General features: G+C 47.5%; 60 protein-coding genes, 2 tRNA genes and 2 pseudogenes (1 of these 64 only partly in view). 40 read left to right on the top strand and 24 right to left on the bottom strand.

Features of this window, described 5'->3' with window-relative positions:
- Together pckA and IPP67_07585 are read left to right on the top strand one after the other, a co-directional pair.
- On the top strand, positions 1-215 hold the 3' portion of the coding sequence (gene pckA / locus IPP67_07590; GenBank protein MBL0339004.1) for a phosphoenolpyruvate carboxykinase (ATP). 1,318 nt of this gene lie to the left of the window's left edge; the window shows 215 of its 1,533 coding nt (coding positions 1,319-1,533); the start codon falls outside the window, past its left edge; its stop codon occupies positions 213-215.
- A gap of 780 nt (positions 216-995) precedes the next feature.
- Complete coding sequence (locus IPP67_07585; protein MBL0339003.1) at positions 996-2,579, top strand: DEAD/DEAH box helicase; 1,584 nt, start codon at positions 996-998, stop codon at positions 2,577-2,579.
- A 125-nt stretch (positions 2,580-2,704) separates the two neighbouring features.
- Here IPP67_07585 and IPP67_07580 read toward each other — a convergent pair whose 3' ends face one another.
- From IPP67_07580 to IPP67_07565, 4 genes are all read right to left on the bottom strand, one after another.
- Entirely contained in the window at positions 2,705-3,124 is a 420-nt protein-coding gene (locus IPP67_07580) for an organic hydroperoxide resistance protein (GenBank protein ID MBL0339002.1), read from the bottom strand.
- A 43-nt stretch (positions 3,125-3,167) separates the two neighbouring features.
- A tRNA-Arg gene (locus IPP67_07575) sits at positions 3,168-3,244 on the bottom strand.
- Positions 3,245-3,354: 110 nt separating this feature from the next.
- A complete protein-coding gene (locus tag IPP67_07570; protein MBL0339001.1) occupies positions 3,355-4,320 on the bottom strand; it encodes an ABC transporter ATP-binding protein in 966 nt (321 codons plus the stop codon).
- A 195-nt stretch (positions 4,321-4,515) separates the two neighbouring features.
- Positions 4,516-4,875 carry a hypothetical protein gene (locus IPP67_07565; protein MBL0339000.1) on the bottom strand — a complete coding sequence of 120 codons (360 nt, stop codon included), beginning with the start codon at positions 4,873-4,875 and terminating at the stop codon, positions 4,516-4,518.
- A gap of 172 nt (positions 4,876-5,047) precedes the next feature.
- Between IPP67_07565 and IPP67_07560 the strand changes: the two genes are divergently transcribed.
- Positions 5,048-5,212, top strand: a complete 165-nt coding sequence (locus tag IPP67_07560; protein ID MBL0338999.1) for a zinc-finger domain-containing protein — start codon at positions 5,048-5,050, stop codon at positions 5,210-5,212.
- A gap of 47 nt (positions 5,213-5,259) precedes the next feature.
- Positions 5,260-8,125: pseudogene (gene polA, locus IPP67_07555) on the top strand (DNA polymerase I).
- A gap of 47 nt (positions 8,126-8,172) precedes the next feature.
- Here polA and pip read toward each other — a convergent pair.
- Complete coding sequence (pip, locus tag IPP67_07550; GenBank protein ID MBL0338998.1) at positions 8,173-9,159, bottom strand: prolyl aminopeptidase; 987 nt, start codon at positions 9,157-9,159, stop codon at positions 8,173-8,175.
- Between the two features lie 63 nt (positions 9,160-9,222).
- On the opposite strand from pip, the gene IPP67_07545 reads away from it, so the two are divergent.
- Positions 9,223-10,098, top strand: a complete 876-nt coding sequence (locus IPP67_07545; GenBank protein ID MBL0338997.1) for a thermonuclease family protein — start codon at positions 9,223-9,225, stop codon at positions 10,096-10,098.
- Here IPP67_07545 and IPP67_07540 read toward each other — a convergent pair.
- The 4 genes from IPP67_07540 to IPP67_07525 all read right to left on the bottom strand — a co-directional run bounded on the left by IPP67_07540 (position 10,095) and on the right by IPP67_07525 (position 12,172).
- Complete coding sequence (locus IPP67_07540) at positions 10,095-10,280, bottom strand: hypothetical protein (protein MBL0338996.1); 186 nt, start codon at positions 10,278-10,280, stop codon at positions 10,095-10,097. The genes IPP67_07545 and IPP67_07540 overlap by 4 nt on opposite strands.
- A gap of 72 nt (positions 10,281-10,352) precedes the next feature.
- Positions 10,353-10,985, bottom strand: coding sequence for a phosphatase PAP2 family protein (locus IPP67_07535; protein ID MBL0338995.1), 633 nt, complete (start codon positions 10,983-10,985; stop codon positions 10,353-10,355).
- Between the two features lie 38 nt (positions 10,986-11,023).
- The gene (gene tsaA / locus IPP67_07530; GenBank protein ID MBL0338994.1) at positions 11,024-11,509 is read right to left on the bottom strand and encodes a tRNA (N6-threonylcarbamoyladenosine(37)-N6)-methyltransferase TrmO; all 486 of its coding nucleotides are present in this window, start codon (positions 11,507-11,509) and stop codon (positions 11,024-11,026) included.
- Between the two features lie 141 nt (positions 11,510-11,650).
- The gene (locus IPP67_07525) at positions 11,651-12,172 is read right to left on the bottom strand and encodes a CarD family transcriptional regulator (protein MBL0338993.1); all 522 of its coding nucleotides are present in this window, start codon (positions 12,170-12,172) and stop codon (positions 11,651-11,653) included.
- A 677-nt stretch (positions 12,173-12,849) separates the two neighbouring features.
- Between IPP67_07525 and rplU the strand changes: the two genes are divergently transcribed.
- The 18 genes and pseudogenes from rplU (at position 12,850) to IPP67_07435 (ending at position 30,647) form a co-directional block, all read left to right on the top strand.
- Positions 12,850-13,158 (top strand): 50S ribosomal protein L21, encoded by a 309-nt coding sequence (rplU, locus tag IPP67_07520; protein ID MBL0338992.1) that lies wholly within the window; start codon positions 12,850-12,852, stop codon positions 13,156-13,158.
- Positions 13,159-13,179: 21 nt separating this feature from the next.
- Positions 13,180-13,443, top strand: coding sequence for a 50S ribosomal protein L27 (gene rpmA, locus IPP67_07515; protein ID MBL0338991.1), 264 nt, complete (start codon positions 13,180-13,182; stop codon positions 13,441-13,443).
- Positions 13,444-13,591: 148 nt separating this feature from the next.
- Positions 13,592-14,626 carry a GTPase ObgE gene (gene obgE / locus IPP67_07510; protein ID MBL0338990.1) on the top strand — a complete coding sequence of 345 codons (1,035 nt, stop codon included), beginning with the start codon at positions 13,592-13,594 and terminating at the stop codon, positions 14,624-14,626.
- Between the two features lie 47 nt (positions 14,627-14,673).
- Entirely contained in the window at positions 14,674-15,849 is a 1,176-nt protein-coding gene (locus IPP67_07505; GenBank protein ID MBL0338989.1) for a glutamate 5-kinase, read from the top strand.
- 3 nt (positions 15,850-15,852) lie between these two features.
- Positions 15,853-17,120 (top strand): annotated as a pseudogene (locus IPP67_07500) (glutamate-5-semialdehyde dehydrogenase).
- A complete protein-coding gene (locus IPP67_07495; protein ID MBL0338988.1) occupies positions 17,117-17,761 on the top strand; it encodes a nicotinate-nucleotide adenylyltransferase in 645 nt (214 codons plus the stop codon). Before IPP67_07500 ends, IPP67_07495 begins: the two are co-directional and overlap by 4 nt.
- A 495-nt stretch (positions 17,762-18,256) precedes the next feature.
- On the top strand, positions 18,257-18,637 hold the full coding sequence (gene rsfS, locus IPP67_07490; protein MBL0338987.1) for a ribosome silencing factor: 381 nt from the start codon (positions 18,257-18,259) through the stop codon (positions 18,635-18,637).
- Between the two features lies 1 nt (position 18,638).
- Entirely contained in the window at positions 18,639-20,237 is a 1,599-nt protein-coding gene (locus IPP67_07485; protein MBL0338986.1) for a peptide chain release factor 3, read from the top strand.
- A gap of 90 nt (positions 20,238-20,327) precedes the next feature.
- Entirely contained in the window at positions 20,328-21,164 is an 837-nt protein-coding gene (locus IPP67_07480; protein ID MBL0338985.1) for a transporter substrate-binding domain-containing protein, read from the top strand.
- Positions 21,165-21,216: 52 nt separating this feature from the next.
- Entirely contained in the window at positions 21,217-22,413 is a 1,197-nt protein-coding gene (locus IPP67_07475; GenBank protein ID MBL0338984.1) for a cellulase family glycosylhydrolase, read from the top strand.
- A gap of 290 nt (positions 22,414-22,703) precedes the next feature.
- Positions 22,704-25,841 (top strand): autotransporter outer membrane beta-barrel domain-containing protein, encoded by a 3,138-nt coding sequence (locus tag IPP67_07470; GenBank protein MBL0338983.1) that lies wholly within the window; start codon positions 22,704-22,706, stop codon positions 25,839-25,841.
- A 185-nt stretch (positions 25,842-26,026) separates the two neighbouring features.
- The gene (gene ffh, locus IPP67_07465) at positions 26,027-27,379 is read left to right on the top strand and encodes a signal recognition particle protein (GenBank protein ID MBL0338982.1); all 1,353 of its coding nucleotides are present in this window, start codon (positions 26,027-26,029) and stop codon (positions 27,377-27,379) included.
- A gap of 57 nt (positions 27,380-27,436) precedes the next feature.
- On the top strand, positions 27,437-27,817 hold the full coding sequence (locus tag IPP67_07460) for a VOC family protein (GenBank protein MBL0338981.1): 381 nt from the start codon (positions 27,437-27,439) through the stop codon (positions 27,815-27,817).
- Between the two features lie 48 nt (positions 27,818-27,865).
- The gene (gene rpsP / locus IPP67_07455) at positions 27,866-28,243 is read left to right on the top strand and encodes a 30S ribosomal protein S16 (protein MBL0338980.1); all 378 of its coding nucleotides are present in this window, start codon (positions 27,866-27,868) and stop codon (positions 28,241-28,243) included.
- A gap of 26 nt (positions 28,244-28,269) precedes the next feature.
- Complete coding sequence (gene rimM / locus IPP67_07450) at positions 28,270-28,779, top strand: 16S rRNA processing protein RimM (protein ID MBL0338979.1); 510 nt, start codon at positions 28,270-28,272, stop codon at positions 28,777-28,779.
- The gene (gene trmD, locus IPP67_07445; protein ID MBL0338978.1) at positions 28,772-29,506 is read left to right on the top strand and encodes a tRNA (guanosine(37)-N1)-methyltransferase TrmD; all 735 of its coding nucleotides are present in this window, start codon (positions 28,772-28,774) and stop codon (positions 29,504-29,506) included. Before rimM ends, trmD begins: the two co-directional genes overlap by 8 nt.
- A gap of 77 nt (positions 29,507-29,583) precedes the next feature.
- Complete coding sequence (gene rplS / locus IPP67_07440) at positions 29,584-29,991, top strand: 50S ribosomal protein L19 (GenBank protein MBL0338977.1); 408 nt, start codon at positions 29,584-29,586, stop codon at positions 29,989-29,991.
- Positions 29,992-30,551: 560 nt separating this feature from the next.
- Positions 30,552-30,647, top strand: coding sequence for a hypothetical protein (locus tag IPP67_07435; GenBank protein ID MBL0338976.1), 96 nt, complete (start codon positions 30,552-30,554; stop codon positions 30,645-30,647).
- A gap of 94 nt (positions 30,648-30,741) precedes the next feature.
- Here IPP67_07435 and ubiG read toward each other — a convergent pair whose 3' ends face one another.
- Positions 30,742-31,491, bottom strand: coding sequence for a bifunctional 2-polyprenyl-6-hydroxyphenol methylase/3-demethylubiquinol 3-O-methyltransferase UbiG (gene ubiG / locus IPP67_07430; protein ID MBL0338975.1), 750 nt, complete (start codon positions 31,489-31,491; stop codon positions 30,742-30,744).
- A 232-nt stretch (positions 31,492-31,723) separates the two neighbouring features.
- On the opposite strand from ubiG, the gene IPP67_07425 reads away from it, so the two are divergent.
- From IPP67_07425 to prmC, 4 genes are all read left to right on the top strand, one after another.
- Entirely contained in the window at positions 31,724-32,683 is a 960-nt protein-coding gene (locus IPP67_07425; GenBank protein MBL0338974.1) for a nitronate monooxygenase, read from the top strand.
- 2 nt (positions 32,684-32,685) lie between these two features.
- Entirely contained in the window at positions 32,686-34,974 is a 2,289-nt protein-coding gene (gene ptsP, locus IPP67_07420; protein ID MBL0338973.1) for a phosphoenolpyruvate--protein phosphotransferase, read from the top strand.
- Between the two features lie 167 nt (positions 34,975-35,141).
- The gene (prfA, locus tag IPP67_07415) at positions 35,142-36,209 is read left to right on the top strand and encodes a peptide chain release factor 1 (protein MBL0338972.1); all 1,068 of its coding nucleotides are present in this window, start codon (positions 35,142-35,144) and stop codon (positions 36,207-36,209) included.
- Positions 36,209-37,054, top strand: coding sequence for a peptide chain release factor N(5)-glutamine methyltransferase (gene prmC, locus IPP67_07410; protein MBL0338971.1), 846 nt, complete (start codon positions 36,209-36,211; stop codon positions 37,052-37,054). Before prfA ends, prmC begins: the two co-directional genes overlap by 1 nt.
- Here the strand turns inward: prmC and IPP67_07405 are convergent.
- A complete protein-coding gene (locus IPP67_07405) occupies positions 37,051-38,100 on the bottom strand; it encodes an AI-2E family transporter (protein MBL0338970.1) in 1,050 nt (349 codons plus the stop codon). The genes prmC and IPP67_07405 overlap by 4 nt on opposite strands.
- 542 nt (positions 38,101-38,642) lie before the next feature.
- Between IPP67_07405 and IPP67_07400 the strand changes: the two genes are divergently transcribed.
- Both IPP67_07400 and IPP67_07395 read left to right on the top strand, forming a co-directional pair.
- A complete protein-coding gene (locus IPP67_07400; GenBank protein MBL0338969.1) occupies positions 38,643-38,924 on the top strand; it encodes a type II toxin-antitoxin system RelE/ParE family toxin in 282 nt (93 codons plus the stop codon).
- A 29-nt stretch (positions 38,925-38,953) separates the two neighbouring features.
- Positions 38,954-39,271: a HigA family addiction module antidote protein gene (locus tag IPP67_07395; protein ID MBL0338968.1), complete on the top strand. Its 318-nt coding sequence runs from the start codon at positions 38,954-38,956 to the stop codon at positions 39,269-39,271.
- A gap of 125 nt (positions 39,272-39,396) precedes the next feature.
- Here the strand turns inward: IPP67_07395 and IPP67_07390 are convergent, their stop codons facing one another.
- The 6 genes from IPP67_07390 to IPP67_07365 all read right to left on the bottom strand — a co-directional run bounded on the left by IPP67_07390 (position 39,397) and on the right by IPP67_07365 (position 43,538).
- Positions 39,397-40,095 (bottom strand): aquaporin family protein, encoded by a 699-nt coding sequence (locus IPP67_07390; GenBank protein MBL0338967.1) that lies wholly within the window; start codon positions 40,093-40,095, stop codon positions 39,397-39,399.
- Between the two features lie 47 nt (positions 40,096-40,142).
- Positions 40,143-40,216: transfer RNA gene (locus tag IPP67_07385), tRNA-Gln, on the bottom strand.
- Between the two features lie 159 nt (positions 40,217-40,375).
- A complete protein-coding gene (neuC, locus tag IPP67_07380; GenBank protein ID MBL0338966.1) occupies positions 40,376-41,530 on the bottom strand; it encodes a UDP-N-acetylglucosamine 2-epimerase (hydrolyzing) in 1,155 nt (384 codons plus the stop codon).
- Complete coding sequence (locus IPP67_07375) at positions 41,531-42,562, bottom strand: N-acetylneuraminate synthase family protein (protein MBL0338965.1); 1,032 nt, start codon at positions 42,560-42,562, stop codon at positions 41,531-41,533.
- Positions 42,563-42,569: 7 nt separating this feature from the next.
- Positions 42,570-43,289, bottom strand: coding sequence for an acylneuraminate cytidylyltransferase family protein (locus IPP67_07370; GenBank protein MBL0338964.1), 720 nt, complete (start codon positions 43,287-43,289; stop codon positions 42,570-42,572).
- 78 nt (positions 43,290-43,367) lie between these two features.
- Entirely contained in the window at positions 43,368-43,538 is a 171-nt protein-coding gene (locus tag IPP67_07365) for a DUF465 domain-containing protein (GenBank protein ID MBL0338963.1), read from the bottom strand.
- Between the two features lie 288 nt (positions 43,539-43,826).
- Between IPP67_07365 and IPP67_07360 the strand changes: the two genes are divergently transcribed.
- The 5 genes from IPP67_07360 to IPP67_07340 are packed head-to-tail and all read left to right on the top strand — an operon-like array spanning position 43,827 to position 46,832.
- Complete coding sequence (locus tag IPP67_07360) at positions 43,827-45,614, top strand: hypothetical protein (protein ID MBL0338962.1); 1,788 nt, start codon at positions 43,827-43,829, stop codon at positions 45,612-45,614.
- Entirely contained in the window at positions 45,571-45,846 is a 276-nt protein-coding gene (locus IPP67_07355; GenBank protein MBL0338961.1) for a hypothetical protein, read from the top strand. Before IPP67_07360 ends, IPP67_07355 begins: the two co-directional genes overlap by 44 nt.
- Positions 45,834-46,199 carry an autotransporter domain-containing protein gene (locus IPP67_07350; GenBank protein MBL0338960.1) on the top strand — a complete coding sequence of 122 codons (366 nt, stop codon included), beginning with the start codon at positions 45,834-45,836 and terminating at the stop codon, positions 46,197-46,199. The genes IPP67_07355 and IPP67_07350 overlap by 13 nt, the downstream gene beginning before the upstream one ends.
- Complete coding sequence (locus tag IPP67_07345; protein ID MBL0338959.1) at positions 46,196-46,582, top strand: autotransporter outer membrane beta-barrel domain-containing protein; 387 nt, start codon at positions 46,196-46,198, stop codon at positions 46,580-46,582. Before IPP67_07350 ends, IPP67_07345 begins: the two co-directional genes overlap by 4 nt.
- The gene (locus tag IPP67_07340) at positions 46,572-46,832 is read left to right on the top strand and encodes a hypothetical protein (GenBank protein MBL0338958.1); all 261 of its coding nucleotides are present in this window, start codon (positions 46,572-46,574) and stop codon (positions 46,830-46,832) included. Before IPP67_07345 ends, IPP67_07340 begins: the two co-directional genes overlap by 11 nt.
- A gap of 396 nt (positions 46,833-47,228) precedes the next feature.
- Here IPP67_07340 and IPP67_07335 read toward each other — a convergent pair whose 3' ends face one another.
- The 3 genes from IPP67_07335 to IPP67_07325 are packed head-to-tail and all read right to left on the bottom strand — an operon-like array spanning position 47,229 to position 49,870.
- A complete protein-coding gene (locus IPP67_07335; protein ID MBL0338957.1) occupies positions 47,229-48,173 on the bottom strand; it encodes a 3-hydroxybutyryl-CoA dehydrogenase in 945 nt (314 codons plus the stop codon).
- A 9-nt stretch (positions 48,174-48,182) separates the two neighbouring features.
- Entirely contained in the window at positions 48,183-49,121 is a 939-nt protein-coding gene (locus IPP67_07330; GenBank protein MBL0338956.1) for an electron transfer flavoprotein subunit alpha/FixB family protein, read from the bottom strand.
- Positions 49,121-49,870: an electron transfer flavoprotein subunit beta/FixA family protein gene (locus IPP67_07325; GenBank protein MBL0338955.1), complete on the bottom strand. Its 750-nt coding sequence runs from the start codon at positions 49,868-49,870 to the stop codon at positions 49,121-49,123. Before IPP67_07325 ends, IPP67_07330 begins: the two co-directional genes overlap by 1 nt.
- A gap of 780 nt (positions 49,871-50,650) precedes the next feature.
- Here IPP67_07325 and IPP67_07320 point away from each other — a divergent pair.
- The gene (locus IPP67_07320; protein ID MBL0338954.1) at positions 50,651-50,923 is read left to right on the top strand and encodes a hypothetical protein; all 273 of its coding nucleotides are present in this window, start codon (positions 50,651-50,653) and stop codon (positions 50,921-50,923) included.
- A gap of 508 nt (positions 50,924-51,431) precedes the next feature.
- On the opposite strand, the gene IPP67_07315 is transcribed toward IPP67_07320, so the two are convergent.
- On the bottom strand, positions 51,432-51,995 hold the full coding sequence (locus tag IPP67_07315; protein ID MBL0338953.1) for a cob(I)yrinic acid a,c-diamide adenosyltransferase: 564 nt from the start codon (positions 51,993-51,995) through the stop codon (positions 51,432-51,434).
- 73 nt (positions 51,996-52,068) lie between these two features.
- Complete coding sequence (locus tag IPP67_07310) at positions 52,069-52,266, bottom strand: twin transmembrane helix small protein (protein MBL0338952.1); 198 nt, start codon at positions 52,264-52,266, stop codon at positions 52,069-52,071.
- 385 nt (positions 52,267-52,651) lie between these two features.
- On the opposite strand from IPP67_07310, the gene IPP67_07305 reads away from it, so the two are divergent.
- From IPP67_07305 to phaP, 5 genes are all read left to right on the top strand, one after another.
- Positions 52,652-53,005, top strand: coding sequence for an accessory factor UbiK family protein (locus IPP67_07305; protein MBL0338951.1), 354 nt, complete (start codon positions 52,652-52,654; stop codon positions 53,003-53,005).
- Between the two features lie 235 nt (positions 53,006-53,240).
- Entirely contained in the window at positions 53,241-53,750 is a 510-nt protein-coding gene (locus IPP67_07300; protein ID MBL0338950.1) for a YbjN domain-containing protein, read from the top strand.
- Between the two features lie 5 nt (positions 53,751-53,755).
- Positions 53,756-54,613 carry a pyrroline-5-carboxylate reductase gene (locus IPP67_07295; protein ID MBL0338949.1) on the top strand — a complete coding sequence of 286 codons (858 nt, stop codon included), beginning with the start codon at positions 53,756-53,758 and terminating at the stop codon, positions 54,611-54,613.
- 147 nt (positions 54,614-54,760) lie between these two features.
- Positions 54,761-55,423, top strand: a complete 663-nt coding sequence (locus tag IPP67_07290; GenBank protein ID MBL0338948.1) for a hypothetical protein — start codon at positions 54,761-54,763, stop codon at positions 55,421-55,423.
- Positions 55,424-55,590: 167 nt separating this feature from the next.
- Positions 55,591-56,145, top strand: coding sequence for a TIGR01841 family phasin (phaP, locus tag IPP67_07285; GenBank protein ID MBL0338947.1), 555 nt, complete (start codon positions 55,591-55,593; stop codon positions 56,143-56,145).
- 294 nt (positions 56,146-56,439) lie between these two features.
- Here the strand turns inward: phaP and IPP67_07280 are convergent, their stop codons facing one another.
- Entirely contained in the window at positions 56,440-56,808 is a 369-nt protein-coding gene (locus IPP67_07280; protein ID MBL0338946.1) for a hypothetical protein, read from the bottom strand.
- Positions 56,809-56,834: 26 nt separating this feature from the next.
- Positions 56,835-57,266 (bottom strand): hypothetical protein, encoded by a 432-nt coding sequence (locus IPP67_07275; protein MBL0338945.1) that lies wholly within the window; start codon positions 57,264-57,266, stop codon positions 56,835-56,837.
- Positions 57,267-57,492 lie beyond the last annotated feature (226 nt).

Below are 57,492 nucleotides of genomic sequence, written 5' to 3'. Positions count from 1 at the left end.
TGCAAAAAGCCGAGTACACGGAATTGCCCGGATTCCGTTTTGCCATTCCCAAAGTGTTGAAAGGGGTTGATGCGGCGTTGCTTGATCCACGCAAGGGATGGAAAAACCAAGCTGAATATAGCGAAAATGCCAAAAAATTGATTGAGAATTTCCGCAACAACTTCAAAAAATTTAGTGTTTCAGCCGCTGTATCAGCCGCAGGCCCTGTATTGTAAGCCGACACGCAATAACGGGGTTGAGAGTGCCGGAGGTTTTACGATCTCCGGCATTTTTTGTATCCGACAGATCTTTGGTTTGTTGGGGTTTGAACGCACCGTGGTTCATTCCACCATAAAAATGGCATCAATAAATATGCCTGCTTATTGCTTGGAATAAAATCGCTATGAATCAGGCAATCAGCCGCTGTTATGGAATAAAAACAGTGTCATATAGGAATAAGCTTGCTTTTCAATTGTTGATATGTATAATAGCGCCTGAGTTACCGTATATACTCTTTGCTTCTGCAGGCTGCTGTCTTGGTTAAAACCGTTCACAGCAGGGTATCCCCAGGATACATAAGATTCCCAAGATTATAGGATCCTTATAGCGTTTGTCCAAGAGTTGCTGGGCTTCCCTTCATGGGAACGTGCAGCTACAGGACTCGGTTTACCCGTGTTGGGTAACAATGTAACGCGATGATCTTGCGGGATAATGATCATCACCTTGTCGGGTGATGTTTTCTCCTGATCAAGGTTCTGGCTTTATTGGGTTGAACTGCAAAGCAACGATGGTCATTGGCGCACTTTTTATCTGCCGATATATAATCTGCATCGTTCTTGTTCAGGCTGGTCATCTTATTTTTTATCAAAATAAGAGTGATGGCTGCCTGATCAATTGGATCAATCCTTTTTATTAATTTTTACAACATAACGGGTTGATACCCGTTGAAGGATATAACAATGCAAGATTTTCTATCGATGGGGTTACCCCAGCCGCTGCTGCGCTCACTTGAGCAAATGCAATTTTTAATACCAACCCCGATCCAGGCCCAGGCCATTCCGCCTGCCTTGGAAGGACGGGATATTTTGGGTTCGGCCCAAACAGGCACCGGTAAAACCGCGGCCTTTGCCATTCCGATGATCGTTAAGTTATTGGCCAACCCGCGCAGCCATTCGCTAATTTTAACCCCAACCCGGGAGTTGGCAACCCAAGTATTGGATATGATCCAAAAACTGCTTGGCAAAAACAGCACGATTAAAACCGCCCTTTTAATTGGCGGTGATTCCATGCAAAAGCAGCTGCAGCAATTGCGGATGAGGCCCCGCATCATTGCTGGCACGCCTGGCCGTATTAACGACCATTTAACCCGTGGCACCTTGATGCTGAATGAAACGGATTTTCTGGTGCTTGATGAAACCGACCGGATGCTCGATATGGGATTTGGGGTGCAGCTGGAAAGAATCGCCAAATATTTGACGGCGAAACGTCAGACCTTATTATTTTCGGCAACCATGCCGAACGATATTATCAAATTATCACAAAAATACGTGAAAGACCCGGTGCGCATTGCCGTTGGGTCTGCTACTACGCCGGTTGAGAAAATCAAACAGGAATTGATTCACACCTCCGAAGCAGAGAAATATGGTCATTTAGTCACCCAGTTGGACCAACGTCAGGGGTCTATCCTGGTGTTTGTGAAAACCAAGTGGGGTGCAGAAAAACTGACCGGCAAATTGGATAAGGATGAACATAGTGTTGATACCATCCATGGCGATTTGCGGCAAAATAAGCGTGACCGCGTGATTCACGCCTTCCGTAATCAGAAAAACCGGATTTTGGTGGCAACCGATATCGCGGCCCGCGGCTTGGATATTCCGCATATTGAGCATGTCATTAATTATGATTTGCCGCAATGCCCGGAAGATTACATTCACCGGATTGGCCGCACGGCACGTGCCGGGGCGGAAGGTTCGGCAGTCTGTTTAATCACCCCGCAAGATGGGGCTAAATGGAAGGCAATCCACCGCTTGATGAACCCGAATGAAAAAATTGCACCGGGACCAAAATCTGGTCATAAGTCAGCTGCTGGCGCAGGTTTTGCGCGTAAGCGGGGCGGGGAACGTGCGGGTGAGGGGCGTCCCAGTGGGTTCCGGCCGCGTCAACCGCGTCAAGAAGACGGAGCTTCAGGCGACCGCCGCAGCGGGTCAGGCGCTAGATTTCGTGGTGGCGAAGGCTTCCGTCCCCGCAAAGAGGCAGGTGATGCCGGGGAAAGAAGGCGTCAACCGGAACAATTTGAGGCCAAGGCGGAACGTAGCGGTGATTTTCAGGCTCGTTCCAGCAGGCCACGGCCAAGCCGTTTTGGCTTAGACAAGCCGGATAATGCCCAGCCCTTTGAAAGCCGCCGTGGCCCCTTTGTGAAAAGGGAACGTCAAGGCGACGATGCTTTTAAACCAGCGGCTAAGAAAAGTTTTGGTAGGTCTTTTGAGGCAGGACAACCACGTACATTTGAAGCAAGGAAGCCAAGAAGTACGGGGGAAGATGCCTTCCGTGCCAGGCGCGCCCCGTCTGACCGCAAATTCGCGCGGGTGAATGAACGTTAATTTTGGTTCAGATTAATAGGATTTGAGGATACGTGAAAATAAGGGTGGCCAAATTGGCCACCCTTAAATTTATGAGAAACTGGCGATAGTGTTAAAATGGGCTAGTGGTAAAATGAATGGCCGATCTATAGCGATTTAACGGATAACCGCACATCAATATTTCCCTTGGTAGCTTTAGAATAGGGACAAAACTGATGGGCTTTCTCCATGAGCATGGTGGCGTCTTTGCTAGGGATGCCCGGCAATTTTCCTTCCAAGTGAACGCTCAATTTATAGCCGTCACCTTCCTTGCCGATTGAGACATTGGCGGTAATGGTTACAGAACTAAGGTTTATTTTTTGTTGTTTGGCAATCAGCGTTAAGGCCCCCCCAAAACAGGCGGCATATCCGGCGGCAAATAGTTGCTCGGGGTTCGTTCCTGCCCCACTATCACCCCCTAATTCCTTAGGTACGGATAAAGCAAGGTTTAGTTTATTATCACTGCTGGTGACTTTACCAGTACGGCCCGCGGTAGCACTGGCTGTAGCGGTATAAAGTGGGGTCATGGGGATTTCCTTTACTGCTGCGGATAAATAAGTTTTTGGAAAATGGTGCACCCGGGGCGATTCGAACGCTCGACCTTTGCCTTCGGAGGGCAACGCTCTATCCAGCTGAGCTACGGGTGCGGTATCTTATCCCTTATCTTATTTAAACAAAAAAATAAAGGCAATTCCAATGATGGCCCCGGAATCAAAGTTCCTTGATTACCGGCCTATCAAGATCAGCAAAATATGGGCTAGGCAACATCCCGGGTAAAAGAGATGAAAATGTCTTCCAAATTGGTTTCAATGGTGCTGAGGTCAACAATTTCTAGGCCCGCCTGTTGAATCTTTTGTAAAATCTCCCCCATCGAGGTTTGGGATGGCTTATAAACCAAGCGTAATTCTTGGGGGCCGCTCAAGCGCGGCGCCAGATTAGCCAAAAGTGGGGGGATAGAGCTTAGCGGTTGACCCAACCTGACAATCAGCTCTTTTGAATCCAGTTTTCCTAACAGCGCTTTTTTGGTGTCGTTGGCGGTGATTTGGCCGCGATGGATAATCGCAATCCGGTCGCATAATTGCTGCGCTTCTTCCAAATAATGGGTGGTCAGAAGGATAGTCACCCCTTGCTGGTTTAAGGCGACCATATATTCCCATAATTGTTTACGCAGTTCAATGTCAACCCCGGCCGTCGGTTCATCTAAAACCAAGATGGGGGGCATATGCACCATGGCTTTCGCAACCATTAAACGTCGCCGCATCCCCCCGGATAAAGAACGGGCGTAAGAGGTGGCTTTATCGCTTAAATTAAGGGCCGCCAATATTTCTTTGGTACGCCGTTGTTTCTTTGGCACGCCGTATAACCCCGCTTGTAAATCCAGCAATTTCTCGGGTGTGAAAAAGGGGTCCATATTTAATTCCTGGGGGACGATGCCGATGGCGGATGCGGCCGCCCGCGGATTTTTCTCCTGGTCAATGCCCCAGATTTCAACTTGGCCTGAGGTTTTGTTGACCATTTGCCCCAAGATATTAATCAGGGTTGATTTACCCGCCCCATTTGGCCCAAGTAAGCCAAAGAAACTTCCCCTTGGGATTTGCAGGGAAATGTTTTTCAAGGCGCTTACCGCCGGTCGGCGTTTGGACGCCGGGTAACTTTTTGATAAGTCTTTTACCTGGATGGCAAAATCAGGATTTTGCTGGTTTTCTAAAAAAATGAAGGACATGCATCCTCAAAGGGTTCGGGGGCAAATGATGAAATGATTCTTTAACGAATAAAAAACATATTCTTCACGGATAGAAAGGTCAATCAAGTAAACAGAAAATAGGGCAGGTAAAAAAGAAGCATCTTGGTCCATAACGATCAGCGCCTCCTTAAATCAATTGCGGTTGAGATCTGTTTTCCTATTAATTTATTCCCGCTATCGCGCGTCCCAGTGGGGACTGTCAAGGGTGTGCAGGATTTGAAGGATATAAGGTGTGATATTGATAACTGTCTGCTCAATTGGCCATTTTGCTTCCAAACGATCATGGGTCCATCCCATTAAAAAATAAGTGGATATTTTCTCCTTAGGTTCATCATGTCTTAGGCCAGCGCTGATTTCCATAAGCATCCCCAAGGTTTCAGCCACCAACACTTCTTCCCCTTCGCGAAAATGGCTGGCCCAGCCTTTGGCAAAATGGCAGCCTAGGGCCTTGCCTACCCGTTCAGCAATTTCGGCTAACGTTGCTTTTTCCCTGATGCGAGCCGAAAATGAAAGAATATCGTATTTACGTGGCATTGATTTATCCTTTTCAACTATTCAGGCGCTTTACTTTATCTTTTTGAAGGATTTGGCGCACATGACAAAATGTTTTCGACATATTATCTCTTGATACGCCCTATGATTCCATCATAATATGAATGGTTAAAAATTTTAGGAAATCATGGCCATGACACCAGCAATTAGCCCAATGATCAAATCACCCACTAAAACCGTCAATTGCGATGGCGGCAAGGGGGCGGCAGGCCACCCCAGGATTTATATGACCATCGGTTCCAGGGGCTGGGTGGAATGCCCCTATTGCAGCAAACGGTTTGAATGGGACAGTGCAGCAAATGTGACAGCGGATCATTAAAATAGGATATTGATTTTCTTCAAATCACTTAACCGGTGTCAAAAAAATTGAACAATGACCATCCCCCGCACTCCCTAGCTCCTGTTTCCTCAACCGCCCCACATGTGTATTTGGTGGATGCGTCGGGCTATATTTTTCGGGCTTTTCATGCCTTGCCACCCTTATCACGGGCGGATGGCACGCCGGTGAATGCGGTTTACGGCTTTACCACCATGATGATGCGCCTGCGCGAGAAAAAAGAGAATGCCATCATCTTGATTATTTTTGATAGCGGCCGCTATACATTCCGCAGCCAGCTTTATGACCAATATAAGGCCCACCGTCCGCCACCGCCGCCGGAATTAGTGCCGCAATTCGCCCTTATCCGCGAGGCAACTACCGCCTTAGGTTTTAAAGTCATTGAAGCGGCCGGTTTTGAAGCAGACGACTTGATTGCCAGTTATTGCCGGATTGTCCGTGAGCGGCAGTGGCCGGTGACCATTATCTCATCCGATAAAGATTTGATGCAGTTGGTGGGGGAAGGGGTCGAGATGCTGGATCCCATCCGTCAACGGCGGATTGGGCGGGATGAAGTGATTGAAAAATTTGGGGTGCCACCGGAAAAGGTGGCCGAAGTTCTGGCACTGATGGGGGATAGCAGCGACAATATTCCCGGTGTTCGCGGCATTGGCCCCAAAACGGCTGCCGAATTGATTATCCAATATGGCAGTGTTGAACAATTATTGATGCAATTATCAAATATGCCGGTGGGTAAGCGGCGGCAAATCCTTGAAGAATCAGTTGATATATTAAAATTAAGCCGCCAATTGGTGAATTTACGGGCCGATGTCCCGTTGCCTTTTACGCTTGAGGAATTGGCCCAGGCAACAATTAGAGCTTCCCCAACTGGCCGCATTCCTTCAGGAAAACGGGTTTCGTTCGATCTTAAGCAAAGTTCAGCAAGGTCAATCCTTGCCTGGAGTCGAAGCTAAGGAAACGAAGCAACCGGTACCGGACAATAAATCGGATGTGGTGGTTGCCCCCATCGGGCAAAATCAACCGGCAATTTTTACGGTCACGCCAAGCGCTTATGAATTGATCCAGGAAGAAAGCCGCCTGATCAGTTGGATTGGGCAAATCAGGCAAATAGGCATCGTGGCCATTGACACGGAAACTACCTCAATTGAGGCCATGAAAGCTAATTTGGTGGGTATTTCGCTGGCTTTGCCATCAGGGTCTGCCTGCTATATCCCGCTGGCCCATCAATTGCCGTCAGCCAATGAATTGTTTTCAGAAAAAACCGATGCTTCCTCCATCCGGCAAATGCCGATGATGCGAGCTTTGGAGTTGCTGAAACCCGTTTTGGCGGATCCCTCAATCCTTAAAATCGGCCATAACATTAAATATGATCAGATTATTTTTGCGCACTACGATGTCGGCATTCGTTCCCTTGATGATACCATGCTGATGTCTTATGTGTTGGATGGCGGGGCGCATGGGCACGGGTTGGATGAATTGGCCCTGCTGCATTTAGGCCATCATACCATCAAATTCCAAGATGTGGCAGGATCTGGCAAAAACCAAATCACTTTTGATTACGTGCCTTTAGATAAAGCGCGGGATTATGCGGCAGAAGATGCAGCGGTCACCATGGCCCTTTACCTTATTTTAAAACCTCGGTTGGTGCGGCAATCTTTATTAACCGTTTATGAAACAATCGATCGGCCCTTGGTGCCCGTCATTGTGCAAATAGAAAGGAATGGGGTTAAAATTGATCCCCAGGAGCTTGCTACATTATCCCGTTATTTTTTAAATAAAATGCAAGGGATTGCCAATCAAATATATCAGTTGGCGGGGGAGGAGTTTAATATCGGCTCGCCCAAACAATTGGGGACAATTTTGTTTGATAAATTGGGGTTGAAATCCGGGAAAAAAAATAAAACAGGCGCTTTCAGCACGGCGTCCGACGTGTTGGACGATTTGGCGGAGGACGGGCATCCCTTGCCGAATATGATCTTGGAGTGGCGGGAACTCAGTAAACTGAAAAACACCTATTCCGATACCTTGCCAACCCAAATCCACCCGAAAACCGGTCGGGTCCATACGTCTTTTGCCCTTAGCTCCACGTCAACCGGGCGTTTAAGCTCAAATGATCCCAATCTGCAAAACATTCCCATTAGAACCGAGGACGGCCGTAAAATCCGCCATGCTTTTATTGCGGATGAAGGGAAGTGCCTGTTATCGGTTGATTATTCCCAAATTGAATTGCGCTTGATGGCGCATATTGCGGATGTGGAATCGCTCAAGGAAGCTTTCCGGCAAGGGATAGATATCCACGCCCTAACGGCCTCGCAAGTTTTTAATATCCCACTGGCGCAAATTGACCCAAGCACCAGGCGCCGGGCCAAGGCGATTAATTTCGGCATTATTTACGGGATGAGCCCGTTTGGGTTGGCCCGGCAGATTAATGTGGGGGTGAATGAAGCCAAAAATTACATGATGCAGTATTTCAGTATGTATCCGGGTATCCGCGATTATATGGAACATATCCGCCAAGTGGCCAGGCAACAGGGGTTTGTCAAAACGTTATTTGGCCGAAGATGTTATGTGCCAGGAATTAACGATAAAAATGCGGCACGCCGGGGCTTTGCGGAACGCGCGGCCATTAACGCGCCACTCCAAGGATCAGCGGCAGATGTTATCAAACGGGCAATGATCCGGGTGGCTGCGGCCTTAGGGGAAACCAACTTGGATATCAAAATGATCCTGCAGGTACATGATGAATTATTATTTGAATTACCGTTAGGGCAAGTTGAGGCCGCCAAAAAACTAATTTGTCCTTTAATGGAGCACGCCCATCAACCGGCGGTCAATTTATCGGTCCCCTTAACCGTTGAGGCTGGGGCGGGCGCCCACTGGGCCATCGCTCACTAACCCCAATTAAGCAGGCGCTTCAAGGCTGATATTTTCGGGTTGCCTGCTTATTTATGTGCCTTATTTGCTAAGGATTTTAAGCGTTCCATGGCCCCAATCAAATTGGCTTTAATGCCTGGTTCAATCGCTGCGTGACCGGCATCATTCACCACAATATATTCCGCCTCCGGCCAATGGGCAACCAATTCGGCTGCGGTTTCAATCGGGCAGACCAGATCATACCGCCCTTGCACGATGGTTGCGGGAATGTGTTTGATCCGATGCACGTTTTCAAGCAAGGAATTGGGGGGCAGGAAAATATCATGCAGGAAATAATGCGCCTCCATCCTAGCCAAGCCTAACGCCATCCGATCATCGCCGAAGCTTGCCACGTAATCAGGATTGGGGAGGAGGGTGCAACAACTGCCTTCATAAATGCTCCAGGATTTGGCGGCTGGCATATAAACCGCCGGATCAGGATGAAATAACCGCCGGTAATAATTCCTTAATAAATCCGACCGCTCATGTTCGGGCAAGAATTCTGAAAACATTTTCCACTCGACTGGTGCCAACATCTTTAGCCCATATAAGAACCAATCAATTTCGCTGGGGCGGCATAAAAAGATGCCACGCAGGGCCAGGGCGATGCAACGCTCGGGATGGGTTTCCGCATAAGCAATGGCCAGGGTGCTGCCCCAAGAACCGCCAAACACCATCCACCGGTCAATTTTTAAATGACGGCGGATGGTTTCTATATCCTCAATCAGCAAGGGTGTGGTGTTTTCGCGGATTTCCCCCAAAGGTTTTGAGCGGCCAGCCCCCCGTTGATCGAAAATAATAATCCGGTAAAAACTGGGATCAAAAAAACGCCGGTGGTTGGGGCCAGCCCCAGCCCCAGGGCCGCCATGCAGGAAAACGACCGGCACCCCCTTCGGGTTGCCGCTTTCTTCCACATAAATTTGATGGTATTTACCCATTTTTAAATATTCGGTACGGTAAGGTTCGATTGGGGGGTAAAAATCCCAAATTTTATCTTTTGGGCTTGTATTTGACATGATTGATAATCCGCTTTAGCAAATAGGAATATTTTCATAAATCATAAAACTAAGGTTGGAATAATGCAATTGAAAGATACAGATAGGTTTTTTTGCACGACTCTGTCTATCTTGGCATTCCACCCTGTTAATTGGCGGCAGAAATTTTATTATTTTTTCGTGGTTATGGTATTTTCCAGCTGTTTAGCGGAGAAAGTTTTTGCGGTGAATCATCCTTTTATCCATCATCAATTGGTTTTTTTATTCAGCGCCACCGTCCGTGAAGTCATTGATGGGGATACCATTGTTTTGGAAGAAGGCCAGCAAGTCAGGCTGGTTGGCATCCAGGCGCCTAAATTGGGGTTGGGTCGACCGAATTTTATGGATTGGCCAAAAGCAAATGATGCGAAGGATTTCCTGGTGCAATCGACGCTGGGGAAAAAGGTTCAATTATATGTTGGGCAGCAAATTGTTGACCATAACCGCCGGTTGCTTGCCCATGTCGTGACCGAGGATGGCAAATGGTTGCAGGAGGAAATGTTGTTACATGGGTGGGGCCGCGTCTATAGTTTCCCGGATAATCGGCGGATTGTCCGGGAAATGCTTGCCATAGAAAAGACAGCACGCGTGCAACATTTGGGTATATGGGCGGATGATTATTACGCCATTCAATCGCCTGATAAAGTTGGGCCGGTGGGTTCCTTTCAAATTGTTGAGGGCAAGGTGCTGGCGGTTGCCAAAAATAAAGAAATGGTTTACCTGAATTTTCAGGAGAATTGGCGTACGGATTTTACGGTGGAAATAAAGTTTGCAAGCGTTGAATGGTTTCTGTCGGAAGGGATTGATATCATGCAGCTGCAGGGCCAAACAATCAGCGTGCGCGGTTGGGTTGAAAATAAAAATGGCCCGATGATTGAGGTCACCCATCCCGAACAAATAGAAGTTCTTCCCATGCCTTAATTTAATAATCCTTTTTTTCCTATATTAGGGTTCAATTGATTGGTTTTTATAACGGATAATGGGGCAATCAATCGGCCAATATTATGATGCCAAACGCTCATACCTGTGATGCGGCGGATGCGACGGACGGCATGGTACGCAATTGCCAATAAACAGCAGGTAAATTGATAAATAGGTAACAACTTGCCCCGGCTTTGAAAAAAGCCGGGGTTTTTTAATCCAACCGAAGATCATTGATTCTTAAATAATTAGGATCATTTTGTCAGTCGATGTTTTGGCCAAAATAGATATATCCGATTGACCAACAACCGCAGGGTGCCAACGACCAGGAAAGATAGCAGTAGCGTCCCCACCACATCTGCCGGAAAATGAACACCCACGGCCAGGCGGGACAGGGCAACCCAAACCACATAAAAAACAGCCAATGCCTTGCCCATCTTTCCAAGCATCGGCCATAAACCTGCCGCCAGCAGCATGGCAAAACAGGAATGCCCACTGGGGAAACTGCTAAAGGGACTTTCGTTCACCAACTGGGTGACGGTGCCAGTTGGCAGGGCAATAAAGGGGCGGGGCATCTCTAGATAACCTTTCAAATACCACACCCACAGGACGTCAATGAAAAATCCGATGGTGATCACGGTGATGGCTTTTAGCCAACGTTCCCGGTATTCGGGATAATCGGTTGCCTGCAAATTTTTCCGGCGTTTTAAATCATCATACGCAAATCCAACAATCAACAGGATATAAACGGGGAAAATTTTGGTTTCCCCAAGCAGGGTGCCGAGGATCATGAATTTATGATATAAAGCACTCTGAATATTATTGATCACATAAAACAAATGGGTATTCAATCCGCCCCAATCATAGATCATTTCTTTAATGGTCATCCGCTGCCCCGTTCTTTCAGCTGCCTAATATCTTCAGGCTAATAATAATTTTTCATCAATTCACGAACCCAAATGGGCTGTTTGACCGGTGTTCTTGGGGCAAATTCCTGAAAATAGGGTTTGATATCTAAAACAGGTGTTTCATGGATCGCATCCAACCCCTTGACAGTAATTAAGGTATCTTTCACCCCGACCAATTCACAAACGGAGAGGCCCAATTGGTTGGGTCGGCCTTTGGCGCGCTGGGCAAAAATGCCAACCTCCGGCCAATTTTTCTGGCCGCGCGGATGACGGGCGCCTGTGACTATTTCAGGGGATTGCACCAAATGCATATAAAACAGAACATAGAGATGCGAAAAACTCTCCAAGCCTTTTAAAGAATCCGGCTTAAAGCGGGCTGCATCTAGTTCGATCACCGATATTTCTTTGCCCCATTGATCATCAATGGGCTGAAGCCGCTGATTTTGCACCACGCCAATCGCTTGCAGATGGATGGCTTGTTGCCAGGCCGGGGAAAAGGGCATGACCGTCTCCTGTCCTCACTATTAATGGCATAAAATGAGGGTAATAAGTGACACCCAAATGTCAAGCATTTTCCCCATATATAAAGGCCATTGAATTCCTTCAATGGCCTTTATGACAGGCATCAAACCCCAGAAGCTTAATTAGGCTGCCGCGGTGGTAGCTGTCGTGGTTGATAAAACTTTTTCAAGCCTAGCGGTAGCTGCCGGTTCATCGATGCCTTCAACTGCAGCCAATTCCCTAACCAGGCGATCAAGTGCCGATTGATACATTTGCCGTTCACTATAAGATTGCATTTCCTGTTCGGAAGCTGTCCGGTAAAGTTCCCGCACGACCTCTGCAATGGCGACCGGATGGCCCGAATTAATCTTTGTTTCATATTCTTGGGCCCGCCTGCTCCACATCGCCCGTTTAACACGGGATTTAGTTTTCAAAGCACCCAAGGCAGAATCCATTAGCTTCCTGCTGCTTAATCGACGCAAACCGGCATTTCTTGCCTTTAATACCGGCACGCGCAACATCATTTTTTCCTTGTCAAAATTGATCAAAATAACTTCAATTTTGGTGCCAGAAAATTCCTGGGTTTCCACGCCCATAACACGGCCAACACCGTGCGTTGGATAAACAACTAAGTCGCCTTTCTGATAAGGTAGTTCCATGATGATATCCCTGAAATTGTTGAGTTTAAGTTGATTATTTTAAAACAAAGTGGCCAAAAAATCCGGCTGGGTGCTGGATGGATCAATACCTCTCTATTAGGAACAATGAATAAAATGCCTATTCCCAGTACAGAAGCCTCAAAACCCAACAAAAAGCCGATAGTAATTTGATCTATACCCTTAAAGTCAAAGAATTAAAAAAACTGACCCCATCTTACCAAATCTACCAAAAAAATTATATAACTTCTTTTAATAGATAGCCGCTGAGTTTTTTTTAAATCTAAGATGATTAAAAGTTTGGATAAAATCACTACAAGAAATATAATAGCATAAAAAACAATGGGTTGGCAAGGTTTCTTGAAACAATTGATTCAATGAAAATTGTGGCTTTAAAAACTAGGGAATCATTAGAAAATGACAGCCAATGAAAATTCTTTCAAATAAATCCATTAATTTTTTTTACTTCCCCTCCCCATGATCTAACGAAGATTTCACGAATGATAAAACGAACCGCTGTCCGGGTAATTTTTGTTTTATAACATGTCCTAGGAATTTATCTGAAAAAATCATTGACAATCTGCCCAATTTTTGTAAATTGGCCATCTCAAGCAAAGCGGTTTAGGGCAGAATTTTTGATGGCGATGCTGGCAAAAGCTAAGCAATTAACATAGGATTTAGGTAACATGTATGCAGTTATTCAGACAGGCGGGAAACAATACCGTGTCACGAAAGATGAGATTATAAAAGTTGAACGTCTGGAAGGTGAGGTCGGCCAATCGGTTGAGTTGAACGTATTGGCGGTCAATCATGATCAGGGGCTTGAATTGGATGCTTCGGCCCTGTCTTCTGCTTTGGTGACGGCAGAAATTATCGACCAAACCAAAGGTGACAAGATCATCGTTTTTAAGAAAAAACCGCGGCACAATTACCGGCGTAAGCGCGGTCACCGCCAATTTGTGACGGTTCTTAAAATTACCGATATTCACCTCTAATTCTCTTAAAGGAGTGCAGATATGGCAACCAAAAAAGCTGGTGGTAGTTCCAGAAACGGCCGGGATAGTGCGGGCCAGCGCTTAGGCGTAAAAAGTTTCGGTGGTGAGCATGTTGTTGCTGGTAACATTATTGTTCGCCAGCGCGGGACAACCGTTCATCCTGGCAATAATGTCGGCATGGGTCGCGATCACACATTATTTGCTTTAACCCCGGGCCAGGTTCAGTTTCATTATGGCTCAAAGGGCAGGAAATATGTTTCCGTTGTCCTGGCTGCCCAAGAATAATCTTTGGTGGTTACAAGCAATTCATTGATTTAGCTGACAATTGTTGTATAGATGAAAGGGAAAAAGGTCATTTGATCTTTTTCCCTTTATCCTATTAAAGGCCTTTTAGCTAAGTTGCGAAAGACCAATTTGAGAAAGAAGTGTATCGATGAAATTTCTGGATCAAGTCAAATTATACATCCATGCCGGTGATGGCGGGGCGGGCTGTGTCAGCTTCCGCCGCGAAAAATTTGTTGAATTTGGCGGCCCCGATGGCGGGGATGGTGGCAATGGCGCCGATGTGGTGGTGGTGGCTTTAGATAATCTGAATACCTTGATTGATTTTCGCTATCAGCAACATTTTAGGGGAGAGCGTGGCCATCACGGTATGGGCAAAGTGCGGAACGGGTCCAAAGGGAAAACCTTGATGATGAGGGTCCCGGTTGGCACCCAGATTTTAGACGAAAATAAAGAAGTTGTGCTGGCCGACATGGTAAAGCCTGGCCAAGAATTTGTTTTGGCCAAAGGTGGTCGCGGAGGGCGCGGTAATAGCCAGTTTAAATCTTCTACCAATCAGTCGCCACGTTATGCGGAACCTGGAAGGCTGGGGGAAGAAAAATGGGTGTGGCTGCGCTTGAAATTAATTGCCGATGCCGGATTGGTGGGGTTGCCCAATGCCGGAAAATCAACTTTCTTAGCCGCATCGTCCCATGCCAAGCCAAAAATTGCCGATTATCCTTTTACCACCCTGCACCCCCAATTGGGCTTGGTTGATTTAGATGAGCAGCAATTCGTTTTAGCGGATATCCCGGGCCTAATTGAGGGGGCGCATGAAGGGGCTGGGTTGGGCGACCGCTTCCTTGGCCATATTGAAAGATGTTCCGTACTGATCCATTTGATTGATGGGATGCAGGAAAATATTGGCGAGGCTTATAAAACCATCCGTGCGGAACTGAAAGCGTATAATCCCCTGCTGGCTAAAAAATCTGAAATCATTGTGCTGAATAAAATAGATGCAATGGATGAAAAGCTCCAGGCCGAACAAATCCAGGAGTTACGCCAGCATACACGAAAAAAGATATGGTTGGTGTCTGCGGTCAGCGGGCAGGGGATGAAACCTTTATTGCGCCAAATTTCCCAAATTATTATCAAAGATAAGCAACAAAGGAACAGTTTGGAAAACCAACCGGCAGGTAACGACTAAAAAAGGTCTTGCGCCTGGTTCAAAGTTTAGGGAAGGAATAGGATCGAATGACAGGTAATTCCCCATCTGCCCATCCTAATAAATTAGGCCAGGATAAATTAGGCCAGAATAAATTAGATCAGGCAAAAAAACTGGTCATCAAAATCGGTTCCGCTTTGCTCATGTCAGATCAGCCTGGATTTATCCGCCATGCGTGGCTGGAGGTTTTGTTGCAGGAAGTGGCCGCTGCCCAAAAGGGCGGTCAGGAAGTGATTATTGTTTCATCAGGTGCCATTGCCTTAGGTAGGCGTCAGTTAGGATTGGTTCAAGGAAAACTAAAACTGGAGGAAAAGCAGGCAGCCGCCTCCATCGGCCAGATCCGCCTATCCAGCCTGTACCAGGAAATGCTGGCCAAGCATCAGATTATTGCCTCCCAAATTTTGTTAACCCTGGAAGATACCGAAGATCGGCAGCGGCATTTGAACGCCCGCAACACAATCAATACCTTGCTGAAATTTGGTGTGATCCCGGTGATTAACGAAAATGATACGGTGGCGACTGCGGAAATCCGCTTTGGTGATAATGACCGCCTGGCTGCAAGGGTTGCGGCCATGATGGGGGCCGATGTTTTGGTACTGCTTTCAGATATTGATGGGTTATATACAGCCGATCCCCGTAAAAACCCACAGGCCACTTTTGTCCCGATGGTGACCAAAATGACGGAAGAGATTGAAAATATGGCTGGAAAACCCCCGGTTGGCTATAGTTCGGGGGGGATGATCACGAAAATTGCCGCTGCTCGCATTGCGATGGCGGGGGGATGTTCTATGGTGATTGCCAATGGCAAAGAACTGGCTCCCTTATCCCATATCCAAAATGGTGGGCGCTGCACGTGGTTTATCCCAACCTCGGAAATGAAGAAGGCTAAAAAAACGTGGATTGCCGGTTCGTTAAACCCCAGTGGCCAAATGGTTATTGATCAGGGTGCTGTTCAAGCCATTTATAATGGTAAAAGCCTTTTGCCTGCCGGTGTTGTAGAAGTGCGCGGCAATTTTAAACGGGGGGATTTGGTGGCAATCATGGATCAATCCAATCATGAGATCGCCCGCGGCTTAAGCGCTTATGCCACCCATGAAATTGCTTCGATTAAGGGCCGAAAAACCGTCGATATTGCAGGCATTTTGGGGTATGAAGGCCAGGAAGAAATTATCCACCGGGATGATATGGCTTTAGTGGACGGATAAAAAATGGCAGAGATACAAGTACCGATCCAAGCATCAATGAAAGCCATGGGCCAAGCTGCAAAGTTAGCTGCTGACCAATTGGCTGATCATACGTCAACGCAGCGCACACTGGCTTTAAAAATTTATGCCGATCTGCTGATCCGGCAATCGGCCGATATTATTGCCCAAAATCACCAAGATTTGGAACGGGCAAAACAAAAGAATATGACACCTGCCTTGATGGACAGGTTGCTGTTAAATCCAGAACGGGTGCAAGCGATGGCCAAAAGCGTTCAGGCGGTCGCTGCCCAAGCGGATCCTTTAGGAAAAATTTTAGCTGCATGGGATCGTCCGAACGGCTTGCGGATTGAACGTATCTCGGTTCCCTTGGGGGTTATTGGGATTATTTATGAAGCCCGTCCCAATGTGACGGCAGATGCCGCGGCTTTATGCTTAAGATCCGGGAATGCGGCTATTTTGCGGTGTGGTTCAGAAAGTTTTGCCTCATCTAAGCTGATCCACCAAATCATGCAAAACGCCTTACTGCAAGCAAAATTACCCATAAGCGCCATTCAATTTGTCCCGACCACGGACCGGGCGGCTGTTAGTGAAATGTTAGTGATGAGCGAGTTTATTGATCTCATTATCCCCCGCGGGGGCAAAAGCCTGGTTGCGAAAGTACAAGCGGAAAGCCGAGTGCCAATCTTGGGACATTTGGAGGGGCTGTGCCATACCTATATTGATCAAGCCGCTGACCCAACTATGGCCAGAAAAATTGTGGTGAATGCGAAAATGCGCCGCACCGGTATTTGCGGGGCTACCGAAACCTTATTGGTTGATCAAGCCGCGTTATCGATGTTGCCACCAATTTTGGAAGATTTGCTGCAAGCTGGTTGTGAGATTAGGGGGGATTTGCCAACCCAAAAGCTGAACAGCAAAATTATGGCGGCCACTGAGGAAGATTGGCATACGGAATATCTAGCCCCTATTATTTCGGTCCGGGTGGTTGCGGGGGTTGTGGGGGCTATCGAGCATATCCGCCAATATGGCACCCGGCATACCGAGGCGATTATTACCGAGGATCAGGCTACCGCTGACCTATTTTTAAGAAAAGTAGATGCAGGCATTGTGATGCACAACACCTCTACCCAATTTGCGGATGGGGAGAGTTTGGGATGGGCGCTGAAATCGGCATCTCAACCGGTAAATTACATGCCAGGGGCCCGGTTGGGGCTGAGCAATTGACCAGTTACAAATATTTGGTGCATGGGAAAGGCCAGCTGCGTCCATGAGGTCAACGGAAATTACCTCGATTTACGCAGGGTCAGGACATTTAAAAATTGGCTTATTAGGGGGCTCGTTTAACCCGGCCCATGCCGGGCACCGCCAAATTAGTTTGGCAGCCCTTAAAAGATTGCGGTTGGATCAAGTGTGGTGGCTGGTTACCCCCCAAAATCCGCTGAAATCTTCTTTTCATACCCCGGCCGCCGGGTTAAGGCTTAGGCAAGCCTTAAAGGTCGCGGATCATCCAAAAATTAAAATCACGAAGATTGAGGACAAACTTGGCCTGCATTATAGCGCTGATACCTTAAAAGCGCTGCTGCAGCGTTTTCAGAATTATCATTTTATTTGGTTGATGGGGGCCGATAATTTGATCCAAATATCTTCCTGGCATCATTGGCGGGATATTTTTAGGCAAGTGCCAGTGGCGGTTTTTTCAAGACCGGGTTATTCTTTGCATGCCTTATCCAGCAAAGCAGCCCAAATTTTTCGCAAAAACCGGATTACCCCTGCTCAAGCCCAGAATTGGGAAAAGAAAATGTTGCCGGCTTGGGTTTTTTTGAGAGGGTCTGATAATTTCCTTTCTTCAACCCAGATAAGGTCAGGCCAAGCAAAGGATCAGGTAACCAGAACCGAGCATTTGGTTATATGAAGTAAGCTTTGATGAATGATTTTACTTGACCAAATTGTGCTGTTCCAGGAAGAATGACAGGAATAATCGCATATAATATATATGTGGGGTCAGGTTGTTAAAATCAGCATTGAAACCATGTATCAACATCGTTTTTTGGAATAATGGATCAGACAATTGAGTCAGGCATCAGAAAAAAAGGTACCGGTGAAAGCGAAAAAAAGCACGGGTCAGCAATTACCGGTGAAGGCTAAGGCAGGCACCGTTACGGCATCACCAGCGAAAGGGAAGAAAGTCGCTGCTGGGAAGTTACCGGTCAAGGGGACAAAAACTGCTATCAAAGCGACTGTTAGGCAATCAGCTGCTAAGGGAACAAAAGCAGGGGTTGCAAAATTACCGGTGAAAACGAAAAAAGCAACCGCTAAAGAATTACCGGCAAAGAAGGTATCCGCCCCTAAGGCGCCACGCAAAAAAGCTGTAAGCAAGGCTTTACAGCCAAATGATCCAGTCTTGCAAATGTTGCAAATGATCCAAAAATCATTAGATGCCGATAAGGCCGAGGAAATTAACACGATTGATTTGCGGGGCAAAACCACCATCGCGGACTATATGGTTATTGCTAATGGCGGTTCTTCCCGCCAATTGGTGGCGATGGCCGAACATTTGGCCAGTAAATGTAAAAGCGAATTTAAACGGACGGTGTCGATTGAAGGCAAAGGCGAATCTGATTGGGTGCTGCTGGATACGGGTGATATTATTGTCCATCTGTTCCGGGCTGAAATGCGGCGTTTCTATAATCTCGAGAAAATGTGGGCAGGCGATTTGCCGAATGATTTATTAGAAGATTCCCTGGAAAACCAAGTGCTTAGGCACCGGGCCCGCAAAAAATCATTATAAAATGTCAACGATGCCCGATCAGCCGATTTCTTATCAGCAGCGCCGTACTTTTGCCATTATTGCCCACCCGGATGCCGGAAAAACCACGTTAACCGAAAAGCTGTTGTTGTTTGGCGGCGCCATTCAGCTGGCAGGGGCAGTGAAGGCGCGGGGTGATCGCCGCCGCGCCCGCTCAGATTGGATGAAGGTTGAGCAAGAACGCGGGATATCCGTGACGGCATCGGTGATGACGTTTGAGTATAATAATTGCTTGTTCAACTTAATTGATACCCCTGGTCACCAAGATTTTAGCGAAGACACCTACCGTACCTTAAGTGCGGTTGATTCTGCGGTTATGGTGATTGATTGTGCCAAGGGTATCGAAGCGCAAACCTTGAAATTGTTTGAAGTTTGCAGGCTGCGCAATATCCCGATTATCACTTTTATCAATAAAATGGACCGGGAGGGTCGTGACCCTTTTGATTTATTAAGTGAAATCCAAGAAAAACTGGCATTAGACGTAACGCCCGCCAGCTGGCCGATTGGGATGGGGCGAAATTTTTTGGGTTGTTATGATATTTTCAAGCAGCAATTGCTTCTATTTGAACGGGCCAAAGGTGACGTGGTGACCGAGGCTGTCACAATTCAGGGATTGCAGGAAAAAGAGCTCAAGGATCACCTGCCACCGGCTGCCATCCAGCAATTGATGGCAGGGGTTGAAATGGCTGAAGGGCTGTTTCCGGCTTTTACATTAAAAGATTTTCATGAGGGCCATTTAACCCCTGTATATTTTGGCAGTGCCGTCAATAATTTTGGCATTCGGGAATTATTGCGGGGCTTGACGGATTATGCGCCTTCCCCAAGGCCCCGGGCGACGCTACAACGCCAAATCCAACCCGGTGAGAAGGCGGTGACCGGATTTGTCTTCAAGATCCAGGCCAATATGAACCCCAAACATCGCGACCGGATTGCCTTTATCCGCTTATGTTCTGGTGTTTTTCAAGGGGGAAAAAAATTATTCCATGTGCGGACGGGAAAATCCTTATTGATCCATAACCCCTTATTGTTTCTGGCCCAGTCCCGTGAATTGGTTGAGGAAGCGGCGGCCGGTGATATCATCGGCATCCCTAATCATGGCACCTTGCGGATTGGCGATAGTTTAAGCGAGGGTGAGGTCATCCAATTTACCGGCATCCCGAATTTTGCCCCAGAAATCTTACAAATCATCCGCCCGCAAGATCCGATGCGGGCCAAACATTTGGCCAAGGCCTTGCAGCACTTAGCAGAGGAAGGCATTGCCCGGATTTTAAGGCCGCGTTTAGGCCTTGATTGGATTGTTGGCGTGGTCGGCAGCTTGCAATTTGACGTTTTGGCAGACCGCATCCGCACGGAATATGATATCCCCGTGCGCTTTGAAGCCAGCAGCGTGCATGCCGCCCGCTGGCTGGCTTGTGACCAACCCGCTATGCTTGAAAGATTTATATCGGAAAATCAAGCCTCAATGGCGGATGATCATGACGGAATTCCCGTATTCTTGGCCAGGAACTTATGGCATTTGGAGCGGGCTGAAAAAGATTGGCCAGCAATCCGCTTTCTGAAGGTACGTGAACAGCAAGGATAGAAATTTAGGCTTTGTTGTTAATTTTTCTTGTCGTTTTCTATAAAATAAGAAATAATCATACAAATTAAATTTTCAGGAAAAGGCACCGGGATGAAAAAGAAAATCTTCAGTTTATGGATCGCAGTTCTTGCCTCAATCATGGGTCTTCATGGCGCGGCCTTAGCAGGCCCCATTCTGGACAAGGTTTTAAAAAACAAGGTTTTGGTGGCGGCGTACTCCCCGGGCTGGCCGCCGGTTGCGTATTTGGATGACCAGAACCAATTGGTTGGGTTTGATGTGGATGTGGGCAAGGAGATTGCCAGAAGGTTGGGGGTTAAACTGGAAATCGTCACGGTTTCATGGGAATTTATTGAAGCTGGCCGGTGGGGCGGGCGCTGGGATATTGCCATTGGTTCCATGACACCCACGGTGCCAAGGGCGCAAGTTTTGGATTTTCCAGCGGTTTATTGGTACACCCCCGGCAGTTTTGCCGTGCACGCCGATAATAAAAATATTCGCACATTGGCGGATCTGCAAAATAAAAAAATCGGTGTATGCGGGGGTTGTTCCACCGAAGACTATATGAAGGGCGCTTTAAAATTCGCAATTGATGGCGGCAGCCCGGTGGTTTTCCAGGTCAAAACCAATCAATTGCGGTCTTATGATTCCGAGGGCGGTTATTTGGATGATTTGAAATTGGGGAATGGGGTGCGGTTGGACGCTGTACTTTCTAATTTGCCAACCTTGCTTGAGGCCGCCAAAACCCAACCGCTGCGCATTATCAGTCCGCCTGCTTTCTTTGAGCCTTTGGCAATTGCGATTGACAAAGGTGACCCGGAATTTTCGGCCAAAATTGCCGAGATCATTCGCGATATGCACCAGGATGGTACTTTGACCGATTTATCAAAAAAATGGTTTAACGGTCAGGATTGGACCAAGCCCCAATAATTCTTGTCTGCTTTTCGTAAGCCATTGAGTTTTTTGTAAGATGGAGGTGTGATTGCTGTCGCGTCGCCATTTACTGAAGCTCTTGGCCGGTGCAGGGGCGGGAGGTTTTTCTGCTATAAATTCCAAGGCTTTTGGGCAATCTACATTGATCTTGCCTAAAATCAATTTTTGGGATCGCCAACGCCAGGGCGCGAATTTTTTTCATCGCGATCCCAGGGAAGACTTATTTGCAACCGCAAGAAATTTTGGTTTCGATTTTGTCCGCTTAAGCTTTGAATCTTGGTCCAGCCAACACCCTAATTTTTTGTTAGGAAATACCGATCATTATCGCGGATTAGTGGAAGCAGATAAAAATCATTTGGGGAGAATTCTGGGATTAGCCCAAAAATATGCGGTGCCTATCCTGATATGCCCCCTTACTCTTCCAGGCAGTCAGTTTCAAGCAAACGCGGCTATTGATAAGGAAGATAAGCGTTTATGGCAAGATCCAAAATTCTGGCAATATGCGGCCGATTATTGGCGCGACTTAGCCCTCTTCTTACGTGACCATCCAATTGTTTATGGCTATGATCTATTAAATGAACCGCATCCCGAAAGATTGACAAAAAAGCCGGTTGGCGATCAAGTGTCGTTACCGGCGTGGCAGCAGGAATACCTTGGAACAACAGCGGATCTTAATCTTTTTTATCAGCTGGTTATCAAACATATCAGGCAAGTTGATTCCTGGACCCCGATTATTATTGAATCTGGTTTTGATGCGAACCCACAGGCATTTATCAACCTGGAGCCTGTCCAAGATAGCAGGGTGTTATATTCTTTTCACCAGTATCAACCTTGGGTTTACACCACGGCAGAAGAATTTCGTGGCCAGTTTTGTTACCCTGGGCAAGTAACGGCTTGGGGGCAAACAGAACATTGGGACAAAAAGCAATTACAGAAAAGTGTGGCACAGGTTATTCTTTGGTCGCATCGCAACCAGATAAGATCACGGCAGATTTTGATAGGTGAAATCGGCGTACATCGCCAAGCTTGTGGCGCTTTTGACTATTTGCGCGACAATATTGCTATTTTTAATGAACATGGCTGGCATTGGGCGTTTTACGCTTTTCGTGAGGATCAATGGGATGGAATGGATTATGAGCTTCCCGTTGATTTTCCGGAAGGGGAATATTGGTATGATTTAGAACAGGGGTTATCTTTGCCAAGGCAAGATACAGAAATTTTTAAATTATTAAGGAAGCAATTCTAAGCTGTTCTTGTTTTAAGGGTATCTGGTCAGGGTTCTTTCTGAGTTTAATTGATAAAACCCGCGCGGCTCAACTCCTATGAGATTGGGGCCGGAACTTCTGAAATCAGGCGTATCCTGATCAGGTGCAAGCTTTTCCAGCAGATACAGTAACCAATTGTCTATAAAACCAGCTTATACAAACATCTAGCCAAATATAATAAAATTTGATAGCATGCCCCATAACTATTTTAATAATGGCCCATTATGGCCCGTATTCTTCTATTTTTTATATAGGTTTTAAGGAGAGATCGATGACCCACCTCATATCGCCCAAAACACGTTTTGTTACCATGACCTCGGTTGCCGCTTTAATGGCTGTTGCAATGTCTGGTACATCAGCACACGCTGCTTGTAACGAGGCTGTGGTTGGTGTTGGTATGATTGTGACTACATGCAGCCTGGATACTAAATCCGGTTATAAAGAAACGGTAATGAACGCAACAACTATCAACATTTTGGCGTCGGCAAGTGTTAATAATGATGTTGCGGGAACAATTGCGATAGAGACAGCGGGTTTACGTGACTCTATCACCACCCAGGTTGGCGGAAAATCAGAAATTAGGGGCAAAGACACAGGGATCAGGGCAGTCGATAGTAACGTTGTTATAACAAATGAAGCAACAAACACTATTATGGGAGGAATTGTCGGTGTTGAGTTCGTTAGAGGCTCGGGTGATGTAAGGAACAATGGGAATATTACAGGAGGAACTGGGGCTGGGTTGCATATTTTAAATAGTGGACAAGGTACCTTTCTGAATGGAGCAGGGGGGAAAATTACTTCTGGTTCTGGGGCGGGGGTTGAATTTAATACCAATTTTGGAAACACACTAAAAAACTATGGCATGATATCGGGCGGGGGGATGGCGGTTGGGGTGTTAGGGGGGGCTGGTGGTGAAACCGTTGAGAATGTGGGAACTATTACGGGGGGTGGTGTAAATGCTATTAATCTGGGTGACGGCGGTAATATTTTGCGGAATGGAAAAATCGATAATATGGTGACGGGCATGGGCAATATTTCTGGGTCTGTTACGATGGGAAAAGGCCAGGACATTATAGAGAATCATGCGGTTATTGGTACTGTTATGTCACCCGTGGTAATTGATTTAGGGGATAATCAAGACACGCTAACTAACGGAGGGACTGGGGTTATTCACGGCGAGGTAATCATGGGAGCAGGGGATGATGAGGTGGTCAATGATGGGGCTATCGCTATTGGGATTATCAACAAGAATGTCGATTTAGGAGAAGGTAGTAACAAACTGACCAATACGGGTCAGTGGGATCCAGCGGCAGGGATACGGAAGGGGATTTTCGGTAGTGTTTTGGCGGGTGCTGGCAATGATGAAATCGTCAACAGCGGTGCTATTGGTGGGAACGTTAATGTAGGTGACGGGCGCAACATTGTTACTAACACGGGTGGGGTGGGGGCATCGATCCTTGGCGGTTTGGGTGGGTTCCATACAGTGACCAATGGAGTGGGTGGGAAGGTTTTTGGGGGCGTTGATTTGGGGGATAACGCTGATACCCTGACGAATAATGGCGAGATTATGGGCAATGTCTGGATGCGAGGTGGGGATGATGCTCTGGTGAATACAGGGGGGATAGGGGGTAGCATTGATTTAGGGGTAGGGAACGACAACTTAACGCTGACGATGGGGATGGGTGTAGGGGGGGTGATAGATGGGGGAGCGGGGGATGATCAATTGTTCCTCAATGGTGGGGTAGCAGGGCAAAGACAGTTTTTTCGTAATCAGGTTGCTAATATGGAAATCCTGACCAAGCAGGGGGGTGGGACATGGGTCTTAGACCGTGACTACACATTCAACACGCTGATCCAGGTGTTGGATGGGGACTTGAATATAGCGGCGGGATGGACATTGACGAGTGCAAAAGTAGTGTCGGTGGCAATGGCTGGGCGGTTGTCGGGTGAGGGGAGGCTAGCTGGCGGGGTTGTTGTGAAGGGGACCCTTCATCCGGGGGATGGGACGACAGGCAAGTTGACGGTAACGGGGAATGTGACGATGGATGCGGGGTCGTTTGTGGAGGTGTCGGTGGGTCCTGGGACGGCGCAGACGCAGCTTGCGGTAGGGGGGAGTGTGAATTTGGGTGGCAATGGCACATTGACAGTGGCGGTTGCGCCCGGATTGTACAGGAATGGCGCGAGTTATGATGTGATCACGGCGGGAGTGGCGGTGAATGGGCAGTTTGGTTTGACAACATTACCTGCTGGAACGAAGTTTACGAAGTTCAAAGTGAATTATACTGTCCCAAGGGTGGTACAGGTGTTGGTGGAGAAGATCAATTATGCAACGATAGGGAATACGTATAACCAGCGGCAAGCGGGGGATGGGTTATTCCGGGGGATGGCTGGGAGTGGGGCGGGGAGTGATATGGAGACGGTAGCGGAGGCGTTTGAGAGATTAGGGGCGAATGATGATGCCTACCGAGCGGCACTGGACAGTTTAAGTGGGGAAGCCTGGGCAGCGATGGGGGAAGTGCGTAGTGGGGTGACGCGGAACTTCCGTGCGTTAGGGATGGGGCGGATTGATGGGAACTTGGAAGGGGTTGGGGTATGGGGGAATGTGCTGCAGGGGCAGGAGGATGTGAAGGGGGATGGGAATGGGGAGAGGATCCGTGGAGATGTGAGAGGCTTGGTGGGGGGTGTTGAATATGGGTTTGGGGGAGGGAAGGTAGGTGTGATGGTGGGGTATGGGCAGGGGGGATTGAAGCTGGGCGCACGTGGGGAGGGGGAAGTGAAACTGATGATGGGGGGGGTGTATGGAGGATGGAACTTCGGAGGGATTGAGGTGAGTGGGGGAGTGAGTTATGCGTCTGGTAAACAGAAGGTTACAAGAAGCATAGTAGGAAGTTGGTTGCCTAACCAACGGAATATGAGGGGATCGGAGCAGGTGAGGGAGTTCGGGATGGATGTGGGGGTGGGGTATGGGATCAATTTGGGGATGATTAAAGTGACACCGGAGGTTGGGTTGGAGATGGCGCGTGTATATGAGCAAGGGTTTGAGGAGAAGGGTGGGAACTCGGTGAGCTTAAGTGGGGAGAAGGAGAAGGGATGGGAGGGACGAGGGCATGTGAGGGTGGAGGTGAGCGCTGTGTTCCAAGCGGGCTTGGTGAGCTTTGAACCGTATGTGAAGGGGGGGTATGAGCGGGTGTTGGTGGGTAAGGGGTATCAAGACCGTGATGTGTCGTTCCAGCAACCGGGGACGGCGTTTAATGTACGGTCGACCGATGGCAGCAAGAACATCTATACGGGTGGTGGTGGATTGAATGTGGGTTTTGGGCCTGTGACGGTGGGTGTGGGGTATCAACAAAGCATTGGCGGCAAGCGTGATGAGCGGACGTTCCAAGGATCGCTGGGCATCCGTTGGTAAACTCTAACCACCGATAATCAACTGAACCAAAGGGGGGAGGAACTTCGTTCCTCCCCTTTTTTATTTTTTAAGTTGTGGAACATTCCCTCATGTAGGGAAGGCCATTGTCAATATATGAAAAAGTCTTATATAAAGTAATCAAGTTAAATTTTTAGGTTATATAGGCACATAAAATCACCATGAGTATGTTTTCGGGCTTAACGCAGCGTCTGACCGCTGTTTTTGATAAATTAAACCAACGGGGCGTATTACGGGAAGCCGATGTGGAAGCGGCCCTGCGTGATATCAGGATCGCTTTACTTGAGGCGGATGTTGCCTTGCCCGTCGTGAAGCAGGTGATTGAGCAAGTGCGCCTGCAAGCGGTTGGAGAAACGGTTATTAAAAGCACAACACCCGGGCAAATGGTGGTTAAAATTGTCCATGACCAGATTTTATCGATGCTTGGGGCGGCAGTTCCCTTAAACCTGCAAGCGCAAGTGCCCATTCCTTTTTTGATGGTGGGATTACAAGGATCCGGGAAAACCACATCCACCGCTAAAATCGCCCATCGCCTGCAGCAACGTTACGGTAAAAAGACCTTGATGGCTTCTTTGGATACCCAGCGGCCAGCCGCCCAACAACAATTGGCGATTCTTGGTCAACAGATTAAAGTTGATACCTTGTCGATTATCAGCGGCCAGCAACCTTTGGATATCGCCCGTCGCGCTTTGCAGGTGGCGAAACTTTCTGGCTATGATGTAGTGATGTTGGATACCGCCGGACGGCTGCATATTGACGAAGAACTGATGCAGGAAGTTATGGCAATCAAAGATTTAACAAAACCTGCAGAAATTTTGCTGGTTGCCGATTCCATGACCGGGCAAGATGCTATTAAGATTGCCCAGTCTTTTCAGAAAGCATTGCCTTTAACGGGTATTGTCTTGACTCGGATGGATGGCGATGCTAGGGGCGGTGCGGCCCTGTCGATGCGGCAGGTCACTTCTTGCCCCATCAAATTAATGGGGGTTGGTGAGAAAATTGCCGATTTAGAGGAATTTTACCCCGACCGTGTTGCCAGCCGGATCTTGGGGATGGGCGATATCGTTAGCTTGGTTGAAAAAGCGGCCCAAACCATTGAGAAAGAAGAGGCGGAAATTCTAACCGCTCGAATGCAAAAGGGCCAGTTTGACCTGAATGATTTAGCAAAACAGTTAGAACAATTGGGTAAGATGGGTGGTATAAGCAGCGTGTTAAAAATGTTGCCGGGAATGGGCAAACTGCAAGAAAAACTGGCAGATCATAAGATTGATGAAAAACAAATTTTACACCAAAAAGCCATTATCTCCTCCATGACTAAAATGGAAAGAAAGAATCCTGACCTGATTAAGGCCTCACGCAAACAGCGGATTGCCAAGGGGTCGGGAACATCGGTCCAAGAAATCAACCGTCTATTAAAACAGTTCCAAGAAATGCAGCGCATGATGAAGTTGTTGGGTAAATCTGGGTCAAAAGGGCTGATGCGGCAAGGTTTATCGCGTTTTATGCAAAGAGGATTGTAAAAACCCTTAAAGCAGCCTAAAATCTTCCAGTAAATGTAAAAATATAGGGAATATGAGATGATTGATCATCTATCCATTGGGGTCAAGGATTTGCAGCGCAGCACCAAATTCTATGATGCCGCCCTTGAGCCGTTGGGTTTCAAAAGATATATGACTTTCCCAGATGATTCGTGCGGGTACGGCCTCCCCGAAGACAGATTTTTCTGGATTGTAAAACCAGAGATAAAGGGTGGCGTTACCGGCCAGGCAATGCATATTGCTTTTAAAGCAAATAGTCGGATAGCTGTTGACAAATTTTATCAAAGTGCTATAGCAGCAGGCGGTAAAGATAATGGTAAACCCGGATTGCGCCTGAATTATCATGCTAATTATTACGCGGCTTTTATCACGGACCCGGATGGGCATAAGATAGAGGCTGTTTGTCATTTACCGGCGTAACGGGTTTATCTGTATATAATGATTTAAGTCTTAGAATTCGGAGAAAAAATGGCTTTAAAGATTCGCTTGGCTCGCAAGGGTTCGACAAAACGTCCTTTTTATCACATTGTGACAGCCGCCGTGACCAGCCCACGGGACGGGAAATTTATTGAAAAACTTGGCACCTACAATCCCCGGTTGGAGCATACCAATCCGCAACGGATCGTGATGAACATCGAACGCATCCAATATTGGATCAGCAAGGGTGCCCAGCCAACCGACCGCATCCGTTTATTCTTATCAAGGGCAGGGGTATTGCCGGAAACAGTAAAATCCGAGCAAACCAAGCAGCATTTGCCACGCACCAAAGCCCAAGAACGCCTAAAAGCTGCTGAGAAGGCCCAAGAAAAGCCTGCTGATGCCGCTCCGGCTGCGCCAGCTCAATAACAAGCAATTATTTCAGCAATTAGATAATGGATCATCCGGCTTTGATTTTGATCGCCTCCATCAAAGGCGTCCATGGGATCAAAGGGTTGTTGAAGCTGGATTGTTTTTTAGAAGATCCGACGACATTACCGGATTTTAACCCACTTTTTAACCAAGCTCAAGATCGCCAGTTTTTTTTGGAAGTTAAGCAATGCAGCGGTAAATATTGCTTAGTAAAAATACCAGGCATTGACAGCCGCGAACAAGCACAGGCATTGATCGGGCTTAATCTCTACACTTTGCGTACGTCTTTACAACCATTGCCTGATGATAATGAATTTTATATTGCCGATTTGCTACAACTGCCTGTTTTTACCAGGGATGGCCAGCTTTTAGGGATCATCAAACAGGTGCTTAATTTTGGTGCAGGCGATATTTTGCAAATTGAGGCTGCCAAAGACCAGCAAGAAATATTAATCCCCTTCACCAACCAATTGATCCCCCTGGTTGATCTGGTTGAAAAGAAAGTGATGACGGAATGGGATGTCCATGAATGATGTCGTCTCTCCCCCCCAAAAACCCTGGCAATCAATTGTCCTGACTCTGTTCCCGGAAATGTTTCCGGGTACTTTGCAATATTCGTTGGCAGGCAAGGCGTTGCAACAAAAAATCTGGTCAATTGAAACCATGAATATCCGGGATTTTGCGATTAACCGCCATCGCTCGGTGGATGATACGCCTTTTGGGGGCGGGGCAGGAATGGTGATGCGCGCAGATATTGTCGATTCTGCTTTGCAGGAAGCTAGGCGACAAGCCCCGCATTTGCCCTTGATTTATTTAACCCCCCGTGGCCAAAGATTAACGCAAAAAATAGTGGCAGATATTGCCAAAACCCCCGGGGCGATTATTTTATGCGGACGGTATGAAGCGGTTGACGAACGCCTCTTAGAGGAATGGCAACCCCAAGAGATCAGTTTGGGCGATTTCGTCTTGTCCGGCGGGGAACCTGCGGCCATCGCCTTACTCGAGGCATGTATCCGCTTATTGCCGGGGGTTTTGGGGCAGCCCGAATCCTTAACGGAGGAAAGTTTTTCTGCAGGGCTTCTAGAGTATCCGCAATATACCAAACCGGCGATATGGAAAGATCGGGGGGTTCCTGATGTCTTATTGTCGGGCAATCATCAACGCATTAAAGCCTGGCGGCAAAAGCAGGCAGAAGAGATAACAAAAAAACGTCGTCCTGATCTTTGGCAAGATTATAAAGGTACGGTTGACGGCAAATGAAAATGGAATAGATATTGACTTATCACCATAAAATATGTTTTCTGTAGCCTGTCTAAGAATTTATGAAGGAATATACCATGAGTGTGATTAGTGAGCTGGAAAATCAACAAATTCAGGAAATCGAGAAATTAAGGGCCGTTCCTGAGTTTCGTCCAGGCGACAATGTGCGGGTTGGCGTTAAGGTCATCGAAGGCGAAAAAGAACGCGTGCAGTTTTTTGAAGGGGTTTGCATCGCGCGCCGGATGGCTGGCATCAATTCTTCTTTCACCTTAAGGAAAATTTCTTATGGTGAAGGGGTTGAGCGACTTTTTCCGCTTTATAGCCCCCGTTTGACGGAAATTGCGGTTACGCGCCGTGGTGAAGTCAGGCGCGCTAAGTTATATTATTTACGTGGACTTACCGGTAAAGCCGCCCGTATTACGGAAAAACTGCAATTTTCCGCTGCTGAAGTGGTCCAAGCCGAAAATACAGCACCTGCAGAATAAAAGATTTACCAATCCCTGGTTTTGCGATACAATAGCGAAGGCTGACGTTTTGAACCGTCAGCCTTTTGTGGTTTAGACAATCAATCTGCGAAACGGCAATATTGATACCGTCTTAATCAAGTTGACCTTAAAGGGAATCATTGGAATTATTTGGTTATGATCTTATTTGCATTAACTTGTCCAAACAAACATGTTTTTGAAGGTTGGTTTCGCAATAATGCGACTTACGAGCAACAAAGTGTATCGGGTGGCATCACTTGCCCCCGTTGCGGTGATGTGAACATTATCAAAGCGCCGATGGCCCCGCATATTGGCAAAACAGCGGTGGCTTTATCAAAAACCAAAGGTGATGAAACGAAAGCTGCAGATACCTCAGTGGTGGAGGATGATGGGATTGCGCCAGAGACCCTGAAAACGAGTGTCACGGATCAAAAAACAAAAAATTTTTATCAGATGTTGCGGCAATTTCGCCAAGAAATTGAAAAGAACTGTGAATATGTGGGTAATCGATTTGCCGATGAGGCCAGAAAAATTCATTTGGGTGAGGGCAAAAACGCGGGATTTATGGGAATGCCACGGCGCAGGAAGCCAAGGAACTGGCAGAAGAAGGGATTGAGTACGCGAAAATACCCTGGCTGCCGAAAACCAATGGTTAAGGGGTGGGCCAGCTAATGAGTCTAGCTAGAAAAAAGGCGCAAACTGGCAAACAACGAACAATTTAGCAATAAAAATCACAGCAAGTTGCTTGGGTTATTTACCGAATGAAACAATATAATTGTTATCCAAGCAGTTGCTTAATATCCAGCTTTTTGTGCTGATTTGATAATCCAGGCCTTGGATATTTTTTGCCAAAAACCCTCTTTGCTGCAAGGGGGTTGCTAGTTCGGAAGGTTTTAGAAATTTTGTCCAAGCATGGGTGCCTTTGGGAATCCAGCCCAGGATATTTTCAGCAATCAAAATGCTTTTAATATAAGACATAGCCGTGCGGTTAAGGGTTGAAAAAATAAGGAAGCCTTGGGGTTTTGTCAGTTGGGCGCAAATATCTAAGAATTTTTTATAATCACTCACATGTTCAATAACTTCCAATGCCAACACCAAGTCAAACTTTTCACCTATTTCCAATAATTTTTCGGCATCCAACACGTGATAATTAATGGAAAGATCTTGTTCGGCCGCATGCTGCCGGGCCACTGCAATCGTTTTTTCGCTTTCATCAATGGCCGTAACCTTGCCCCCCAAACGGCATAAAGACTCGGCGGTCAAACCGCCGCCACAGCCGATATCAAGGATTTGCAGGTTTTTCATTGGTACTGGCTGCGGGGTCAGCAAAGAAGGAAGCAGCCGGGTGACTTCACCCACAATAAACTTCATCCGGGTTGGGTGCAATTCATGAAGCGGGCGGAAGGAGCCTTGCGGGTTCCACCAACTATCTGCCCATTGATCAAATGCTTTGGGGGAAGAAATGCTCGGTTCATTGGCTGCCGATTGCAAGATATTCATCCTCCTCCAATTATTGATTGCGTATAAAAGAAATGTGCCTGTAAAGAAAATGGTTGGAAAATCATGATAATTCTACTAAAACTCTCAAGGAAAGTCATGCGAAAAGATTCGTATTTTTGTTGCCGCAACATTTGGGAGAAGGTCTTTGCAATCATTAGTGAATAAAACAGAGTTGTGGTTGAACCATTTGTGGCACAGGGGCCGCGAGTTTTTAAATTGCCAATATGCCGTGATGGGGGGGGCGATGACGTGGGTCTCCGAGCATCATTTGGTGGCCGCAATCTCAAATGCCGGGGGATTTGGGGTGTTGGCTTCTGGTGCTATGTCACCTGAGCAATTGGCCAAAGAAATTCTGGCGACCCGCCGGTTAACCAAGCAATCGTTTGGGGTTAATCTTATTACCTTGCATCCGAAGTTGGATGAAATGGTCAATATCTGCTTAGAGCTTCAAGCAACTCATGTGGTTTTAGCAGGAGGGCTGCCGCCGATTGGGGCAATAACCAGGATCAAACAAAGTGGGGTCAAACTAATTTGTTTTGCCCCAACCTTAGGGATTGCTAAAAAATTAATTCGCAGTGGGGTGGATGCGTTGGTCATAGAAGGGGCGGAGGCTGGTGGGCATATAGGCCCGGTTGCAACCGCCGTGTTGGCCCAGGAGATATTGCCGGTTATCCGGGAGGTACCGGTTTTTGTGGCCGGAGGTATTGGTAGGGGCGAAATGATTGTGGCTTATTTGGAAATGGGGGCAGCTGGTGTGCAATTGGGAACCAAATTTGTTTGCGCCCAAGAATCAATTGCCCATCCCAAAATGAAACAGGCCTTTATGCAAGCGCAGGCACGGGATGCCCTGCCATCGGTACAGCTTGATCAACGTTTTCCCATTATTCCGGTGCGGGCCCTGGTTAATCAGGCCACTCAAAAATTTATCCAGTTTCAGCGGGAAACGATCAGCCGTTTTGAACAGGGGGCGGTGGATCAAAAAGGCGCCCAATTGGAAATTGAACATTTCTGGGCGGGGGCTTTAAGGCGTGCCGTGCTTGACGGTGATATTGAGGCTGGTTCTTTAATGGCCGGCCAAAGTGTTGGCATGGTCAGCGGAGAAAAGCCGGTCCAGCTGATTGTTGAAGAATTGTTATCACAGGCAAAGCAGATGATCAGCAATCGGTTTTCAGCCATGGAAGCCCTTTCTTAGGGATGGCAGCGCTTTCTCCAACACATTTGCCTTCCCTGATGCCATTATTGCGCCGGATGCGGCAAGTGATGGCGGAAGAAGGTACGGTTTTTGAGAAATTGCAGGTATCTTTAGAAATCATTGCCAGGGAATTGCCGACTGCTTCCTGCTGCTTATATCTTCTTCAACCGGGGGAGATGTTAAAATTGATTGCTTGGTGGGGCGGGGGCGAGGCGCCTACAAAAAATCAGCAATATTTTTTCTTTGGTTCAGAAATTATTGGCAAGGTTGCTGCCGATAAAATCTGTTGTGTGATACAAAAAAATGACATACAGGAACCAGGAAACTGGATTTGGGGCAATTATCAAACAATTTTGGCAGTGCCCATGATACGGGCGGGAACATGCCAAGCAGTGTTGGCAGTTCTTGATGATCAAACGCGAAATTACTTGGCTGAAGAAATCGAAATTTTGCAGATCATCGGGACAGTTTTTGCGGAATTGCTTGCCCCGCATCCAGAATATATCGATCAGCCCGTCAATGCTGAAACCGCTGTTTTGCCAAGCCGGATTGAAGGTATAGGGCTTAGTCCCGGTTTGGAAATAGGATGTGCTTTTCACTATCAGCCCAAAATTTTGTTGCCCGATCGAACGGCTGCAAATCCGCAAATGGAGACAAAGCGTTTGATGCAAGCCATTGCTGATCTGCAAAACAGCCTTCATCAATTATGCCTGTCCGAACATCTGCAAGTTTCCGGGCACCATCACGAGGTGCTTGAGGTTTATAAATCCATTACCCAGGATCAGGGTTGGATCAAACGGATGATGGGTGCCATAAGGTCGGGGTTGTCGGCAGAAATGGCGGTGATGAAGGTCAAAAATGATATCCAGGCAAAAATCCGGCCACCGACCAACGGTAATTGGCAGGATATCGTCCTTGATATGGATGATTTATCCAATCGCCTATTGGCCTTCTTAAAGGAAGATATTTCCCAATTATTGCCAAATAATAGCGATGATGTGGTTATTTTGGCGCCGCAAATCAGTGCCGCGGAATTGCTGTATTGGGATCCTAAAAGATTAAAGGGCTTAATCTTAGGGCAGGGGAACGCGATGTCCCATGCGGTGGTCATTGCGCGCGCCTTAAATATTCCGGTTCTTGTGTCAACCATCCCGAGTTACATGCAAATTAAATCCGGCGAGAAAGTCATTTTGGATGCGGATCACCATCAAGCATTTTTTAGGCCCAGCCATACGATCCTGAAAACGGTAACCCTAACAATCCAAAACCGCCGACAAAATAGGCCGGTTCCAGAAAATCGCAAGCCTGCGCCCGCGATTAGCCAAGACGGGGTGACGGTTGATATATGGATGAATGCGGGGCTTTTACTGGATATGCTAACCTTCCAAAATAGTGGGGCAGTTGGGGTGGGGCTGTTCCGCACGGAGCTGACTTTCATGACTCAGAATGCGTTACCCTCCGTTCCCCAACAAACAGATATTTATCAAAAAATTCTCCGTTATGCTCAGGACAGGCCGGTTATTTTTCGCACCCTCGATGTTGGCGGTGATAAGCTGTTGCCTTATTGGCAACGGCATAATGAACCTAATCCCGCGATGGGGTGGCGGGCAATCCGCATGAGCTTGGATCGGCCTTTTTTGCTACGTTCGCAGCTAAAAGCTTTGATTGCGGCTGCGAGTGGCCATGATCTTCACGTGATGTTCCCCATGGTTGGATTGGTGCAGGAATATTTGGAGGCCAAAGAATTCCTGCAAATTGAATGGGAAATGGCCAAGCAACGCCAACAATCTATGCCTAAAACCTTAAAAATTGGTGTGATGCTTGAAACCCCTGCTTTAGCTTTTCAGCTGGAGCATCTGTTGCCCCATATTGATTTTTTATCAATTGGCAGCAATGATTTATGGCAATTCTTAAGCGCTTCCGACCGGGATAACCCCATGATTGCCGACCGGTATGATATTTTATCACCAGGCTTTATGAATTTTTTAAAACCGATTGTTAAATCTTGTACACAAGCCAATGTATCCATCAATATTTGTGGGGAAATGGCCAGCAATCCTATCGATGCCATCGCCTTGATTGCGATCGGTTTCCGCAAGTTATCCATGACGGCGTCAGCCATCCCACTGGTTAAAAAGATGGTCCAGCGGATTTCGGTGATGGCGGTGCAGGAATTTGTTGAACAATTATTAAAGCAACATCACCCGACCTTAAGGCCTTTCTTGCGGGATTATGCGCGGGATCACCAGTTGCTTGCGGAGGATTCGGAAAATATAGCGATTGATAAATAACCAAGGGGCTGGCCTAGATAAGGATAAATATCTATGATGGCCCATAACCCATTATCTTTTAGAAAAACTTTCCCTAACCTGTAACAAGTGATAAACGTATAGATAACGATGCGAAGATAATAAAATGACGGCTCGTAAAAGTAAATTTTAACAAAGAAAGTTCGGTTGTGAGTATTGAGCATAAATTACAGCAAATTGTCCGCAGGCAGCAGGAAATATCGGCAATTTTAGCCGCGCAACCACCGGTTGATAACCAAACGCTTGCCAAATTATCGAAGGAATATTCTGATATCACGCCTTTGGTTGATATCGTCACGGACTATCATAAGGCAAAAAAAGAATTGGCTGATTTACAGCCGCTTTTACAAGATCCAGAAATGAAAGTGATGGTCCAGGAAGAGCTTGAGCAGCTGAAGCTACGGATCCCGGAATTTGAAAAAAAAATACAAGTATTGTTGCTGCCGAAAGACGCGGCGGATGAGAAAAACGCAATTCTTGAGGTGCGGGCGGGAACAGGTGGGGAGGAGGCCGGATTATTTGCGGCTGACTTATTCCGCATGTATTTGCGTTATGCCGAACTGCACCGCTGGAAAACTGAGGTTATATCGATCAGCGATACCGGGGTTGGCGGGTATAAGGAAGCCACCGCTTTAATCCAGGGGCGGGGGGTGTTTGCCCGGCTTAAATTTGAATCAGGGGTTCACCGTGTCCAGCGCGTCCCGTTAACGGAATCTTCCGGGCGTATCCACACCTCCGCCGCCACCGTTGCCGTTTTGCCGGAAGCGGAGGAGGTGGACATCAAAATTGAAGACAAAGATTTAAAGACGGAAGTTTTCAGGGCCAGCGGCCCTGGCGGACAATCGGTTAATACCACCGATAGCGCCGTGCGGATTACCCATTTGCCGACGGGGTTGGTCGTTCAGCAGCAGGACGAAAAATCCCAAATCAAAAATAAGGCAAAGGCGCTGAAAGTATTGCGTTCCCGGTTATATGAAATGGAGCGGGCGGCGCGTGAGGCAGAGCGTTCGGCCAACCGCCGCAACCAAGTGGGTACGGGTGACCGTTCTGAACGCATCCGCACCTATAATTTTCCGCAAGGGCGGGTGACAGACCACCGTATCAATCTAACAATTTATGAAATTGATAAGGTGTTATCAGGCGACGCCCTGGATAAAATTGTGGAGGCCTTGATCTCTGACGACCAAGCGGCCCAATTGGCCCAATTACAAGAATAATGCAAGTTAAGCAAGCGGTTGCCCATTTTTCAAGCCAGCTAGCGGCGGCAGGGGTGGATCATCCGGGATTGGAAATAAGGTTGTTGTTGGCACAAGCTTTAAATTGTGCCACCGCTTTTTTGCTGGCCTATCCCGAATATGTTATCCCCCCATCGTTGCTGAAATCCCTGCAACTATCCGTGGAACGCCGCTGCCGACGCGAGCCCCTGGCTTATATCCTGGAAAATAAAGAATTTTGGGGGTTGCCTTTTAAAGTAAGCCCGGCAACCTTGATCCCGCGCCCGGACAGCGAAACCTTGATTGCGGCGGCACTCTCCTATGCCAAGACCTTGCCAGCATCCATCCACATCCTGGATTTGGGCACTGGCAGTGGGTGCTTGTTGCTGGCGCTACTCAGTGAATTGCCAAAGGCTTTTGGGATTGGCACAGACCAATCGGCGGAAGCAATTAAAATTGCCCGGGAAAATGCCCATCATCTGGGCTTAACCGAGCGGGTCAAATTCGTTCAAGATAATTGGGCCTCCTCTCTAGGTGGCACGTACCCGCTGATTATTTCCAACCCGCCTTATATCAAACATTCAGATATTAAGGGGTTAATGCCGGAAATTAGGCAATTTGAACCGCATGCAGCGCTTGATGGTGGAATGGATGGGTTGGAATGTTACCGGCAAATTTTCCCGGAGGCGGCGCGGTTATTGTCGGATAATGGCCGTTTATTGATGGAAATTGGCGATAACCAGCAACAAGATCTGGTTGCAATGGCCAATGGCTTTCATTTTTCTTTATGCGGCGCTTACCCCGATCTAACCCAGAAAATCCGCTGTTTGGAGTGGAAGAAGGGTTAATTTGCCGAGAAACGGCTAATCTGCCCCCGTCCGGCCAGCAAAATAGACCAAGGCCTGGTTTGGGGGAAATGGGCAAAGATAATTGCCATCGTGACTAAAATGGGAACACATAAAAACATCCCCGCAACCCCCCAAATATACCACCAGATGACCAGTGATACCATCACCGCAAAGGGACTTAGGTTTAAGGAACTTCCCAGCATCCGCGGCTCAAAGAAATTGCCGATCAGAAATTGTAAAAACCCAAGTCCGCCAAACACCAGGAAAAAAGGGTATAAGCTTTCAAACTGGACCAGGGCCAGTAATGAGGGTAACAAGGTGGCAACAAAGGCGCCCAGCACCGGAATATATTTAAGGAAGAACACCAAAAACGCCCAGAATTCTGCATAATCGACCCGGGCAATCCGCAAGATGGCATAACTGGCCAGCCCCATAATTAAGCTGATGATGGTTTTGACCCATAGATAATGTTGGGTTTCAACCCGGACTTTGGCCAGGATGGAACGGATGCGGGTTTCATGGGTTGGATTAGTGAATATCAGGCGGATTTTTTGGTTAAATAACTGCTGTTCCATCAATAAAAACAATAGATACAGGAAAATAACGACGGCTACGCCTGTCCACCCCGCCAAATTTTCTGCCAAACGGGATAACAGGGCAATAAAATCAATGCGTTCGATAATTTGGGCCAGGGTTGGGGTTTGCTCTAAATCAAAAAATTCTGAAATGCGGGCCAGGCTTTTTTCAAGGTTCGCTTCGTAATGGGGCAAGGCGTTGATGACGGCGGCCATATTTTCAATGATAATCTGCCAAACCACCCAAAAACAGATAAGGATGGTCAAGATCGATAAAGTTAAGGCCAGCCAATGGGGCAAAGATTTTTTTCGTAAGGATAATTTGCCGTACGTCTCAGCCAAGGCATTAATCAAATGCCAGATCAAGATAGCAAAGCATAAGGGGACAAGGATTTTTTCGCCAGCCACCATCAGCAGGATGCTTAAGCCAATAATGGCCATCCATAAGAAAATATGAAAGGTTTTTTGCAACGACAGGTTCATTCCATCAGCCTAAATTTCTTCCTATAGGTGACTATCCCTATTGGTCATACAGAGATAAGGATGTCTTTCAATCTTGTTTCATGATCATAAAGTTTTGTATTATAAAGTCTGGTCAATTCCAGCAAACGCTTATGTTGCCCATTCTGAAAATAAACCATTGGCGCTGGTTAATATAATTTGAACCCACTATTATAATGAAATAATCGAGTTAGCAACTGATTTCCCAACTTCGAAAAGGCAATAATTGGATTATGGCCAACAATGGGGGATATATAGCTTATCAAACAACGGGATATTATCTATGATATCGCGCTTAGGTAATGTTATAACGGATATGGTTTTGAAATACCATTTTATGCGGAACGTTGAGGCCGCCCTAAGGCAAGTTGAGCCGCTGGAGCTGAACATATTTCGCACTGGCAATGGTGATGGCAAAAAGCCAAAAAGCAAGTTGAAGCCATTATTTTAGGAAAATAATAAATATTACTTGTTACGTCATGCATACAATGCTATATTGAGGGAAGTATCAGATGATTGTTTCGTTTGCATGCAAGGAAACGGAAAAAATATGGCAAGGGGTGCAATCGCGCCGGTTTCCTGTGGATATTCAGGATCGCGCTTTAATAAAGCTTAGTTTGATTGATGCCGCAAACAGCGTGCAAGATTTGCAGGTGCCACGCAGTAACCATCTGGAAGTGTTAAAAGGCGATCGAAAAGGGCAAATGAGTATCCGCATCAATAACCAATGGCGTATTTGCTTTATATTTGAAAAAAGCGACGCTTACGATGTGGAAATAGTCGATTATCACTAAAGAAAAGATGTGAGAGGAAAACTAAAATTATGACTGAGAAATTATTGCATAATCCTCATGCTGGGGAAATTCTCAAAATTGAATTTCTGGATGAGCTTCATTTAAGCCAAAACGCTTTGGCAAAAGCCATTAGCGTGCCGCCCAACCGTATTAATGCAATCGTCCATGGCATGCGCCGCATCACGGCTGATACGGATTTGCGCCTGTGCAAGTATTTTGGTTTATCCGAAGGTTTTTGGCTGCGCCTGCAAAATAGCTATGAAACGCGGGAAGCTAAACGTTCCATTAAAAGCCAAGTTGAAAAAATCAGGCCATTTACACCGGCCAGCCACTTGTCAAAACTCTGATCAGGAAAGTGGTGGCGCAAGTCCAAGGGCAACGCAAAATCAAGAGCATGGCGGCCTAAAAAAAATTCAATCCAGTTGCGAAAGGTTGGCAAACGACCAACTTTAGAAAAAATACCCGTTAATGCTTACACAGGGCGTCGATGCAGCCAGCTAAAGATGACAGTTGCAACAATCGCCCCCAGAAATTGTGCTGCAAGGAAGGCTGGCACGCTTTCGAAACTGATTCCGGTGAAACTATGGGTTGCGGCGCGGGCCAAGGTGATTGCCGGGTTAACAAAACACATGGATGCCGTAAACCAATAGGCTGCTGCCAGGTAAGAGGCGGCGGCAAAGGGTGTGGCTGAGGGGCGACCGCGTGAACAGCCAATGATAACAGCGATCAAGCCAAAAGCCGCGATGAATTCGCTGAACCACTGCGGGAAACCGGTTCTTATATGGTCGGACGCCAGAAATAGGGGTTCGACGAACATCAGTTGCGTGGCTGCAACGCCCACAAAGGCACCAATCCCCTGCGCCACCATATAGGCCGCTGCATCACCCCAGCGCATGTTACGCTGCAATGCCATCGATAAAGTAACCGCAGGGTTCAAATGCGCCCCGGAAATGTGGCCAAAAGCTAGAATTAAAGCAAGTAACCCGGCCGCTGATCCGATGGTGTGGGCAAATAACATTAAATAGACGCTGTCACCGGCAAAGCGCTCGCCCATCATTCCCGATCCCACCACGGCGGCGGCCAGCAAAGCCGTGCCAAGCCCTTCGGAGACCAAGCGCCTAGTTAGGTTTACGGTGTTTTTGTTCGATGTATCGGGTTGTTGGTTGCTCATGAAAGGCTCACTTTTTTTAAATGGATGCGGGTTGCTTGTATCAAAATTGGCTGGGGGACTTGGATTCGAACCAAGGTTGACGGAGTCAGAGTCCGTAGTCCTACCACTAGACGATCCCCCAATAAACGCAACTGATTATTCGTTAGCCAAGCTATAGGCAATTTTTTGGCAAAATGCAAGCCTGGCTTTCGCGGGCAAGGGCTGCAAAATCCATAGCCCTATTCATATAAATGAGCAGGGGATAGGGGATTGCCCCATCCCCAGCTTAGGCCCTATGATATTAATAAGTTAAATGTTTTTCAACGCTTAAAGGGGCGGTTGCCAAACAATCGGCAATCCGTTTACCGGCCAAGCCATCGCCATATAATAAATCACGCGCTGGTCTGGGTTGGCTGATATGTTGGCGGACGGCTTTCATAATGTCTTGATGGTTGTAATCGACGTCAATCACGTTTTTCCCTCGCTCACGCCCAAACTGGCGGGTGCCGATATTGACGGCTGGCACCCCCAAATAACTGCATTCGCGGATGGCAACGCTGGAGTTGCCGATGATGCAATGGCTGCCGCACAGCAGCCTTAAAAATTCAACCGGCGGCAAATTTTTGAAAAAATGCACTTGCTTTAATTGGCCTGTTTCCCGAAAAGCCCTGATCCCCTTTGATGTGCCATCCGACCCGGCGTCCACGTTCGGCCAAAACCAAAGGGTTGGCATATTCAATTGGGCGATTGCCTTCAAGGTTTCATGAATATGGGTGCGGGATTCCTTATATTCGGTGGTGACCGGATGTTGCATCACCACCAAATAGCCCTTGGACAGGTCAAATTTCGGCCCAACCCCGCCATATCGGGCGAAAATATCCTCATCCAACGGCTTTTGCCCCAGGGCTTCCTTGGCAATATCGATGGAGGGGCAACCGGTGACATAGACGGATTCGGCCCGCTCCCCCATGCGGATCACCCGCTCCCGCGATAAGGGGGTACATACCAAATGCACATCTGCCAGCTTGGTGATGGCATGGCGCACTTTTTCGTCAATGGAACCTGTCACTTCACCCCCCTGGATATGCACCAAGGGGATGTTCATATAGGAGGCAGCCACAGCGGTAGCCATGGTTTCAAAACGGTCGGCGATGGTCACCACCATATCGGGGCGCAAATTATCAAAGACGGTTGCAAGTTCGGCCAAGCCGAAGCCGGTTGATTTGGCGGATGTCACCAAATTCTCGCCTTCCAAAATCATATAGACATGGCGGTCAACCTTAAAGCCTTCCTGTTCAATCACCTTCACGGCATTGCCGTAAAGATCCAGCAAGGCGGAGGCGGCAACCACCAATTGCAATTTCAATCCAGGGTGTTTTTGAATGGCTTGCAGGGCCGATTTAATCCTTGAATAACTGGGCCTTGCGGTAATGACAACACAGACGGTACGGGGCATTTATTCGGTATTTTCCTTTAAAATCATTTCGTCTTTGGCAATGGATTTTCGTAAGCGCTTACCGATCAATTGGGGGTAATCATCCGCCGTAAGTCCACCACCCGGTTTTTTAAGGGCCATATCATCTGGGGATAAAATATGCCCCTTTAAAAGATCATGTTTGGCCACCACACTTTTCATAAAAATTTTCCGCAGGGGGGCCGCATGTTCGCCAAGAACCTGTTTATTAACGGGATTGGCTAACATTTTTTCAATAAAACGCACCCCGTCAACCAATTGTTTTAACTCGGTGGTTGTTAGGGACGCAATCACATCAGGGCCAAACATGTCGGGGCTTAAGGTCACATGCACCTCTAGCACCTGGATGCCCATGCTGGCGGCAGCAAGCCCCGCATAAATAGTTGCGGAATGGTCGCTTAGGCCAACTGCGGTTTGATAGCGTTTTTTATACATATCAATGACATTTAAGCCAACCGCTTCGGGTGGGCAGGGATAGATGGTGGCGCATTGCATCAAGGCCAGGGGTACGCCGCTTGGTTTTAATAAAGCCACCGTGCGGTCAACCTCATTTAAATCACTCATGCCGGTTGAAATCATCACGGGTTGTTTGGTTGCCGCAATCATTTGCAGCATCTGCGAATTGCTGATTTCACCCGAGGCGATTTTCCAAGCGGTCATCCCCACTTTTTTAAGCAGTTCCACGGCTTCCAAGGAAAAGGGTGAGCTTAAGAACAGCAATCCTTTTTCCACCGCATGGTTTTTTAAACCCTGCCATTGGCTTTCGCTAAATTCCATGCGTTTCCAATAATCATAGCGCGTCACATCTTGCAGGCTGAATTTTTTGCGCCAAGGCTCACTGGGTGTGCTTTCCGCTGCGGCAATATGGGTTTGGAATTTAATCGCATCAGCGCCGGTTTTAGCCACCGCATCAATGAAGGCGTGGGCCATCCCTAGGCTGCCATCATGGGATTGGGCAACTTCGGCAATAATCGTGCAGTTTTTGCTTGCGGGGTTATGTAGCCAGGTGTTCATGATCAAATCAACCTTTTTTCTGTTGACGCTGGAAGATAAATTCGGCCCATTCCAGGTCAATGGGTTCATCAATATTCACCACATGATCGTCAATTAAAATACCGGCACAATTTTCCTCAACAATCTGGCCTTTACCAATCAGGGTATCCCGCCGCACACTGTAATACAGGCCGTTCCGGGTATAATAGGCAGGAATGGATTGCCGGTTGGAATGGCGCACGCCGTCAGTTGCATAAAAATGTAAGACTTTGGATTGGTCAAGGGTAAAGATTTTTTGTGGGGTGTAATGCCCGGGCACCCGGCTGATGGAGGTGGCCGCCGCATGGCCGCCCTGGATCATCGTATCAATGGTCCTTTCCACATCCTTGATCTGCCGGAAAGGCGAGGTCGGTTGCAGCAGGATCGAAACATCAAAGGGCTTGCCCCAATGTTTTTCACTGGTAAGCCAAGCATTTTTCCAGGCGTCCGCGCCGGTTGCGGTGTCAGTTGCGAGTTCCGCCGGGCGTAAAAAAGGCACATCAAGCCCGTATTTTTTGCCCTCATCGGCAATTTCCGGGCTGTCGGTGCTTAAAACAATTTGGTCAACCCATGACAGTGACCTAGCAAACAAAATGCTGCGCCCAACCAGGCTAATACCGCCGATTTTCTGTAAGTTCTTTTTGGGAATTCCCTTGCTGCCGCCTCGTGCCGGTATAACCGCCAACACCGTTTTGCCAAGCCTTGCCATGCCAAAAACTTTCTAAGGTTTATGTATCTTGATGATTCCCTTAACCGCTAGCAAAAAATTTACCAATTGCCAAATCATTTAATGATTATGGGTAAATTTTTCAAATTCCTGTTTTGCTTGCAGCTTTTGCCGCTTCAAATCGGACAAAAGGGTTTGATTCGGAACCGGCCTTGCCATTTCCTGGCGGATTTGTTCCGCCAGCTGTTGGTGGCGCTGTTTTAAGTGATCGGCATGGGACTTATTAAACATTCTTATAACCTATCAGGATCAGAATTCATTCACGGGCTAAGTATGCAGGGTCAGGCAGATTTTGTAAACAGCCAACCCGCAAACATGTGAGGCGGCAAAATTGCCAGCATCAATCGCCTTAAGGCTGATTTTATGAGCGGTGGTCACGATTGTGGTATCAATAATTACGGGCTATTCTGGTATCATATATGATAGTCTATTCATATTAAAACTTGAAACAGTTAGATATTTGTGATATAGGTGTCGGTGTTATTAAATAATTTTATATCACTTACCCAGGAGTTGCGGATGAATTCCCATATATTACCCAAAACACGTTTTGTTACCATGACCTCGGTTGCCGCTTTAATGGTTCTTGGTCTTTCTGGTACATCTGCCCAAGCTGCTTGTGTGAAAGCTGGAAAGTACGTGACATGTACGGCAGTGAGCCCTGCATATATTGATCCTGCCATAGGGATTACGGTGGACGTGCAGTCACGAGCCATAGTAAACGCTGGGGCAGGAGTAGCTGTTGGTTTGACTGGCGGTGGGGGGATAGTTAGCAATGATGGTGCTATCAATGGTGTCCCTGGTACTAGTGGTGTTTGGATTGATAAGGGTGGAACAATAAAGAACTTGAAAAATGGAGTTATTAGCGGGGGGATGTTTACTGCTATTGCCGCTCAAAATGGCATGGCAGTGATCGAGAATGATGGGGTGATTAGAAACGTTGGGAACACTGCCATCCGAATTGAGTCAGGCAGTAATAACTCACAAGTTACTAATCGTGCCGGTGGAAAAATTACTGCTGGTAATGGTGGCATAGTGCTGGACAAGGTTGATAACACCACTATCATCAATGAAAGTGGCGCCACTATTAACGCTGCTACAGGGATCAATGTCATTTCGACCATGGGGCAACAGACATCTATTACCAACCTAGGTGATTTGACGGGAACCACCCGGGCAATTTCGGGTGGTTTGGGCAATGAAACCATCATCAATGAGGGTTCAATAACCGGTCACCTGAGTTTGGGAAATGGACTTAATATAATTTCTAATGTCCGGAGGGGGTTCACTGGCGGCGTCATTACCGGTGATATTACAGGCGGCGATGGGGTTGATAATGTTGCCAATGACGGCAGTATTTCAGGCAAACTGGAACTGGGGGCAGGCGCTAACGTTGTAAACAATTTGCGAAGAGGGATGATGGTGGGAAATATCACAACCCTTGGTGGTGATGATATCGTTACGAATGATGGGGTTATTGGTATTGCAATGTCACCCGTGGTAATTGATTTAGGGAATGGTGTTAACACGCTAACTAACGGAACGAATGGGGTTATTGACGGCCGGGTAGCCATGGGTGCAGGTGATGACAGGGTAACCAACAGCGGTGGCATTGGGGGCAATATAGTTCTGGGAGATGGGGTTAATGTATTGACGAACAATGCTGGTGCAACCATCGGTGGATTACTTACGGCGGGTACAGGTAATGACACGGTAACCAACAGCGGTAGGATTGTGGGCAATATAGTTTTGGGAGGAGGAGACGACAGATTAACGTTGAATATGGGGATGGGTATGAGTGTAGGGGGGACGATTGATGGAGGTCTTGGGAATGATCGTCTGTTTTTAGATGGGGGTATGGCAGGGGAAAGTCAAACCTTCAATAATACCGTGAGTGGTGTTGAATTATTGGTAAAAGATGGTGCTGGCAAGTGGGTATTGGGTAATAATTATAGTTTTGGAGTAGGGGTATTGGTGAATGCAGGTGAGTTGAATATAGCGACGGGGCAGAATGTTGGGGTGGTTACGGGGTTTGAGGTAGCTGGAGGGACATTAAGTGGTCAAGGAATGGTGACGGGGAATGTGAACGTATCGGCGGGGGGAACCCTTCATCCGGGGGATGGGACGACAGGCAAGTTGACGGTTACGGAGAATGTGACGGTGAATGCGGGATCGGTTGTGGAGGTGTCGTTGGGCCTGGGGCTTACAGACGCAGCTTGCGGTAGGGGGGAGTGTGAATTTGGGTGGCAATGGCACATTGACAGTGGCGGTTGCGCCCGGATTGTACAGGAATGGCGCGAGTTATGATGTGATCACGGCGGGAGTGGCGGTGAATGGGCAGTTTGGTTTGACAACATTACCTGCTGGAACGAAGTTTACGAAGTTCAAAGTGAATTATACTGTCCCAAGGGTGGTGCAGGTGCAGGTGGAGAAGATCAATTATGCAACGATAGGGAATACGTATAACCAGCGGCAAGCGGGGGATGGGTTATTCCGGGGATGGCTGGGAGTGGGGCGGGGAGTGATATGGAGACGGTAGCGGAGGCGTTTGAGAGATTAGGGGCGAATGATGATGCCTACCGAGCGGCACTGGACAGTTTAAGTGGGGAAGCCTGGGCAGCGATGGGGGAAGTGCGTAGTGGGGTGACGCGGAACTTCCGTGCGTTAGGGATGGGGCGGATTGATGGGAACTTGGAAGGGGTTGGGGTATGGGGGAATGTGCTGCAGGGGCAGGAGGATGTGAAGGGGGATGGGAATGGGGAGAGGATCCGTGGAGATGTGAGAGGCTTGGTGGGGGGTGTTGAATATGGGTTTGGGGGAGGGAAGGTAGGTGTGATGGTGGGGTATGGGCAGGGGGGATTGAAGCTGGGCGCACGTGGGAGGGGGAAGTGAAACTGGTGATGGGAGGGGTGTATGGAGGATGGAACTTCGGAGGGATTGAGGTGAGTGGGGGAGTGAGTTATGCGTCAGGGAAGCAGAAGGTTACAAGAAGCATAGTAGGAAGTTGGTTGCCTAACCAACGGAATATGAGGGGATCGGAGCAGGTGAGGGAGTTCGGGATGGATGTGGGGGTGGGGTATGGGATCAATTTGGGGATGATCAAGGTGACACCGGAGGTTGGGTTGGAGATGGCGCGTGTATATGAGCAAGGGTTTGAGGAGAAGGGTGGGAACTCGGTGAGCTTAAGTGGGGAGAAGGAGAAGGGATGGGAGGGACGAGGGCATGTGAGGGTGGGAGGTGAGCGCTGTCTTCCAAGCGGGCTTGGTGAGCTTTGAACCGTATGTGAAGGGGGGGTATGAGCGGGTGTTGGTGGGTAAGGGGTATCAAGACCGAGATGTGTCGTTCCAGCAACCGGGGACGGCGTTTAATGTACGGTCGACAGACGGGGGCAAGAACATCTATACGGGTGGTGGTGGATTGAATGTGGGTTTTGGCCCTGTGACGGTGGGTGTGGGGTATCAACAAAGCATTGGCGGCAAGCGTGATGAGCGGACGTTCCAAGGATCGCTGGGCATCCGTTGGTAAACTCTAACCACCGATAATCAACTGAACCAAAGGGGGGAGGAACTTCGTTCCTCCCCCCTTTCTTATTATCTAAAGTCAATCCCTTAAAAATACCCTATCATTCAATTGATGATGTTATCTTATCTAGAAGATTTGCGGGAGCACTATACATCATCCAAAGTTTTTTCTTGCCCTTCTATCACCATGACTTCGGTTGCCGCCTTAATGGGTTTGACCGCTATCGATAGAGAGGGTGTAGCTATAGGCAGCAACAAGCAGCAAGCGACAGGGAGCAAGGCGAAGGTAGGTTGAGTTTGCCCGGGAAATCCTTGCCAACCGTTTAACACCAATTAAAAGGGGAGGAACGATGTTCCTCCCCTTGTTTTTTAAATAACGGATTGATTGTGGGATAAAAGCCTAACGGGTTGGCACGGGTTTTTCGCCACGATAATCATAAAAGCCGCGTTTGCTTTTACGGCCCAGCCAGCCCGCATCTACATATTTCACCAGCAAGGGACAGGGGCGATATTTACTATCGGATAAGCCGTCATACAGTACCTGCATAATAGCCAGGCAGGTATCAAGGCCAATAAAATCAGCTAATTCGAGGGGGCCCATGGGGTGATTGGTGCCCAGTTTCATGGCCACGTCAATCGATTCAATATCTCCAACCCCTTCATACAGGGCATAAATCGCCTCGTTAATCATTGGCATTAAAATGCGATTAACCAGGAAACCAGGAGAATCTTCTGAACGTGCTGTGACTTTACCCAATTTTTGGGCAATCTCCCGAATGGTTTGTTCGGTGGTAGTGCTGGTAGCTAAGCCACGGATCACCTCAATTAACTGCATCACGGGTACCGGGTTCATGAAATGCATGCCGATGAACTGGGCCGGACGGTCGGTTGCGGAAGCCAGGCGCGTAATGGATATGGAAGAGGTGTTGGTGGCCAAGATGGCATGTGTGGGCAAATGTGGGCATAGCTGCTGAAAAATTTGCTGTTTGATGGCTTCGTTTTCAACCGCTGCCTCAACCACCAAATCGCTTTTCTGAAACGCTGATAATTGGGATATAGGGCTGATATTTTTTAACCCTTGTTGTTTGGCACCCTCCGTAATCAAGCCCTTTTTGATCTGCCGGTTCATGTTTTGACCAATTTGGTCCAGCACTTTTTCCAATTGCCTGGGATTATTATCAAATATCTGAACCTGATACCCAGATAACGCAAATACATGGGCAATACCGCTGCCCATCTGGCCAGCACCGATCACCCCTATTTGTTGGATGGCGTTAACGGTGCCTTTAAGGTTGGCGGTGGTTGGGTTTGGTTGTTTGGGATTGGTCTCTGTCTTCAAGGTCATGGGAATTTCCTATTTTGAATCTAAAGCGTTGATGAAAGCGGGGACGGCTTCAAATAAATCGGCAACCAGCCCGTAATCGGCAATTTGGAAAATCGGGGCATCCGCGTCTTTATTGATGGCCACGATAACCTTGCTGTCTTTCATGCCCGCCAGATGCTGGATGGCGCCTGAAATACCCACGGCAATATATAATTGGGGGGCCACCACTTTGCCGGTTTGGCCAACTTGATAATCATTGGGGACAAAACCGGCATCAACCGCTGCCCGGCTGGCGCCCAAAGCTGCGCCTAATTTATCGGCCAGTTTTTCAAGCAGGCTGAAATTACTGCTGTTTTGTAAACCCCGTCCACCCGATACCACAATTTTTGCGCCGTTTAATTCCGGTCGCGCCGATTTGCTGATTTCCTGTTTGATCAATTTGGTTTGCGAGGCCAAGGGGGTAAAAGGCAAGGCTTTGATGGCTGCCTGTCCGCCGCTGCTGGCTACGGGTTGGAAAGCAGAGGGGCGGATGGTCAAAATCTTTAAGGCGTCTAGGGATTGGATGGTGGCGGTGGCATTACCCGCATAAATATGGCGAACAAAAATGTCTGGGCTGACAATCGCTACCACATCAGATATTTGGGCGACATCCAGCAAGGCTGCCACCCGTGGCATCAAGGATTTGCCAAAGCTGGTGGCGGCCATCACCAGATGAGAATAACCTTTGCCCACTGGCGCGATTATTTTCGCATAACAATCGGCAAGCGGATGCCCCAAATAGGGATGATCAGCCACCAATACTTGGCGGATGCCAGGGATACCAGCAAAAAGCTTGGCAATTTCCTGGCAATTTGATCCAAGTACCGCTAGATCAATTTCCCCGCCGATTTTTTGGGCGGCTTGCACGGCGCATAAGGTGCTGGGGGAAATTTTTTGCTGTACATATTCGGCAATAATTAAAATCGACATTATAGCACCTTTGCTTCATGACGCAGGCGATTGACCAAATCAGCGGCATCCTTAACCTTAACGCCTGCCTGCCTTTTCGGGGGCTCGCTAATCTTTAAAGTCCGCAAATGCAGGGTGATATCCACGGCCAATTGCTCAACCGCCATGCTTTCAATGGTTTTTTTCTTAGCTTTCATAATGTTGGGGAGTGAGGCATAACGCGGCTGGTTTAAACGCAAATCGGCAGTCACCAAGGCCGGTAATGGCATCTCAACCGTTTCCAAGCCGCCGTCAATTTCTGAAATAACTTCAATTGTACCCGAAGACACCGTTAGTTTAAAGGCACAGGTGGCTTGCGGCCAATCAAGCAGGGCTGCCAACATTTGGCCGGTTTGGTTGCAATCATCATCAATCGCTTGTTTGCCCAAAAAAACCAGTTGAGGCTTTTCAATTTTAACCAACGCTTGTAATAGTTTGGCAACCGCTAAGGGTTGTAATTCCTGGTCAACTGGGATATGGATGGCCCGGTCGGCGCCCAACGCCAACGCGGTGCGTAATGTTTCAAGGCAGCCCGCCCCACCCATCGATACGGCCACGACTTCCGTGGCCACGGATTTTTCGCGCAGGCGCACGGCCTCCTCCAAAGCGATTTCATCAAAAGGGTTCATCGACATTTTCACATTCGTCGTTTCAACGCCGCTGCCATCGGCTTTCACTCGAATTTTTACGTTATAATCAATCACCCGTTTGACGGCAACCAGCACTTTCATTTGTTTCCTATCCTTTATGAGGGGTTTTCAAAACTTCTTTGGTTTTATCCTTATTCATTAAACGGTCAAGGCAATTTTGATAAAACACTATATATTAGCACTCGTAAAACTTTGTGCATTGCAACACGCCGATGTTTTTTTGTCAAATATTTCCCGTGCCAGCATATTTTTCTGCTTATAGGAAAAGGCTTTCCTAAGTATAGTAATGAGCCGAAGATAAAGCGAAAAAAAACCAGGAACTTTTAATGTTCCTGGTTTTGAAGTAGAAGTTTTTATGCTACGGTCTTAGTATCTAGGACCTGGAGGGGTCGAGCCTGTCGGGGTTACTACCGTGCCACTGAATTGCTTCCCTGAATCTCGTTGGTCACGAGTGATGCCTTTATTGCCACGAACGGCACCCTCCTTATCCATCGCACCGAAATAACTGGTTTTAGCATCTTCTTGGCGCAGTTTAAACATAATCACATCTTCGGCTGGGTTGGTTGCGACAATCGGTGCTGATGGTGCGCTCGTCGGATTACTCCCTATAGGAGGTAGTGATGGTACGCCCGTCGGATTACTCCCTATAGGAGGCGCTGATGGTACGCCCGTCGGATTACTCCCTATAGGAGGCGCTGATGGTGCGCTCGTCGGATTACTCCCTAGAGGAGGAGTTGACCCTGCGGGCGTTGTAGTAGTGCTAGGCACCGTCGTTGTGGATGGTGTCGTAGATGTGGTGGTTGTTGTTGACCCTGCGGGCGTTGTAGTAGCAGGCACCGTCGTTGTGGATGGTGTCGTGATGTGGTTGTTGTTGATCCTGTGGGCGTTGTAGTAGTGCTAGGCACCGTCGTTGTGGATGGTGTCGTAGATGTGGTTGTTGTTGACCCTGCGGGCGTTGTAGTAGTGCTAGGCACTGTCGTTGTGGATGGTGTCGTAGATGTGGTTGTTGTTGACCCTGCGGGCGTTGTAGTAGTGCTAGGCACCGTCGTTGTGGATGGTGTACTTGACCCACCTATCGCTGTGCCGGGTTTTGGCATGTCAATTGGTGCCCTTCCCGGGGATAAGCCTATATGAGAATCGTTGAACCTATCGGGTGCAGTCAGGCCACTATCAGATTGCAAATCCTTGCAACCCAGGGCATCCAGATTTTGGTAAGATAAGACTTTGCAATCAGGGTTTTGCCCGAAAGCTGCCGATGTTACGAGTAAACTCGCGCTGACAAAAAGAAGTTTGCGAAAACTATTCATAAAATCTCCATTGTGTTGATAACTTGTTTTCTAATAAACTTGTCACAGACACTACATATACCACAAAAAGTAAACAAAAAGTTAATTTTTCTTATATTTTTATATATTCTTATAATTAATTTGTATCATTTGTACCCATTTTCAATAGTCTAAAACAATTGATATTGTTAGATATTATAGGTGTTTTCAAGGAATTTTCTACCATTTCATGAATAGACAAGGTAAAAACAACAATAAAATGAATCATAAAAATTGTTCATAGTATCTTGGTAGGGATTGCAATCTATATTGCAATCTATTCTGGGATAAGGATAGGAAAGCAGTTTACCCCTGGGTCAGCGGTTCTTGCCCGGCTGCCATAAAATATCGCGTTTGCCTTGGTCATTAAAGTAACGGGCCATGACGAATAGCAAATCTGATAACCGGTTCAAATAAATAAGCGCCAATGGATTAATCGGTTGTTCACTGGCTAGTTTGCTGGTTTGGCGCTCGGCACGCCGGGCCACGGTCCTGGCAATATGGCAGTAAGTCGATGCTGCCGTACCGCCCGGTAAAACAAAAGAGGTTAGGGGGGATAAGGCGGCATTTAACCGGTCAATGGTTTTTTCCAAATAATCGATTTGCGCTTGTTGGATCCGCAAGGCTGGATCAGCTACAGATGCCAGTGGCAAGGGGGTTGACAAATCAGCACCCAAATCAAATAAATCTTGCTGCAGATGATGGGTGATCTCGATTGTTTCCGGGGCGTGCAGAGCAATCAGGCTTAAATGGGCGTTTACTTCATCGACCGTGCCGTAAGCCTCCACTTGCTGGTGATGCTTATCCACACGTTTCCCGCCGGTTAAAGAGGTTTGGCCTTGGTCGCCGCCGCGGGTGTAAATTTTGGTTAAACGCACCATCCGTCTGATTCCTATAATGACAAATTGATGATAACCTTGCCGTCAAGATGGTTCTTGGCAAGAGATGAGTAGTTTAGGAACGTGGCACAGATATATAAAGGATCAGCAGCAAAATGGTTAAGACTTGCATTCCCACGCGCCATTGCATCAACCGGTTGCCGTGTTTTTTAGAAAAAGCGCCGCCACGCCCTAGACTGGCCAAGCCAATCCCCAACACCATCAAGGTTGCGAATAAGGAAACCAATAATAAGTAAAATAAAACTGTATGCATCCGTCTAATTCTTTCAAAAAACAACTTCTTGCCTATCATATAGCCTTTTTCAAAAAAATCGGCAAGAGGTGCTGGAGATAGCTTGCTGCCTCTTCAAGACTAGCTCAATAGCATTTCATATGTCTAGGTTGGTAGATATTATTCATGATAATCCTCAAAAATAATGAATGACTTTAAACTGCCCATTTTCAATGGGAGCATAAGGGTATGAAAATCATGCTTGACGATCTTGGCCATTTTGTGGAACGATGCGCTGTAAATAATCGCAAAAAATACTCGTACAATATGCTGGGCAGATCATTTATATCTTTGCTAAACGCCTGGTGCTTCAGCTTAAAAATACAGTGTTGATAAGAAATAAATGCTGGTCAATAAAGGGTAATCAATGAAAAAACCAATCAATTTTTTGGAAGATGCCACCAAAATGATGGCCGGGGCAATTGAAACGGCTTTTGCTGTGCGCCAACAGATTGTCCATGAATGCCAGCTTTTATCAAAGCGTTTCGTGCAGCGTTTGGATGTTGCCCCACGGGCGGAATTGGAAATAGTGAGAAACATGGCAGCCCTTGCCCGGATTGAACAAGAACGTCTCCAAGAGCGTTTAAATGTGCTGGAGAGGCGGTGGCAGGCCCAACAACAAATGCAGCCCCAGGATATATCTGTGCCAGGGGATGGGGCAGCAGTACTTGGCCAGGATCAAAGTGGGGGAAAGAATCAACCCAAAAAAAGCAAGGAATAAGACAAGAAGAATGAAAAAACGGCCGCCAGATAGGGGTATCGAAGCCCGGCACCGTTTTTTTAAGTATTACCTGGGGTTAAGTTAACCTTCAGGGTAGCAGAGGTTATGAGGGAGTGGTAATTGCTTGGTTCCTAATTTCGGCCACTAGGTGCATTGATGGGCCAAAATTAGGAAGGATGAGGAAAATAACAAACAACAACCGTATCACAACCAATAGTAGTGAAGGAATCCTTAAATGTCCCGTCTAGGCCGCAATAACCGCCGATCAGATTCCCATGATAGTCCTTTGGATGTCATTGAGGATTATGCCGTGCGTGAAGGTTTGGGTTTTGAAAAGAGAGAGCCGCATGAAGCCTTTACCCAAATTAAAGGGAAGTGGGCAGAATATAAGATAGGGGTTTTATGGCGTTCGGCTGCCGGGTTTCTGCATATTTCTTGCCCGCTTGATATCAAGGTTCCGCCCATCCACCGCCAAGACGTGATGGAGTTGATCATATTGGCCAACGAACAAATATATTCTGGCCATTTTGGCCTGTGTTCCGAATTGGAAATTCCGATTTTCCGCTGTTCCCAGGCCTTGCGGGGGGTGCCAAACATTGTCATGGAACAAGTCGAAGACATTGTGAAAAATATCTTGCGGGAGTGCGAACGTTTCTATCCGATTTTCCAATTTGTCATCTGGGCCAATCATGACCCGAAAAAAGCCATGCAAATGGCGATTCTGGAGACAGTTGGCGAAGCATAACATCCATGCCGGAAAAGTTCGAAGAAAATACTGGCCAAACCCCTGATGTCTGGGTGCCTGACATCTGGGTGATTGGCGGCGGCAAAATGGGCCAGGCCTTAATCCGAGGATGGTTAAGGGCGGGGGTTGCCGCGGGTAAGCTTGGGATTATTGATCCTAAGGCCGCCGACCACCGTCACTTTGAGGGATTGCCTGTGGCTGTCAAGCGCCGACGCCCGCAAGATTTACCGCATTTTCGGCATGAGCTGCTGGTGTTAGCCGTGAAACCGCAATCATTACCGCAATTGTTGCCGCTTTATCAAACGGCCGCCTTACAAGGTTGCTGGTTTTTATCAGTCGTTGCTGGCCAACCCTTAAGCTTGATCCAAGAGCAATTGGCAAGTGTGGCGGTCATGCGGGCAATGCCCAATTTACCGGCGGCTTATCAGCAGGGATTTATCGGTTGTTATGCCTTGCCCTCCTTGCCTTCCGTGATCTACCAAACCTGGGTGGGGTTACTTGAAAAACTGGGGATGGTGATGCCGGTTGAAAGTGAACAACAGTTGGATTTGGTCACCGCCCTGAGCGGCAGTGGCCCGGCCTATATTTTCCTGTTTTTGGAAGTTTTTTCTGCCATCGCCCAAGAACAGGGTTTACCGCCCAAACTTGCCGGAAAACTGGCCGAACAAACCTTGCTGGGCAGTGCGGTGATGGCCAGCCAGTCAGGGGTGCAGCCTTCTTTACTGCGCCAGCAAGTCACCAGCCCTAACGGTACCACAGCCGCTGCCTTGCGTGTATTAATGGCTGACCCAGGGTTGGCCGGATTGCTGCGGCGGGCGGTTGCCGCCGCTTTTGAACGTGCCCGGGAGTTACGCAAAAACTGAATGGAGGTAAATGGGGTCGCGGGCGGAAGCTGGCCATCATCTCTCGCAAGCATCCTATTTCTCATTGCTGATTACACTGGAAAAGAAGAAACAAAATCCCTATAATGTCGTGCCATCAACCTACTTCCTGATGAAAGAGCTTTTAATTTGCAGTTCTCCTCCCGCTATTTATTTTCTGCGTTGTCTTGCTGTAATCGCCGGGAAACGGGCAATGGCAGCCAGCCTGATCCTGCAGTTTATCAGGCGATGATGGCGGTGATCGCGGAAAAGGGCTGGTCGCAGGCAGCGATGCCTGAAATCGCCACCAGGTCTTTGACAACCCTTGAAGAAATCCAGCGTTTTTATCCGACTTTAAATGATTTACTAGCCGCGTACCTCGATGGGCAAACGCAGCAATTATTGGCCCAACCGACCGCGCAATTATTACCGGATGCTCCGCTTTCCCGCCACCGTGAATATTTGTTTACCCTGATGATGAATTATATGGATATGCTGCAACCGCATAGGCTAGCATACCGCCAAATCCAGCGAGCTTGGCCAACCTCGCCCCGCTTAAGCCAGGTGTTATTGACGCATGCCCAACAATTCTTGCAGCAAGCGCTTCAAAAAAGCCAGCTGTTATCTTGGTTGCCTGCAACAACCGCCAGCCTTCTGATCCTGCCTGCATGGTTGGGGGTCTTGCGCACCTGGCATCAAGATGAGGGGCCGGATTTATCCACCACCATGAAAAAATTGGATGGTCAATTGCGGCAAGCCCAGGAATATTGGCATTATCTGCCAGCGCTGGTCCGCCGGATCCTTGCGACCTAACGCCAATTTGTTCTGATTTTGTGCAGCGCACAAAAAGACTTGACACCATGTGTAACAAGGCGTATATATACCATATTGCTGCAGTGCAATATAAGAGATAAGCGGATTGCAGCATCTTGAATTTGCGACATGATTTTTTATTTTTTTGATAGGAACGGAGTTTTAAAATGGCAACAACCACCCAACAATCCCAAAATAAAGCCAATGGCCAAAATGGCAAAAACGATCAAACTGGCAGCCAGAAAAACGCTCAGTTTGCTTGGAAAGATGCCAAGGGCATGTTTGATATGAGTGGTTTTTATGAAGAAGCCAAAAAGCATTTTAGCGATATGGGCAAAATGTTTGCTGTGGGCACAATGCCGACCTTGAAATTTGACCAAATGATGGGCATGCACAAGCGTGGGGTTGAGGTTTTGAATGCAACCCAGCAAGTCGCTTATGAGAATTTGTTGGCGGTTAGCCGCCACCAAGTGGAAATAACTCAGAAAGTGGCTCAGGATTTCACCAATATGGGTCAAATGGTCTGTAGTGGCCAGTCCTTGGAAAATTGTGTTGCCAAGCAAATTGATAGCGCCAAACAGACGTTTGAGGCAGCGTCTACCAGCCTGCGTGAGTTGGGGATGATAGCTCAAAAATCTGGCCAGCAAACCATGGATGCTTTTGGCCAATATATGAACCAAAATTTGGATGACGCGAAGCAAATTTTCGCAAGCAGCAAATAAACGATCAGCGGTTATAATAAACTATCCAGAATATCCTGAACCCATCCGGCCCTAGGCCGGGTGGGTTTTTTGTTATGAGGCGGGATGCTTCAGGTGGTAAATTGCGAACTTTTTCTAGGGATGGCTGAAAACAAGCCTGTAAGCTATTTATCGGGGTGCAGAGTTCTGCAACTTTATTCTTAGCTAACCCAGCCACCCTGGTCGCCAGTTGGGGGAATAGGCAAAATGATAACAACAAAGGGCAGCCAAGCTGCCCTTTCGTTAAACGCATTGCCTCAGAAATATCATGAAACCTTAAGCAGGTTTTTTCCAACCCCGCCGCTCGGCTTCAACTTCGAGCACCGGAATGACTTCCGTTTCCAACCAGATCTTAACCTCAGCCGCATCCTTGAAGGCGATATTTACATATGATTCAATCTCTTCCCACGATTCCATTTCTTGCTCAGCAATCATTTTCAACTCCTCAGTCGCCTTGGCCAATACTTTATCACTTTGCAAAGGACTATCTTTATAATTATCAACATAAAACTTTGCCAAATCCGCATAAGTTTTATACTCTCGGCGCTCCTCATCCGAAATATCCATAATATAAGCGTTGATATAAAGTAGAAACTCCATACCGTTTTTGTAAAGCTCACCCAATTCTTCTTCTGTTTTAAACATTTTTGATCTCCCAAATTGCTTATTTATTATTTATGATAAGGATAAAAAGTCTTGATCCGATAGCTATTATTTCCTGTTCGCACTAAGATTATTTTTACCTTATCTGCTGCTATGAAGCCTGTCATTCCCTTTGGAAGGGTAAAGCCAGTTATTTGGTTGTTAGCAGGAGTATAAATTAATTCGATGATTCCATTTGAATTAGGATTACCTAGCCATTTTTGTATTTTTATAGAGTTGGCTTTTAAAGTTTCATGAGCAAGTTGATTGGCAGTATCGGCATCAATAAAGCGGGAAGAAGCATTGTTCAAACGATTTCTGGAGTTAAGAATTCGGTCAGCAACATATTGCCAAGTTCTATAGACATGGTCGATAAAACCATGACCTCCTAATTCATCATGCAGTTCCAAATCCCAATCATTAGTTTGATCCCAATCCCCCCTTTGACGGTGACGATCCAAATCTTGAGGTGGAGTTGGATTACGCCTAGGCGGAAGAGGTGTATTGTCCGTAATGGAAGGCGGATTATTCCGGGAATATACCGTTCCTATATTGTTCTGTAAAGGGGTTTTTGAGGAGTTGGGTGTAGTGGCCTGTTGGCCAGGGGTTACCGTACTTTGGGGGTTGGCAAAGAGTTATTCGGGTTGGCTAGTTGATTGCCAGGGTTAAGGGGTTGATTGCCAATGT

This window comes from Rhodospirillaceae bacterium, assembly GCA_016722635.1.
Taxonomy (GTDB): Bacteria; Pseudomonadota; Alphaproteobacteria; order JAEUKQ01; family JAEUKQ01; genus JAEUKQ01.
The sequence above is the reverse complement of the archived record's forward strand: the minus strand, read 5'-3'. Positions and strand labels throughout refer to the sequence as shown.

Coding starts and splice junctions, on each gene's coding strand:
- IPP67_07585 (MBL0339003.1), top strand. CDS start 996: ATGCAATTTTTAATACCAACCCCGATCCAGGCCCAGGCCATTCCGCCT.
- IPP67_07580 (MBL0339002.1), bottom strand. CDS start 3,124: ATGACCCCACTTTATACCGCTACAGCCAGTGCTACCGCGGGCCGTACT.
- IPP67_07570 (MBL0339001.1), bottom strand. CDS start 4,320: ATGTCCTTCATTTTTTTAGAAAACCAGCAAAATCCTGATTTTGCCATC.
- IPP67_07565 (MBL0339000.1), bottom strand. CDS start 4,875: ATGCCACGTAAATACGATATTCTTTCATTTTCGGCTCGCATCAGGGAA.
- IPP67_07560 (MBL0338999.1), top strand. CDS start 5,048: ATGATCAAATCACCCACTAAAACCGTCAATTGCGATGGCGGCAAGGGG.
- pip (MBL0338998.1), bottom strand. CDS start 9,159: ATGTCAAATACAAGCCCAAAAGATAAAATTTGGGATTTTTACCCCCCA.
- IPP67_07545 (MBL0338997.1), top strand. CDS start 9,223: ATGCAATTGAAAGATACAGATAGGTTTTTTTGCACGACTCTGTCTATC.
- IPP67_07535 (MBL0338995.1), bottom strand. CDS start 10,985: ATGACCATTAAAGAAATGATCTATGATTGGGGCGGATTGAATACCCAT.
- tsaA (MBL0338994.1), bottom strand. CDS start 11,509: ATGCCCTTTTCCCCGGCCTGGCAACAAGCCATCCATCTGCAAGCGATT.
- rplU (MBL0338992.1), top strand. CDS start 12,850: ATGTATGCAGTTATTCAGACAGGCGGGAAACAATACCGTGTCACGAAA.
- rpmA (MBL0338991.1), top strand. CDS start 13,180: ATGGCAACCAAAAAAGCTGGTGGTAGTTCCAGAAACGGCCGGGATAGT.
- obgE (MBL0338990.1), top strand. CDS start 13,592: ATGAAATTTCTGGATCAAGTCAAATTATACATCCATGCCGGTGATGGC.
- IPP67_07505 (MBL0338989.1), top strand. CDS start 14,674: ATGACAGGTAATTCCCCATCTGCCCATCCTAATAAATTAGGCCAGGAT.
- IPP67_07495 (MBL0338988.1), top strand. CDS start 17,117: ATGAGGTCAACGGAAATTACCTCGATTTACGCAGGGTCAGGACATTTA.
- rsfS (MBL0338987.1), top strand. CDS start 18,257: ATGTTGCAAATGATCCAAAAATCATTAGATGCCGATAAGGCCGAGGAA.
- IPP67_07485 (MBL0338986.1), top strand. CDS start 18,639: ATGTCAACGATGCCCGATCAGCCGATTTCTTATCAGCAGCGCCGTACT.
- IPP67_07480 (MBL0338985.1), top strand. CDS start 20,328: ATGAAAAAGAAAATCTTCAGTTTATGGATCGCAGTTCTTGCCTCAATC.
- IPP67_07470 (MBL0338983.1), top strand. CDS start 22,704: ATGACCCACCTCATATCGCCCAAAACACGTTTTGTTACCATGACCTCG.
- ffh (MBL0338982.1), top strand. CDS start 26,027: ATGTTTTCGGGCTTAACGCAGCGTCTGACCGCTGTTTTTGATAAATTA.
- IPP67_07460 (MBL0338981.1), top strand. CDS start 27,437: ATGATTGATCATCTATCCATTGGGGTCAAGGATTTGCAGCGCAGCACC.
- rpsP (MBL0338980.1), top strand. CDS start 27,866: ATGGCTTTAAAGATTCGCTTGGCTCGCAAGGGTTCGACAAAACGTCCT.
- rimM (MBL0338979.1), top strand. CDS start 28,270: ATGGATCATCCGGCTTTGATTTTGATCGCCTCCATCAAAGGCGTCCAT.
- trmD (MBL0338978.1), top strand. CDS start 28,772: ATGAATGATGTCGTCTCTCCCCCCCAAAAACCCTGGCAATCAATTGTC.
- rplS (MBL0338977.1), top strand. CDS start 29,584: ATGAGTGTGATTAGTGAGCTGGAAAATCAACAAATTCAGGAAATCGAG.
- ubiG (MBL0338975.1), bottom strand. CDS start 31,491: ATGAATATCTTGCAATCGGCAGCCAATGAACCGAGCATTTCTTCCCCC.
- IPP67_07425 (MBL0338974.1), top strand. CDS start 31,724: ATGGGGGGGGCGATGACGTGGGTCTCCGAGCATCATTTGGTGGCCGCA.
- ptsP (MBL0338973.1), top strand. CDS start 32,686: ATGGCAGCGCTTTCTCCAACACATTTGCCTTCCCTGATGCCATTATTG.
- prmC (MBL0338971.1), top strand. CDS start 36,209: ATGCAAGTTAAGCAAGCGGTTGCCCATTTTTCAAGCCAGCTAGCGGCG.
- IPP67_07400 (MBL0338969.1), top strand. CDS start 38,643: ATGATTGTTTCGTTTGCATGCAAGGAAACGGAAAAAATATGGCAAGGG.
- IPP67_07395 (MBL0338968.1), top strand. CDS start 38,954: ATGACTGAGAAATTATTGCATAATCCTCATGCTGGGGAAATTCTCAAA.
- IPP67_07390 (MBL0338967.1), bottom strand. CDS start 40,095: ATGAGCAACCAACAACCCGATACATCGAACAAAAACACCGTAAACCTA.
- neuC (MBL0338966.1), bottom strand. CDS start 41,530: ATGCCCCGTACCGTCTGTGTTGTCATTACCGCAAGGCCCAGTTATTCA.
- IPP67_07375 (MBL0338965.1), bottom strand. CDS start 42,562: ATGAACACCTGGCTACATAACCCCGCAAGCAAAAACTGCACGATTATT.
- IPP67_07370 (MBL0338964.1), bottom strand. CDS start 43,289: ATGGCAAGGCTTGGCAAAACGGTGTTGGCGGTTATACCGGCACGAGGC.
- IPP67_07365 (MBL0338963.1), bottom strand. CDS start 43,538: ATGTTTAATAAGTCCCATGCCGATCACTTAAAACAGCGCCACCAACAG.
- IPP67_07360 (MBL0338962.1), top strand. CDS start 43,827: ATGAATTCCCATATATTACCCAAAACACGTTTTGTTACCATGACCTCG.
- IPP67_07350 (MBL0338960.1), top strand. CDS start 45,834: ATGGAGACGGTAGCGGAGGCGTTTGAGAGATTAGGGGCGAATGATGAT.
- IPP67_07335 (MBL0338957.1), bottom strand. CDS start 48,173: ATGACCTTGAAGACAGAGACCAATCCCAAACAACCAAACCCAACCACC.
- IPP67_07330 (MBL0338956.1), bottom strand. CDS start 49,121: ATGTCGATTTTAATTATTGCCGAATATGTACAGCAAAAAATTTCCCCC.
- IPP67_07325 (MBL0338955.1), bottom strand. CDS start 49,870: ATGAAAGTGCTGGTTGCCGTCAAACGGGTGATTGATTATAACGTAAAA.
- IPP67_07315 (MBL0338953.1), bottom strand. CDS start 51,995: ATGGTGCGTTTAACCAAAATTTACACCCGCGGCGGCGACCAAGGCCAA.
- IPP67_07310 (MBL0338952.1), bottom strand. CDS start 52,266: ATGCATACAGTTTTATTTTACTTATTATTGGTTTCCTTATTCGCAACC.
- IPP67_07305 (MBL0338951.1), top strand. CDS start 52,652: ATGAAAAAACCAATCAATTTTTTGGAAGATGCCACCAAAATGATGGCC.
- IPP67_07300 (MBL0338950.1), top strand. CDS start 53,241: ATGTCCCGTCTAGGCCGCAATAACCGCCGATCAGATTCCCATGATAGT.
- IPP67_07295 (MBL0338949.1), top strand. CDS start 53,756: ATGCCGGAAAAGTTCGAAGAAAATACTGGCCAAACCCCTGATGTCTGG.
- phaP (MBL0338947.1), top strand. CDS start 55,591: ATGGCAACAACCACCCAACAATCCCAAAATAAAGCCAATGGCCAAAAT.
- IPP67_07280 (MBL0338946.1), bottom strand. CDS start 56,808: ATGTTTAAAACAGAAGAAGAATTGGGTGAGCTTTACAAAAACGGTATG.